Genomic DNA, 45,243 nt, shown 5'->3' on the forward strand with positions numbered 1-45,243 from the left:
TCAACAACGTATTGGGCACAACCCAGGCACAGCCAATCGGAAACCTCTATAATTTCGGCGGATTCACCGATGGAGACAGGGCAATATTTCTCTCAGTAGCTTTGGGAGCAACACAGATAATCCTTGCCGGAATGGACTTTGGAGATATTGTAACCAAATATTCAAGGCCTAATCTGGAAAGCAATTTGGCCAATGCCGATGAATTCAAAAAGAAAAAATTGGTTTATGCTGAAATGTTCACAAACTGGATAGTGGAAAACGAAAATGTGGACATCGTCAACCTTATGGAATAATTTTTATATTAATATGAATAAAAGTGGATAACATGGGAATTGAAGATATTTTAATGTATGATGAGAGTCTTTTTCAAAATATAAATGCTTTTGACCCAGATTACATGCCTCCAAATTACAATTTCAGAGATACTCAAATGGAGGCAATGGCGATGGCAATAAGACCAGCAATGAGAGGGGGTCAGCCATCAAATGCTGTTATTTTAGGCTCACCTGCAACAGGTAAGACAACGGCTATCAGAAAAGTATTTGAGATGGTTGAAAAGAATACTGAAAAAATCGTATGCGTTTATATTAACTGCCAAATCCATACAACCCGTTTTGGAATATTTTCTCAAATCTACAAAAAGATGTTCGGACATGTTCCTCCCGAAACAGGAGTTCCGTTCTCAAGAATCTATACTCAAATCATGCAGGATCTTCAAAAAAACGGCAAATCACTTATTATAGCTTTTGATGATATAAACTATCTTTTCCAAACAAACCACGCAAATAAGGTAGTCTACGATATACTTAGGGCTTATGAGGAATATCCCGGTGTGAGAACATCCATTTTTGCAATACTGTCCGATTTGGAATTCAAGTATGCATTTGACAAAAATGTAAATACAGTATTCATTCCTCAGGAAATCATGTTCCCGCTTTACACATATCCTGAAATCGAGGATATCCTAAAAGACCGTGTGAATGCAGGGTTTTTCCCAGGCGTTTTGGCCGATGACATCCTGGAGCAGATTGCAATGTACACTTTGGAAAATGGAGATTTGAGGGTTGGAATTAACCTTCTGAAATCCTGCGGCAACATTGCGGAAGCATCAGCAAGTCGTGAAATCACACAGGAACACTTCGATAAGGCTATTGAGTCCTTAGTTTCAGTTAATGTTTCCGAAACCCTAAAATCCTTAAATGATGATGAAAGAAATATATTAAAAATGATTGTTGATTATGATGGCATTTACACTGCCCGTGAACTTGGAGACATATATATAGAAAAAACAGGCTCCAGTTACTCATCATTCAATAGAATCCTTGATAAATTGGAATTTGTAAGATTGGTCGATACCAAATTTACAGGAAAAGGTGCAAGGGGCAAATCCCGCCAGATAATATTGCGGTTCGACCCCGAAGATTATGAAATCTAGCTTTTCCTGCTGGAAATTAGTTTTTTCTGTTAACATTAGAGTGTATGCATGGTAAGCCTATAGTCTAATGTGCAACTAAGGGTTTGGTATTGTAAAATCAATTAAATCCTTAGATTATGTACGGATTTTGAGCTGCAACAACAGAAATAACAGATAAAAGTAATGCTGCTATTACTACAAGCATTACCATGCAAGATTGAACATCTATGTTGCTGTATGCAATTTCGTCAACTATTGAATTTCTTTTTCTTAAATCTGCTTGTAATGTGGTGTCATTATTTCTCAACATATAAATCACTATATTAAAATTGTTGAAGGTTCATATATAAACAAAGAGATAGAGAGCATTTGAAGAGTAATATTTTTTGGAGAAAATCATGAAAAGCTATGAATATTTTGATGTAACTGCCGATATAGGATTAAAAGCTTATGGTGAAAGTCTTAATGAAGCGTTTGAAAATGCAGGACTTGCAATGTTTAACATAATCACTGATACATCTGATGTTGAGCCAACAGATGAAATTTCATTTGAAATAACTTCTGAAGACGAAGTATCTCTTCTTTATGATTATCTTGAGGAGCTTCTGTTTTATCATGAAATCGATTTCATGCTTTTCAGCGAATTTCATGTTGAAATCGATGAAGGTCTGCATCTGAAATCAACAATCAAAGGGGAGAAAATAGATTGGGATAAGCATGAGCGAAAAACCGAAATAAAGGCAATAACGTTTCATAAGATGAAAGTTATTAAAAAGGACTTCGTAGAGCTTCATGCTATTGTGGATTTATAAGATTTATATAATAATTAAGACATATTAATTTTCATGAAACGAACTCATACAATAACAAGGACATTTGAAATGGTGATGGGACTGATAGGATCTGTCATCGGAATATTTTCAGGTTCCTTTTTAATATTTCTGGAACATGTTGGTCAGGCACATGCTCCATTTTTGGGCATAATTGCCATTATCGCATCCGTTTTAGGTTTGGCGTCTTCTTTTTATGTTAAAAAGAACGTTGAACTTGCTGGTGTTGGTTTTATAATCGCAACAATGTTTGTCATCATAGGTTCCGACTACATAAATGCTGTAAGCGCAATATTTTTGATGATTGCAGGGGCATCAGCACTCTTTAGAAAATAACTCTTTTTTTACAATATTTATTCTGTAGTGAATTTTTCATATTCGATACCAGTTGCAATGTCGGCGGAAAGAATGCATTGAGTATTAAGGAAGTTTCCAGGCATTATTCCGCTTATTATAATCATTGAGTCAACTCATTTTTTTAATTTTTCCGTGAATCTACCAAAACCTTATTTAATTATCACACATAAATATTAAAACATAATATTTTAGTGATGCTTATGACAATAAAGGATGAAATCAAAAAAGTTAGAGATAATGTTTATGAAATTCCGGGCTCTTTTGATAAAAGAATGAGGGCTTCCGGAAGATTTTACATTGCTGATGAATATTTTGATGAACTGGAGGAGGGTGCAATAGAACAGATTGTCAATATCGCCTGTCTTCCGGGGGTTCAGAGATATTCCATCGGACTTCCAGACATTCACTTCGGATACGGATTTCCAATAGGTGGAGTTGCCGCATTCAGTATGAGAAACGGTATTGTATCACCTGGAGGAGTCGGTTTTGACATAAACTGCGGTGTCAGACTGATTAAATCAAACCTGACTCTTGAAGACATTGAGGACAAACTCGATGAGCTTACAGAAAAGCTGTTTAAAAATATTCCGTCAGGTGTTGGAAGCAAAGGTAAAATAAAGCTCAATGAAGATGAAATTAATGATGTGCTTGACCTTGGTGCCGAATGGGCTGTCAACAATGGATATGGATGGAGCGAAGATTTGGAAGTTTTGGAAGAAAACGGAAAAATGGAAGATGCCGATTCAAGTATCGTATCCGACAAGGCCAAAAAAAGAGGAATTCCTCAATTGGGTTCTTTAGGTTCCGGAAATCACTTTCTGGAAGTTCAAATTGTTGATGAGATTTATGATGATGAAGCGGCCAAGGCATTCGGCCTTGAGAAGGGAATGATTGTAATCATGGTTCATTCAGGTTCAAGGGGCTGCGGACATCAGGTATGTTCAGATTATTTAAGAGTAATGGATAAGGCATATAAGAAGTACAAAATCCAACTTGATGACAGACAATTGGCCTGTGCTCCACTTGACTCAAAAGAAGCTCAGGATTATATTCAGGCAATGGCTGCGGCAGCCAATTATGCATGGGCAAACAGACAATTGATGACTCACTGGATTCGTGAAACATTTGAGGATGTTTTGGGAAAATCCGCAAGGGAAATGGAAATGGACATTGTCTATGATGTGGCCCACAACATCGTCAAGATGGAAAGGCATAAAATTTACAACCGTGAAGAGGATGTGCTTGTTCACAGAAAAGGAGCCACACGTGCATTCGGCCCTGGAAGGGAAGAGGTTCCTGAAAAATACAGGGACATCGGACAGCCTGTGCTGATTCCTGGTACAATGGGTACCGCTTCATACGTACTTCGCGGAACAGACAAGGCAATGGAAGAGACATTCGGTTCCACCGCACACGGTGCCGGAAGGGTACTTTCAAGATCCAAGGCCAAAAAGGATTATGATGCTGATGAAATCACTGCTGATTTGGCAACAAAAGGTATTAAAATCAAGGCTACAAGCAAACATGTCATTGAAGAGGAAGCACCTGGTGCATACAAGGACGTTGACAGTGTAGTAAGGGTTTCAGACAGTACTGGTATTGCAAAACTTGTTGCTAAAGTCAAGCCGTTATCTGTTTGCAAAGGGTAGTTTAAAATGATTGGTATAATTGGTGGCAGTGGTGTATATGAAATTACACAAAAGGCTGACTCCTGTGAAGAGAAATTAGTCAAAACAGACTATGGGGATGTGAAAGTTTCAATCTTGGAGATATTTTCCAAAAAGGTGGCATTTATCCCCCGCCATGCACAGGGTCATTCAATTCCACCTCATAAAATAAACTTCAGGGCAAATATTGATGCTTTAAAAAACGTAGGCGTTACTAAAATAATAGCTACAAACTCCGTTGGGTCCATGAACGAAAACATGCCTCCCGGAGCTTTTGTAATTCCGAATGACTTTTTGGATTTCTCACAAAACAGGGCAAAAACCTACTTTGAAGATAAGGTGGTCCATATTGACGTTACAGAACCGTATTGTCCATATTTAAGGGATGTTTTAGCCCAATCAGGTGATGTTCTCCTTGGAGGCACATATGTATGTACCGAAGGGCCAAGATTTGAAACTCCTGCCGAGATAAAGATGTTTAAAATGCTTGGAGGGGACTTGGTTGGAATGACAGGCCTTCCTGAAGTCACCCTTGCCCGTGAGAGGGAGATGTGCTACAATTCAATATGTATCGTATCCAATTATGCATCAGGAATATCCGACCAGGAGCTTACAATCGATGAAGTGTTTGAGATGGTGGCTCAAAAGGAAACAGAACTGCTAGAATTGATTTATAATTTTATTAAAAACGTTGATGATAAAAAAGATTGCACCTGCAATCATGCTTTGGATGGTGCAGAGGTTTAGGTGATTTAAATGCGTTTGGCTGTTGTGTCTTCCGATGGTGTGAATGTTGATTTGCACCTTGGAAAAGGTAAAAACATTTGTGTTTATGACTATGAGGAGGATTTGACATTTGTCGAGTCCAGATCCGTTGAAATTGCAGAGGATTCAAAACATCAGGGAAGTAAGGTCTTAAAGGCTTGTGAAGACTGTGATGTTTTGATTGCAGTGGAATATGGTTTTAAGTCCAAAATCAAAGCTGAAGATATGGGAATTAAACTCGTAAAGGATGAAGGTCCTGTCGATGAGGTTTTGAAAAGATACATTGATCATTACAATTTTATGAAAAATTAACTTTTTTTCATAATTTTTTTTAAAAACATTTAAATAACAATAGTTATATATGATTAATTAGGGTAATATGAGGGATATTATCTGTTTATTGGATTTGTATTCGCTTAATTTGTCCTGTGCTCTATGTAAAATGAATATCTCCCAATAATCATTTAATTAGGCGAATACTATCTATCTTTAATTATTTTGATTTTAACTGCATTTATCTTGAAGCAAATTAGTGAACCTTATGTATTTTTTAACATTCAATCAATAATATTGAAGTGAAAAAAATATATTGTAAACTTTTTTTCAATCTATTGTAGCAATTTTGAAAATCGGTTTTGGTGGCTTTATTTTCAATTTTGAGGATGATGATTCAATTTTCATTTGTGTCCTGTAAACTTTTTGAAATTTTATTATTTAAAATTTTTTCCAGATTGTGGTCAAATTCCAAAAATTCAATAATCTTTATATATCATGAATAAAATATGTAACTATAACCTTTATGGGCGGGTTTTAAAAAAATAAAACTTAATAACAAATAATTCTTTAAATCAAGTGAGTATAGCTCACAATAGTCGAATAAACGATTATAAATGAATGGTAATTTATAATCCTTTTTAAAGTTTATTTTGAGTAGTAATTAATAAACTACAAAATTTAAGGCTATTTTTAAAATTTTAATGGCGTTACGCTATATTACTAAATATATAATAAATTTTATTAAACGGTAGATATAATGGCAAAAGCAAAATCAAGACGTAGAGTACGTGATACATGGAAAGAAAAGTCCTGGTATACTATCAAAACACCAGTGAACTTTGAAGACAAAGAAATTGGAGAAACTCCAGCAAAAGATCCAGAACTTCTCATTGGTAGAGGCGTAGAAGTTACTATGAGAGAATTAACCGGAGATTTCTCAAAACAATACATCAAACTCAGATTTGAAATTGATAATGTTGCAGGTGATGTTGCAAACACTAAATTCACCGGTCACAAAACCACAACTGATTATGTTAGAAGTATGATTAGAAGAGGAACTTCCAGAATCGATGCTTCCGCAGTTGTTAAAACCAAAGATGACCGCAAATTAAAATTACAAGTTTTAGCTGTAACCATCAGAAGAGCTAAATCTTCCCAACAAAGATTCATGAGAAAAACCATCGAAGATTTACTCGTAGAAGCAGCAGCTGAAAAATCATTTGATGATTTGGTAAAAGTATGTGTTAACGGTAAATTAGCATCTGAAATTTACCACAACGCTAAAAAAATCTACCCTCTCAAAAGGGTTGAAATTATCAAAAGTAAAGTAATCAAATAGGATTACTTTCCCACTTCTTTTTTTTCTATTTCATTTTTTTTGAATTACTGTTTTTAGATGACTGTATTCTGTCACTAATGTGTGGTCAACATGTATGATTCAGCAAAATATCAATACAGTTTGGCACTCACAATCAACCTGCAAAATAATTGATTATACGACACAGGAAATATAAATATATGACAAAAACTATCAAAATCATAGTGTCTTGGTCAAATATAATGCAAGTGTTGGCAATTATTTCACAATCGAAATCAAATGGTATATAGGTAAACCATCTGCCACTTCAATTTCTACATTAACTTGGAATGTTAAAATCACTGAAGCAGTCCTTATCGAAATTGATGTTTTTACTGTGTCCGAATTAAGCTATTTCGCCATGACAAACTGCAATTGGGTATGAGGTAATGTTTCAGCGTCTGAAATCACTGCCTGTGAGATAATGCAAAAATCCGAAAAAATTAATTCAAATTCGCTCATAAAAAATATACAATAGATTCAAAAATGCCTCATATAAAAAACTATATGTTGGCTTTGATTTGTGTTTTAATGCCTTTGGATGAAGTATAAATCCATATATTTAAAAAATAATCTTATTTTCCCATTTTTTTATTTTTCTTATTTTTACTGATGCAATTGTCTCAGATTCTATTTTTTTGAAAAATTATATTATACAAAAAAGAATATATATTTTGCATTCCCATATTAATATATAATAATATATTTTATTATTTCGTCAGTTTGAATTATCGTGAAAGTTGGATAGAAAAATTGAGGTTATAATATATGGATAGAAAACAAATATTTTTCGGTATTTGTTTGTTCATAGTGCTTTTATCCGGACTTTCAGTTGCATCTGCTGCAAATGCGGTGGATAATCATACAATTTCAACTGCAAGCGATGATTTAAACACTATTTCTAGAACAAACAATCAAGAGGATATTTTGGGAGATCCTGCAGGTAATTTTACTGGTCTAGATAGCAGTATCGACAAAACTCCTGATGGTGGCACTCTTTCTTTGGAAATCAATTATACATATTCCAGTGGAGATGTCGCTTTAGTCAACGGAATCGTCATTGACAAAAGCATAACCATAGACGGGAAAGGCCATACCTTAGATGCATCCCACATTGCTTCCATTTTCAATATAGGTGCAAATCACCGTGTTGTTTTGCAAAACATTCATTTCATCAATGCAAACGGAACCAATGGTGGGGCAATCAAACTGGATTCCACATCAACTCTTGAAATCGTTAATTGTTATTTCATTGATAACCATGTATCAAAAAGTGGTGCCGCCATTTACCTATCAGATTCATTTTCTACTTCGTCATACCTCAAAATTACCGGCACAACTTTCATTAACAATACCGCCAGTTATGGTGGAGCAATCTATCTTAATGAAAGTGCATCTCATTCATCTTCAATAGAGGATTCGTCATTCATAAACTGTAGTTCCACAGGTGATGGTGGATCAGCATATATCAGTGCTAGTAATGTTGCCTTCAGGAATGTTATATTTGACAACAACATTGCAGGTGATGACGGTGGTGCACTTTACTGGGAAGGTAGCAATGGAATAATTTACAATATAACATGTACAAATAACAGAGGAATAAGTGTCACTAAAAAGGATGGTAACACTTCAAGCACACGTGGTGGAACAATCATCATTACTGGATCAAATATCACCGTATCAGACTCCAGATTTATAAACGGTTCATCATTTATGGATGAAAGCAAGGATTATTCAAAAGTTGATGGTGGTGCGTTATTCGTTACTGGTAATGATGTTACAATAGACAATGTCGAATTCATTAATTGCAATGCCACTAATAATGGTGGTGCGGTATATGTCATAGGTAATAGGACTCATATCTATAACTGTGATTTTACTGACTGTATTGCAAGAGACGGTGCAGCTTTATATGTTAATGGTACTGGTTGCACTTTGTATAATTCTACTTTTACCAATAATGTTGCTAACGATGATGGTGGTGCAATATATTGGAATGGTGATGAAGGATACATATACAACATAACATGTATAAACAACAAAGGGGTAAGTGGGTATGATCCTCTTGAAGGTAAGTACTCAAGTACCAGAGGTGGAACAATATGTCTTACAGGTTCAAATGTAACACTTACTAAATCCAGCTTTACAATATCTTCCGCTTATATGAATGAGAGTATGAACTACTCAAAAGTTGATGGTGGTGCATTATTCATAACCGGTAATGATGTTATTGTTAATGATACTACATTTAGTTCATGTAGTGCTACCAATAATGGTGGTGCTATATATGTCATAGGTAATAGGACTCATATCTATAATTGTGACTTTAATGACTGTGTTGCAAGAGACGGCGCAGCATTATATGTCAATGGTGTGGACTGTACTTTGTATAATTCCACATTCACAGACAACATAGGTAATGATGACGGTGGTGCAATATATTGGGAAGGTGACAACGGATACATGTACAATATTACATGCATCAACAATAAGGGTGTAAGCGGATGGGACCCTCTTGAAGGTGAATACTCAAATTCCAAAGGGGGAACAATATGTCTTACAGGTTCAAATGTAACAATAGACACATCATCTTTCGCCCAAAGTTCCGCCAAATCCGATGGTGGAGCACTGTTCATAACAGGTAATGACGTAAAAGTTATGCATTCCAATTTCACAAATTGCATTTCAACAGCAAAAAATGGTGGGGCAGTATATATCATCGGTAACGAAACCCACATTTTTGACTGTATTTTTGACGACTGTAAGGTTGATGTGGTCACTGACCACCGTGGTGGTGCAATCTATGTAGCCGGTAATGACGCAAACATCACAAAATCAACTTTCACAAATACCGAGGCTGTTGTCGGTGGTGCAATATTCATTGAAGGTAACGGCACTATAGTTGATGACTCAACATTCAAACACAATGATGCAGTTTCCTCTGTTGGCGGTACCGGTGCTGCAATCAACATCAACGGTGCAAACGCAGTTATTGTCAATTCCAGATTTTCCGACGGCAAAGCCGTAAACTATGGTGGTGCCATAGCTGTATGGGGTTCAAATGCAGTGCTTGAAGGCAACACATTCAACAACTCAATAACCACAAAATTTAATGGTGGTGCTGTATTTGTAGACGGTGCAAATACAACAATTTCACTTTCAAATTTCACACAGTGTAACGCTTTGGGTGATCCATATGCCCGTGGTGGTGCAATCGATGTTCAGGGTGATGATGCAAGGATATTGGATTGTAACTTTGATGAGTGTGACTCACACTATGGTGGGGTAATATATGTAAGCGGTACCAATGCCTACATTAACAGTTCCTCATTCAAGAACAGTGAAGCATATGATGGTGGAGCAATCTATATTGAAGGTATCAACACTACCATATCCTATTCCAACTTTACAGATGTCTCTGCTAGAGATTATGGCGGATCAATATATGTGGCAGGGAATAATGCAGATATTTTAGAAAGTAATTTCATAAGAAGCACAGTTGTAAACAGAAATGGTGGTGCAATATTTGTTGCAGGTTCCAATGCAAACATTGAAAAATCCAACTTCACTTCATCCAAAGCTTTGAACACTAAAAATAAAGCTCTTGGTGGTGCAATTTATATTGAAGGGTCTGATGCAGTTGTCAATCAGTCCAATTTCGATGACTGTCAGGCCAGTGAAGGTGGAGGTGCTATTTACGCATACGGTAATGCTGCAAAAATCGAAGATTCCATATTCACTTCAAACACAGCAAAATACGGTGGTTCAATTTATTTAACATCATGGGGTTCTTCAATAAAAGGATCCAATGTATCAGGAAGCATTGCCAGTGAAAACGGTGGTGGAGTATACGTTGCAGAGGGAAGTATTCAAATATCCGAAAGTAATTTCGATGATTGTATAGCTAAAGGTACTTCATCAACCAATGGTGGAGGGGCTATTTATATTAATGGTCCGGATACTCACATTTCATCATCTAATTTCACAGGCAATAGGGTTCCAGGTAATTTAGCCCGTGGTGGAGCTATTTTCATCAATGGGGAAAGGACAGTAATTGAAGGTTCAGAGTTTGACAACAACACTGCTAATCAGGGTGGTGTGATTTTCATTGAAGGTAAGGATGCAATCATCGACACATCCAAATTCTCCAACAGTTCATCAAGGTCCTCCGGTGGTTCAATTTATGTTAAAGGGGATGAAGCAACAATCAGACTCTCCAGCTTTGACAATATTACCGCAGGAAATGATGGTGGAGCTATTTATGTAGATGGTGCAAGAACTAACATACTAAATTCATCATTTTATAACTGTACTGTTAAAGGCAAGAAAGGTGGAGCAATCTATATTGATGATATAGGAACTACAGTTGCCTATTCAAACTTCACCTTATCAAAGGCCGGTGAAGGGGGAGCAATCTATATCCGTGGTGTAAATACAACCATTTCATACTGTAATCTGGATGAGAATGTTGCTGATTCTGCCGGTGCAATTAAAGTTTACGGTGATGATACAATTATATCAAACTGTAATTTCACTTACAACAATGCAACATCCAAAACTTTAGGTAGTGGAGGTGCATTGGACATAGGTGGTTCAAACGCATCTGTTTACTATTCCTGGTTTGACCATAACGACGCAGTGCTTGATGGTGGTGCAATCAACTGGCTCGGTGGACACGGGGACGATTCCATTATAGGATCCACTTTCACAAATAACGTGGCTCACGATACCAATAAAGGTGGAGGTGCAATCTACTGGACACAGGGAAACGTTATTGCATCAGGGGGTTTAATCAAGGATTCCATATTCATCAACAACACTGCAGCATCAAGACACGGAGGAGCTATTGACTGGTTCCACGCTAAGGACAGTAGAATTGAAAATTGTCTGTTTATCAACAACACAGCTGCACGTGACGGTGGAGCTCTCTATACCGGTGACCAGGGTGGTAAAAGTACAAACTTAACTATTATCTACAGCCAATTCTATAACAACACTGCAGGATTATATGGTGGAGCTATTGCAAATCAGATGGCTGATTCATATCTGTTTAACAACACATTTGACGGAAATAAAGCTAATGCCGGTGGAGGTTCCATATTGATGAAGGAAGGTCCTGCTAAAAACTGTATAATCGACCATTGTTACATCTATAATTCACATGTTGGTAATGTAAGCGGTGGTTACGGTGAAGGTGGTGGAGCAATTCTTTTAGGTGTAAAAGGAGATTCAAATATTACCATTTCAAATTCCGCTATCTTTAATTCTACAATTGAAAGAGGACCTGGTGGTGCAATTGCAATGTTAGGTTCCGACTGTTCATTAATCAACGTTACAATTGAAGTCGCTTCAACACAAAATGATGATGGTGGTGCAATCTATTGGAAAGGTGCCAACGGTATGCTCAATAACGTTACAATATTCAATTCTTCATCAAATTCAGTTGACGGTTCAAAATCATCTGATGGTGGTGCCATTCATGTATCAGGTTGGTATTGTACCTTAAATGATATTAAAATATTCAAATCTTCAGCAAACAATGATGAAAATTGTGCAAAAACCAACAATGGTGGAGCCATTTACATCAGCGGTTCCAGTGATGTATTGACCAATATTATCATTGATAATTCTTCATCCAAAAATGTTAAAATGAATGCTGGTGGAGGAGCAATTTACTATGCCGGATATGGAGGTACATTAGTCAACGCAACAATTTCAAACACATTCGCTTCCGGTAACGGTGGTGCAATCTATTGGAGAGGAAGTACTCCTAAGGAATTTAACAACATTTCAATTACATATTCCCAAACAGAAGTGATTGATTCTGCCAACAGTGCTGACGGTGGTGCAATCTATGCGACTACTCTTACTGAATTAAATAATGTTACTATTGAAGGGGCACGTGCCTATAAGAACACAGGGGATGTTCACGGTGGTGCAATCTATTTGAAAGACGGCAAAACTTTAAACAATGTTACTGTCATCGGTTCACGCGCTTCAACTGACGATGGAATTTCACAGGGTGGAGCTGTTTATTTCACAAGGGAAAGAGGTTCCTCCAATATTTATGTTTACAATTCAACATTCGAAGAAAACAATGCTGATTTGGGTGGTGGATTATACTTTAAAAAGATAACTGCCCGTATATATGGCTCTTCATTTACAGGCAATGTCGCTAATCAAAATGGTGGAGCTTTGTACAGTGAAAATGAAGATGAATTGATATATGATTCCACTATTGACCATAATAGTGCAAAAAAGGGTGGAGGAATATTCTCTCAAGACGGCCATGTTCAGTTAACAGATTCCCTTATGGAATTCAACACTGCTGAAGAGAAAGGTGGTGCAATCTATTATAATTATAATAATAAAGGCGGATCAAGTATAATACTTAGAAGCGATTTGCTCAACAACACTGCATTCCAGGGTTCAGCAATATACGGTACCAAATTCAACAGATTCTCCTTGCAGGATTCTGTTCTTCTGGACAATCAGGCTAATTCAAAAACATTCATAGAAAAACATGTTGGTGTGGATGAGCAAGGAAACAACTACACCAGTGCAATATTTTTAGGATTTGACAATCTCCTTAATGCAATCTGGCAGGAAAGCACCTATGCACTTTCATGCAGTAATGTAACCTACTGGGGAGTTGATAACAGAACAAAAGCTAATTCAGCTCCAAAACAAAGCGACAGGGAAGTAAATATCAATGTTACTGTTGAAGTGTATGATGGAAGAGGAGTGCAATTGACAACCGCCGATGTTGTAACCGATAAGGACGGTAAGGTCACATACAATTTTGACGCTAAAGACGGCGAAACATACTATTTTGCATATGTACATAAAGCTGACAGGTACTACACTTATTTAAGAGATACTCTGTCAAACAGAAGTATCGTTAATATCTACGTTCACAATCCGATTTTCTATTCCCAGAACCAGACAGTACTCATTGAATTGACTGACGGTGCATGGGGTAACCTCAACGGAACAGTAACAGTAACATTCAACGATACAAACCACACAACATTCGAAATTGAAGTGCTCAACGGTACCGGAGCAAGATACAATATTTCAGGCCTGCCTATCGGTCATTACAATGCAACAGCTTCATTTAGTGGTGATTTGGACCACACAGGCGATACTGATTGGGCATTGTTTGAAGTGGTTCCGTACAATGATTTGCACATTACAAAAGAGGTTAATATAACTGCAGATTATGTAAACGTTTCCGATGTTATAAAATACACAATAACAGTAACCAACCACGGTCCAAGTAAGGCTTACGGCGTAAACGTGACAGAAAGATTAAGTCCATATCTCAAATTGGATAGGGCTAAAGCGACAACAGGTAGCTATAATCTTACAGGCGGCTACTGGTATATCGGCGATTTGGAAGTTGGTGATTTTGAAACATTGACAATAACTGCTGAAGTAATTCATATGGGACCTATTACCAACACAGTTTGGGTAACAGGTTTAGGAAACGATACAAATCTCTCCAACAACGTCGCTTCAGCACGCAACTTCACAGCTGTAGACCTCATCGATTTGCGCATCTATAAGACTGTCAATGTCACTGCTGAAGTTGTAAATGTGCTTGACATAATCCAGTTCAACATTACAGTATTCAATGACGGACCTTCCAATGCAACAGGTGTTGTTGTAGAAGAACCTATTGACGGTCATTTGAAAATAATTTCCAACAAGACAAGTACAGGAACATACAGAGGAGATACCTGGAATATCGGATATCTTGCAAAAGGCGCCAATGCAACATTAACAATCGTTGCCCGTATTGCTTATCCTGGAAACATTTCAAATGCAGTTCATGTTTTCGGATTTGAAAACGAATCCAACTATAAAAATAATTATGCAGCTATCAAAAACCTTACAGCAATAGCCAATGTTGACTTGAAAGTTACCAAAGAGGTTAATGTAAGCGGTTCTGTCAACGTAACCGATAAAATCAAATTTACCATTAATGTTACAAACAACGGTCCTTGCAATGCAACTGGTGTATATGTAAGTGAAATTTTAAGCAAGCATCTTAAGATTTTATCCAACACTACAACCAAGGGAGACTATGACGGTGCCACATGGATTGTCGGCGATTTAAATAAAGGGGAAACCCAAAGCCTAACAATCATAGCTGAGGTAATATCAGCGGGCACAATTTCCAATGCAGTTGCAATATTCGGTTCAGACAACGATACAAACAAATCAAATAACAATGACAGCATTGAAAACATAACCTCATTTGACATTGTCGATTTACAAATCAACAAGACTGTTGATATCAAAACAAGCACAGTCAATGTAAGTGACAGAATAGTATTTACAATTACAGTTAAAAACAACGGACCTTGCGATGCCACAAATGTAAATGTCACCGAGAAGTTAAGCCCTCATCTTAAAATGATTGAATATCATACCTGGGCAAGTACTTATGATGTTGGAAAAGGCATTTGGTATATCGGCACCTTGACTAAAGGCGATTGGCGTGAACTGGTCATTACGGCCGAAGTTATTTCTGCAGGAAACATTTCTAACGTGGTTGTCGTAACAAGCAGTGAAAATGATACCAACAAATCCAACAACAAGGATGAGATTCCTAATATCACAGCAATAGACATTGTCGATTTGCAGATTAAAAAAGAGGTAAACGTCTCAGGTGTCATTAATGTGACAGATTACATCAAATATACAATCACTGTGTTCAATGCAGGTCCTTCAAACGCAACAAACGTAAACGTATCAGAGGTTTTAAGTTCCCATCTCAAGCTGATTAAAGCAGAAACAGCTAACGGTTATTATAATGTAACTAAAGGTATGTGGTACATCGGCGAGCTGAAAAATCAGTCAACCGCAGTTTTAACCATTCATGCTCAGGTGATAACCAACGGAACCATTTCAAATGTGGTCGAGGTAAACAGTACAGAAAAAGACACTGACCTGTCAAATAACAAAGATCAAATTGTGGATATTGCTGCAGTAAATATAGTTGATTTGCAGATTAACAAGACAGTTAATGCTTCTTCAACCGATATTGACATAACTGAAGTGATCATGTTTAATATTACTGTCTATAATGCAGGTCCTTGTAATGCTACTGATGTATATGTATGTGAACCTTTAAGCGATATTCTTCAAATAATCAGTAATGTTACCAGTCAGGGCAGCTATGATGGTTATACATGGATTATCGGTAACCTGACCAGCGGATCCACTGCAACCTTAACAATTGTTGCCCAAAGCGCATATTCAGGTACTATTGAAAATGCAGTTAATGTAACATGCCGTGAAATTGATACTAACCTTACCAATAATAAGGATAACATTACTCCAATTAATGTATCAGCACATATGGATTTGGCCATAAATAAAACAGTCAATGTCACAACCGGCGTTGTTAATGTCAGTGACTTGATTGAGTTTACTGTCATCGCATATAACAACGGTCCATGTAACGCAAGTGGTGTATATGTATATGAAGCTTTAGACACTGCCCATCTAACTTTGGTTTCAAGCAGTGCAACTAAAGGGGTTTACGATAATCAGACTACATGGAACATTGGCTTTTTGAATGCCGGCGAAAATGCTACCCTGACAATTGTTGCAGAGGTTACTGCAGTGGGCAATTTCTCAAATTATGTTGCAATATTCGGTTTCGGTAACGATACTAACATGTCAAACAACAATGCAAGCATTCCAAACATTACCGCAAAACCTATAGTTGATTTAAACATTACAAAATCTGTCAACGTTGGAACTGTTGTCGATTTCAACGACACAATAATATTTACAATTACAGTCAGAAATAAAGGTCCTTGCGAAGCAACCAATGTGAACGTGACCGAAGCTTTGGATTCACACCTTAAACTGGTTGTTTATCATACATGGGGCAGTGACTACAATGTTACTGAAGGCATCTGGCATATCGGTACTCTGGCCAAAGGTGACTGGAGACAGCTAATCATTGAAGCCAGAGTAATTGCAGTCGGAAACATTACCAATGTGGTTAGTGTAAACAGCACAGAAGAGGACACCAACAAATCAAATAACAATGCAAGCATTCCTAATATCACAGCAATGCCTATTGTTGATTTACAGATTAAAAAAGAATCCAATGTCACAGGAGATGTCGTTAATGTAACAGACTACATCAAATACACAATAACCGTATTCAATGACGGTCCTTGCAATGCTACAAATGTCAATGTCAGTGAGGTTTTAAGCAGTCATCTCAGATTTGTCAAATCTGACACAGCAAACGGTTATTACAATGTGACTGAGGGTATCTGGCATGTTGGAGATTTGAAAAATCAGTCCACAGCTGTTTTAACCATCGAGGCTCAAGTGGTAAGTGAAGGAATCATTTCCAATGTGGTTGTTGTAAACAGTACTGAAAAGGACACAGATCTTGATAACAACAGGGCAGCAATTGATGATATCACTGCTGTTATTGTCTTCGATTTACAAATCAAAAAAGTGGTTAACGTTTCAAGAGATATTGATGTGACTGAAATAATCATGTTTAACATTACAGTTCACAATGCAGGTCCTTGTAATGCTACTGATGTATATGTGGCCGAACCTTTAAGCTATAATCTCAGAATCATAAGCAATACCACTACTCAGGGAACTTACGACGGTTATACATGGATTATCGGTAACATGACCAGCGGTTCTACCGTCAATTTAACAATCGTTGCAAGCATAGCTTATGGTGGTATAATTGAAAATAAGGTTAATGTGACCGGTAGGGGAATTGATTATAATCTTTCAAACAATAAGGATAACGTTACACTTAACGCAACAGCTCATGTAGATTTGAGTGTTTCAAAAATCGTTGTCGGCAATCCTACTGTTGTAAATGTCTCTGACAAGGTTGAATTCGTTGTTGAGGCATATAATGACGGTCCTTGCAATGCAAGCGGTGTTTATGTGTCTGAAATTTTAGACTTTACTCATCTCGGACGCAATTTCACTTATTATGTATCTGCTCCGGGCACTACATATGATGGAAGAACATGGATTATTGGTAATTTAAACAGTAAGGAACGTATTTCTTTAACAATTGTTGCTTGGGTTATCGCACCGGGCAATTTCACAAACTATGTTGAAATATTCTGTTACGACAATGATACCAACAAATCAAACAACAATGCAAGCATCTCGAACATTACCGCAAAACCTATCGTTGATTTGAATATTACAAAAACTGATAATATTACAAACCGTACTATTCACTACAACGATACAATTCTCTTTACAATAACAGTTAGAAACAACGGTCCGTCCAATGCTACAAACGTGAATGTTACTGAAGTTTTAGATTCTCATCTTAAACTGGTAAGTTATAGTACAGGGGCTAATTATAATGTTACTAGCGGTGTTTGGTATATCGGTGATTTGGCTAAAGACGATTGGAGACAACTGGAGATTGTTGCAAGAGTGACTTCAGTTGGAAACATTACCAATGCTGTTAGTGTAAACAGTACAGAAGAAGATACAAACAAATCCAACAACAATGCAAGCGTTCCTAACATTACCGCAATACCTATTGTTGATTTAAACATTACAAAAGAGGTCAATGTTACCGGAAACATTGTAAATGTAACTGATTACATCAAATACACAATCACTGTATACAATGCTGGTCCGTGCAATGCTACAAATGTCAATGTAAGTGAGGTTTTAAGCGGTCATCTAAGATTTGTTAAATCCGACACAGCAAACGGTTATTACAATGTGACTGAGGGCATCTGGCATGTTGGAGATTTGAAAAACAAATCATCTGCAGTTTTAACCATTGAAGCTCAAGTGATGAGCAATGGAACCATTTCAAATGTGGTTGCTGTAAACAGTACAGAAATGGACACTAACATGTCCAATAACTGGGCTGAAACTAAAAATCTCACATCAGTAATCGTATTTGATTTGCAAATCAAAAAATCAGTAAACGTTTCATCAACAAACGTTGACGTGACAGATAAACTTAAATTTACCATTACAGTTCACAATGCAGGTCCTTGCAATGCCACTGATGTATATGTAATCGAGCCTTTGGCTAAAAATCTTATAATTAGGGGCAACACTACTACCCAAGGCCACTATGATGGATATAAATGGTATATCGGAAACATGACCAACGGATCTACAGTCAATTTAACAATTGATGTGGATATTGATTATGCAGGAATTATTGTAAACAGGGTTAATGTGACCGGTACAGGAATTGATTATAACCTTTCCAACAATAAGGATAGCCTTACACTTAATGCAACCGCTCATGTAGATCTTCAAATATTTAAATTATATACTGGTAATAATGTTGTCAATGTCAGTGATTTAGTTGAATTTACAGTTATTGCTTATAATGGTGGTCCTTGTAATGCAAGCGGTGTCTATGTGCTTGAAGAGTTAGATTTCACTCATCTAGGACGTAATTTCACTTATATTGCACCTAGAGGCACTACATATGATGGCCATATCTGGGATATTGGTCGCTTAAACGTGCATGAGGTTCTTGTATTGAGAATATCTGCTTGGGTTATCGCACCGGGCAATTTCTCAAACTATGTTGAAATACATGGTTATGACAATGATACTGACCCATCAAATAACAATGACACTATCGATAACATTACAGCATTGCCTATAGTTGATTTAAACATTACAAAAGAATCTGATGTTATAAATAATACAGTATATTACAATGATACAATCACATTCACAATAACTGTTAGAAACAACGGTCCGTGCAATGCAACTAATGTAACAGTAAATGAAGTTTTAGATTCCCATCTTAAACTGGAAAGTTATAGTGCGGGGGCTAATTATAATGTTACCAGCGGTGTCTGGTATATCGGTGATTTGGCTAACGGTGACTGGCGTAAGTTAGAGATTATAGCTAGAGTAATCTCTATTGGAAATATTACCAATGTGGTTAATGTAACCAGTACAGAAAATGACACTGATAAATCAAATAACAATGCAAGCATTCCTAATATTACTGCAAAACCTATAGTTGATTTAAGAATCAACAAAACCGTCAATGTTACCGCTACTGAAGTTCCGGTGACCGAAGTAATCAAGTTTACTATTACAGTATCAAATGACGGTCCTTGTGATGCGGTCAATGTATATGTTTATGAACCTTTAAGCGATTGTCTTAGCATTATCAGCAATACCACAGGCAACAATACCAGTACTATCCAATGGTATGACGGATATACATGGTTTATCGGTAATCTGACTAACGGTACCAATACAACTTTAACAATTGAAGCAAGAATTGTATACTCCGGAATTATAAGAAATTATGTTAACGTGACCAGTAATATGACTGACATTGACCCAAGCAATAATGAAGATCAAATCACTCCTATTACTGCAGTTACCAAAGTTGACCTGGCAATTAACAAGACAGTCAATGTCACAACAGGCATTGTCAATGTAGGTGATCTGGTTGAATTCAATATCACTGCTACAAACAACGGTCCTTGTAATGCGAGCGGTGTCTATGTGCTTGAAGCTTTGGATTTCAACTATCTTGTCGAATACAGTCATAATGCAACTCCTGGCACCACATATGACGGTTACACATGGTATATCGGCTACTTGGATGCAGGTGCCACTGCTACTTTGACAATTGTTGCTCGTGTGACAGAACCTGGAAATTTCTCAAATTATGTTGAAATTTTCGGATTTGACGAAGATACCAACATGTCCAACAACAATGACACTATTCCTAACATCACTGCAATACCTGTAGTTGATTTGGACATTACAAAAGAGGTCAATGTCAATGGGGAAGTGTTGGTTGGACAAACTGTCGTATTTACAGTCACTGTTAGAAATAACGGTCCTTGTGATGCTACCAATGTTAATGTGACTGAAGTATTGAGTCCTCATCTTGAAATGGTTGAATACATTACCTGGGACAGCTATTATGATGTCGATGCAGGTATCTGGTATATTGGTGATTTGGCCAAAAATGATTGGAGACAAATTATTATCGTGACCGAAGTCGTTTCAGTCGGAAACATTACCAATGCTGTTAGCGTAAACAGTACAGAAAACGATACAGACAAATCCAACAACAATGATACAATTCCTAACATTACTGCAAAACCTGCTGTTGACCTGCAGATTACTAAAGACGTAAATGTAACATCAAGATTTGTTGAGGTAACTGATTACATAGAATATATTATTGTCGTTTATAATGACGGTCCTTGCAATGCAACCAACGTCAATGTAAGTGAGCCTTTAAACTCTTATCTTAAATTTGTCAATGCTACAACCGAATTCGGTTATTATAATGCTACTGAAGGTATTTGGCATATCGGCAATATGACAAACGGTTCATATGTGAATTTAACTATTGTGGCTCAGGTCATAAGGGATGGAATCGTCATTTCAAATGTGGTTGTTGTCAACAGCACAGAAAACGATACCGATCCATACAATAACAGGGATGAAGTCATCATTGCAGCATTGCCTGTTGTCGATTTAAGAGTCAACAAAACTGTCAATGTCACATCTGATGAAATAGGCGTAACAGATTATATTGAATTTACAATTACAGTGTTCAATGACGGTCCTTGTAACGCTACCGGTGTATATGTAATCGAATCATTAAGCGACAAACTCGCTTTGATTAGCAACGTTACAAGCCAAGGTCATTATGACGGTTACACATGGAACATTGATAACATTACTGTCGGCAATAACGTTACATTAACAATTGTTGCTCAGGTTATTTATGCAGGAAACATCTCAAATGCTGTCGTTGGCTTTGCATATCAAAATGAAACCAACTACACAAACAACAATGCAAGCATCAAAAATATCACTGCAATAACCAATGTTGACCTGCAGATTACCAAAAAGGTCAATGTAAGTGTTGTCAATGTAACCGATAAAATCGAATTCACAATATCCGTTACAAATGTCGGTCCTTGCAATGCTACCGGTGTATATGTAAGTGAAGTTCTAAACTCTCATCTGAAAATCGTATCCAATACTACAACCATGGGGGAATATGACGGCGCTACATGGGTTATAGGTAATCTGGATAAAGGACAAACCCATAATCTGACAATTATTGCTGAAGTCATATCATCAGGAAATATTACCAATTTCGTCAACGTTACAAGCAATGACAACGATACCAACAGATCCAATGATAATGCAAGCATTAAAAACGTTACTGCTTTTGACATTGTTGATTTAAACATTACCAAGACAGTTGACGTTACAGGCGTTGTCGCCCTAGGCGATTCAGTTGTGTTCACCATTACTGTCTGGAACAATGGTCCTTGTGATGCTACCAATGTTAATGTTACTGAGGTTTTAAGTCCTCATCTTAAAATGATTGGATACAGTACCTGGGACAGCTATTATAACGTTACTGAGGGTGTCTGGTATATTGGCAAATTGGCCAAAGACGATTGGAGACAACTCATTATCTCAACTGAAGTGATTTCAGCAGGTAACATTACCAACGTGGTTGTTGTTACAAGTACAGAAAACGATACAAACAAATCAAACAACAACGCAAGTATTCCTAACATTACTGCTGTGGATGTCGTTGATTTGACAATTACAAAAGATGTCAATGTTAAAGATGTCGTATTGGTGGGACAAACTGTCGTATTTACAATAACAGTTAGAAACATTGGTCTTTGTGATGCTACCAATGTTAATGTTACTGAGGTTTTAAGTCCTCATCTTAAAATGATCGGATACAGTACATGGAACAGTGAGTATAATGTCACTGAAGGTGTCTGGTACATTGGCACATTGATTAAGGGAGATTGGAGACAACTGGTCATTGTAGCTGAAGTTGTTTCTCCTGGAAACATTTCCAATGTTGTCGCTGTAACAAGCAGTGAAAATGACACTAACGAATCCAACAATAACGCAAGCATTAAAAACATTACTGCCTTGGATATTGTTGATTTAACTATTAATAAGACTGTTGACGTTACAACAGATACTGTTTGCATCGGCGATTCAATCATATTTACAATTACTGTTAGAAATAATGGTCCTTGTGATGCTACCAATGTTAATGTTACTGAGGTTTTAAGTCCTCATCTTAAAATGGTTGACTATCATACTTGGAACAGTGAGTATAATGTCACTGAGGGTGTCTGGTATATTGGCAAATTGGCTAAAAACGATTGGAGACAGTTGATTATTGAAACTCAGGTAATCTCAGCAGGAAACATTACAAATGTGGTCAGTGTTAACAGTACTCAAAACGATACCAACAAGTCCAACAATAATGCTAGTGTCCCTAACATCACTGCTGTGGACGTTGTTGATTTATCTATTAATAAGACTGTTGACGTTACAACCGGTTCTGTTTGTATCGGTGATTCAATTATATTTACTATTACTGTTAGAAATAATGGTCCTTGTGATGCTACCAATGTTAATGTTACTGAGGTTTTAAGTCCTCATCTTAAAATGGTTGACTATCATACCTGGAACAGTGAGTATAATGTCACTGAAGGTATATGGTATATTGGTGATTTGGCCAAAGACGATTGGAGACAACTGATTATTGAAACTCAGGTAATCTCTGCAGGTAACATTACAAATGTGGTCAGTGTTAACAGTACTCAAAACGATACCAACAAATCAAACAACAACGCAAGTATTCCTAACATTACTGCTTGGGATGTCGTTGATTTGAATATTACCAAAAAGGTCAATGTTGGTGATGTTGTGCTGGTAGGACAAACAGTTATATTTACAATAACTGTTTGGAACAACGGTCCTTGTGATGCCACTAATGTTAATGTTACTGAGGTTTTAAGTCCTCATCTTAAAATGGTTAACTATTACACATGGAACAGCTATTATAACGTTACTGAGGGTATTTGGTATATTGGTAACTTGGCTAAAAACGATTGGAGACAGTTGATTATTGAAACTCAGGTAATCTCAGCAGGTAACATTACCAATGCGGTTGTTATCACAAGCACTGAAAACGATACCAACAAGTCCAACAATAATGCTAGTATTCCTAACATTACTGCAAAACCGGCTGTTGATCTCTACATTACAAAAACAGCCAATGTTTCAGGTGTTGTCAATGTTACTGGCATAATCGAATTTGACATTGTTGTATATAATGCAGGTCCTTGCAATGCAACCAACGTCAATGTGAGTGAGGTTTTAAGTCCTCATCTCAAACTGCTCAACAACATAACCCAAAACGGATATTATGATGTTGGTGAAGGCATCTGGTATATAGGTAACTTAACCAGTCAGAACAGGGCATACCTGTCAATAATTGCTCAGGTAATCAGTAACGGCACAATCTCAAATGTGGTTGTTGTAACTAGCAGTGAAAATGACACCGATCCGTCCACAAACAGGGATGAAATCGACAACATTACTGCAGTAAACATTGTTGATGTAAGTGTCAATAAGACAGTAAGCAAAACAACCGCAAAAGTTGGAGACGAAATTGTCTATGTCATCACAGTCCATAATTATGGCCCATGCGATGCAACAGATGTAAATGTCACTGAAAAACTATCAGATAACGTTGTCTTGATTAAATATAATGCAACCATAGGTGATTATAACGCATCCGAAAACATTTGGTATATAGGAAAACTCACAAATGGTTCAACCCATACATTAACTCTGACTGTTGAAATCATTCGTGAAGGAACAATTGAAAATGCGGTAATCCTCAAGTCAAACGAAACCGATACCAACATGACCAACAACAATTACACAAGTGAAAATGTAACTGCCGAAAAATACTCTACTCCAATTGATCTCAAAACAGAAAACATCACTTACGGTGAGGATGAGATTTTGGTTGTAATTCTGCCTAAAGGTGCAACAGGTGTTGTAAACATCACTGTTGGAGATAGAAACTACACTGATGTTCCAATCAATCAGGGTATTGTGGAACTTCCTGTAGTTGATTTGGGTGCCGGAGATTACAATGTCACAGTTGTATATGGTGGAAATGACAAATACTTACCTAATTCAACATCCGGAATCTTCAATGTCGCTAAACTGATTCCAATAATCACTATTGAAGTTGCAGACATTTGGGTCTGGGAAATTGAAGTATTGAACGTGACTGTCAATGCACCTGGTGTCGTATTCGTAACAGTCAACAACATAACTGTTGAAATTCCGCTTGAAAATGGTGTTGTAACCACTGATGTATTGGCTGCCTTAAACAGCAAGCTTGACTATATGGGAAATGCAACCTGGAATATTATTGGTTTGCCGGTTGGAACATATCCTGCATTTGCACTTTATCCTGGAAATGAAAACTACACAAGCGTAAATACTTCAGACGTATTCCATGTAAGGGATTTGATACCTACAGATGTTGTTGTAACAGCTGATGATATCCATGTCGGTGAAAATGCAACAATCAACATTAAAGTTGGTCCTAAAGGAGTAACCGGAAATGTTACAGTGGTTTTAGAAAATGAAACTTACACTGTCTCATTGGATGAAAACGGAAATGCGCAACTGATTGTACCTGGCCTCAGTGCAGGTGAAAAGGACGTGCATGTCTACTATAACGGAACGGATTTATATCTTCCAAGTGATAATGCAACCACATTCGATGTATTGAAAGTAATGCCTCCGGTCAGTGTTGATGCACCTGAAATAACCGTAGGTGAAGATGGTATAATCACAGTAACCGTTCCACAGGATGCAACCGGTACAATAACAATTGAAATTGAAGGCAAACGCTACACTGCAGATATTGAAAACGGAAAAGCAGTATTCATCATCAGGAATCTGACTGAAGGCATTCATGCAATTAAGGCATACTACTCAGGTGACGACAAGTACCTGCCAGCAAATGCAACAGGTAATATAAAAGTCAATCCTTTAAATGAAACTGAAAACAAAACTTCAATTTATCGCAGTGGAATTAGCTTGGCATCATACCCAACAGGTAATCCGATATTGGTAATATTATTAATATTATTATGTTTAGGATCTTCTCAAATTAGAAGAAGATTCTAAGTATTATTTTTATTGCATATATGTAATATTTTCAATATTGACTGTATTGGGTCGGATTCGCCAATGCTTTCATTATTTTTTATTTTTTTTTACAATATTGTTGTATTTGCCAACAATAATATTTATAAAAAGATATCAATATTGTGAGTATAATACTGATATTAATCAACCTTTTAATCAAAATATTAAACTGTATACTTAATTTATAATTTAAATAAATATTTGATAGGTAATTATATGGAATTTGCATAATTTTATTTAGTATTTAGTAATTTTTTATGTACATTTTACACTAAATTTTTAAAATTTTTTTAAAAACATTTCAACATTTTTTCCATATTTTGAGTGGTGTATATTATATTATTATCAAGGTTTGAAGAGTATTATTTTTTGCCTTTTTTATTTAATTTTTTTCAATCTGAAAATGTGATTTTGGATAACTTTCACATTTCAAAATTGTATTTTCCATATATGTTTTCATATGGGTTATAGAATGTTTTTTTGTTCATAATTGATTTTTATTTCTGAAATTTTTTTAATCTTTTTTGAAATTTACTATTCAAAAAACATATATATTATAAGAATCTAAAATAAATATCACTGTAAACTCTCCATTATTTTCCGATGGAAAATAATTTTTACAAAAAAGATGGAGGGGGTGTATTATGAATAGAAAAGAGATATTGTTAATATGTTTAATATTGTGTTTTATCTGCTCACTTCAGGCAGTAGCTTCTGCTGATGTAAGCGTTGACGACACACATGATGTAAAATTAGTAGCATCATCTAATGCTGTTGACAATGATCTTTCATCATATTCACACTCCGAAAATAATCAGATATTGAGGGGTGAAAATGATGGCGCAGGATCATTTTCAGACCTTCGGGATAAGATAAATAGTGGGTCCGGTACAATAACGCTGGATAGAAATTATACTTTTAATGAGTCACTTACATCTGACATTGCCCTTGCAAGTTCAGGTATAGTGGTACAGAAGGATTCAACTCTCACAATTGTGGGTGAAACCGGTAAGAATATTACTATAAACGGTTTGGGAGATTCCAAGCTGTTCTCATTTAAAAGTCATGTGATTCTACAAAACATTAATTTCATTAATGGTGTAGGACACAAAACTTCATCCATTACGTCCGATGATATACTGGAGATATCTAACTGCAGATTCTTCGACAATACGGGTAAACTGGGTGGAGCTATCCAGGCCAATGACGGGCTGACAATCACAGATTCTATCTTTGAAGGTAATTTAGCACTAGATGGTGGAAGTATTTATATAGGTGATAGTAATTCCGAATCTAGAATCGAAAATTGTAATTTCACTGACTCTAAAGCAACTACTGGTGATGCCGGATGTATTTATTCAAATTCTGCACACTTGACATTACGTAATTTGAATATTACTGATGCAGCTGCAGCTGTAAACGGTGGAGCAATGGTGCTTAACGGTGAAAATACTGTTTTAGATCATCTTTACATTGCAGATTGTAGAGCAACCAACGGTGGAGCGATGTATTATACCAAAGCTCCTAAACAGTCAACTTACTTGACATTCATCCACAACCATGCGTTCAGTGATGGTGGTGCTGTATACCTATTGGCAGACAGTATTGGCAATGGTATGGCATCAGGATTAGTCAACTCTACATTCATAGAGAATATTGCAAATAATGAAGGTGGTGCTTTATACCTCATAGGTAGTAATGGTTATATGTTTAATGTTACATTCAAAAAGAATACTGGTACTACAGATGCCGGTGCTGTCATGGTTAAAGGTTCAAATTGGAGAGTTTATAATTGTACCTTTGATACCAATAAAGTCAATAACAGACATGGTGGTGCTATATATCTAGACAGTAGTGCTGATACTCAAATATGGTATTGTAACTTTACAAGCAATGAGGCATCATATGATGGTGGTGCTGTATACTTATACAATAGTTCAAATACTACTATAGCATACTCTAACTTCACTACTAATAAGGCAGGTCATGGTGGAGGTGCTGTATATTGTAACTTCAATTCAGATAATTCTACATTAACTCAATCTAGATTCATCAGCAATGCTGCGTATGCTGGTGATGGTGGTGGTATATATTGGGAGGGTAATAGAGGTAATATTACCTGGACTACCTTTAGGTATAATTGGGTTGAAGGTTCAGTCGGAGTCAATACTGGTTTCGGTGGAGGACTAGCAATATCCGGTATATATACTAATGCAAGTAATTGTATCTTTGAGTATAATCATGCTAATGTTGGTGGTGGTGGTTGTGCTGTAAAAGATAGTGATGTAAGTAGTAGTTCCAATATTACTGTCAGGGATTCCATATTCGAACATAATGATGCTGATAGGGATGCTGGTGGATTATGTTGGAATGATAACTCTCCATATGGTACTGCCATAAATTGTACATTCAGGTATAATTATGCAAAAGGTTCAGCCGGTGCATTAGGTTGGCATAGTGATTATGGTAAAGTATATAACTCTACTCTTGAACACAATTATGCAACCGGTCAGTTCGGTTCAGAACATCCTGGTCATGGTGGAGCTATGGTATTCAGAGGTGACCATAACTTTGCATACAACTGTACCTTCTACAACAATACTGCTGCTAAAGATGGTGGTGCAGTATATATGAAACTTACACAACTTGGCAGCAATACCAATATTACCTTTGAACTTTGTAGGTTTATCAACAACACTGCTAATGATAATGGTGGTGCACTTGCATGGGAGGCCGGTTCAACTTATGGTAATGTAACTCAATGTAACTTCACCAACAACACTGCTTTGAGATCCGGTGGTGCAATCTTATGGGAAGGTACCTATGGATTTATAGAATATTCCAACTTCACCCACAATAAGGCTACCGGTGATGTTATAGATGCCATCGGTGGTGGAGATGCTGGTGTTATACTCTGGATTGGAAGTCACGGTTATGTAAACCACTGTAACTTCACTGACAACTTTGCAGCATATCGTGGAGGAGCTGTGTTCTTAAAAGGAAGTACAAACACCACATTCAATGATACTCTCTTCAGGTTCAATGTAGCCGGAACCAATGGTGGAGCTATTGACTGGCAGGAAGGTTCTCACGATGGCAGATTGCTCAACTCTGTCTTCATCAACAACACTGCCTGGAGATCTGCAGGTGCTGTATACTGGTTCGGTACCAACGGTACAATCTACAACAGTAACTTCACAAACAACACTGCGGTAGGTAATGTAACAGTCGATGACAGGAAAGCGGCAGCCATTACATACTCCACTGTTGGAGGTAACGGTGGTGCTGTTGTATGGACTGGTTCTATAGGTAATGTAACCAAAGTTAATTTCGAATTCAACTATGCTGAACGCTTAGGTGGAGCAATGTTCCTGGAATTAAATGACAACGTTACCATCAGCTATGCTAACTTTACAAATAACACTGCAGGAATTAACGGTGGTGCTGTTGACTGGTATAAAGGTGCTACAAACGGTACTGTAAAACATTCTAATTTCATCAACAACACAGCTAAAAGATCCGGTGGAGCTATATACTGGTATGGTCATGACGGTACTTTGTACAATATTACCTTCAAATACAATAGGGCTTTAGGTAATGCATCATATATTAATCCGTTTGGTGAAAACACTACTGGCGGTGACGGTGGTGCTGTATTCTGGACCGGTTATAACGGTAATGTAACCTTATCTAAATTTATTAACAACACTGCTGTAAAACGTGGTGGAGCAGTATTCTTGCAGGGTGCAACTGATTATTACTGTAACAATACTCAATTCAAATCAGTATTGTTCGAAAACAACACTGCCGGTACAAATGGTGGTGCTGTTGACTGGTTTAAAGGAGCAACAAATGGTGTAATTGACAATGCAACATTTAGAAACAATGTGGCTAACAGGTCAGGTGGTGCTGTATACTGGAACGGTGACCATGGAGATATCCTAAACTCCAACTTCACCAACAATAGGGCATTAGGTATAACATGGGCCATCAATGCATATGGTGAAAATACCACTGGTGGTTCCGGTGGTGCAATTATATGGTCCGGTTCCAATGGTATTGTAAATAACTCCAGATTTATCAACAACACTGCAGCAAGACATGGTGGTGCAGTGTACATGCAGGGAACATCTCAAGAAAACTGTACCAACACTACATATGATTTATGTTACTTTGAAGGAAACAACGCTACAATCAATGGTGGTGCGCTTGACTGGCACGAAAATGCCCATGATGGTTTGGTAAATAATTCATACTTTATAAACAACCGGGCAGGAGCAAATGGTGGTGCAGTATTCTGGTTAGGTCACGACGGTAATATTGCACACTCCAACTTCACTTCTAACTATGCATTAGGTAATGTGGCTGATGATTATCAAAACCAAGGTGACGGTGGAGCTGTCATCTGGGGTGGACTGAACGGATATGTGGATGACTGCTGGTTTAAATTCAACAATGCCAGTGCACGCGGTGGAGCTGTCTACATACACAGCTGTGAACACGGTAACAATAATACTCACTTTACAAACTCACACTTCATCAACAACACAGCAGGAACCAACGGTGGAGCTATCGACTGGCATGCAGGAGCAGAAAACGGTACTGTAAGTAAAACAGAATTCATCAACAACACTGCTCATGTAAATGGTGGAGCTATTTACTGGAACGGTATCAACGGTTCCATTATTGATTCAAACTTCACAAATAACTCCGCTTACCAAAATGGTGGTGCAGTATACTGGGAAGGAAATCAGGGTTTAATCAACGGTTCAATATTCAAATATAACAATGCAACAGGATACTTAAATTCATCCAGAATAGTTAACTATCACAATGACAACACCGGAATTGATGAGGTCCACTATGACATTTTAGGCGGTGATGGTGGAGCCATTATCTGGAAAGGTTCACAATCCAAAATTGAAAATTCCACTTTCTACAAAAACTACGCGCCTTACCGTGGAGGTGCAATCTTCTTTACAAGTCTTGGAACTGAAAACTGTGAAAACGTAACAATTAAGGATTCCAACTTCACATTAAACGCTGCAGGAATGAACGGTGGTGCTGTCGATTGGGCTAAAGGCGCACACAACGCAACTATCTTAGGTTCATACTTCAACAACAACACTGCAGGCAGGTCTGCAGGTGCAATATATGTAAGCGGTAATGATTTGGACATTGAAGATACAGAATTCAACTACAATAAGGTTACAGGCGAAACAAAATATGACAACCGTACAAACGTATCCAACTACACATCCATCGGCGGTAACGGTGGTGCAATCTGTTGGATGGGTTCATATGGTGATTTGGATAATGTAACATTCCTCAACAACACCGCTACCCAACGTGGTGGAGCTATCCAGTTCGAACAGAATAAAAATACCACAATTGAAAATTCAAGATTCATTAACAACACTGCAGGTACCGAAGGAGGAGCAATCGACTTCTACAAAGGTGCTGTAAACGGTAAAATCATCAACTCAAACTTCACCAACAACACTGCTTATGAAAACGGTGGTGCAATCTATTGGGAAGGACACTACGGTACAATCAACGGCACCAGATTTGAAAACAACAAAGTTTTAGGTTTAGGTGACGGAATTGAATTGGAAGTAAAAACTAATCCAGATACTAATGTACAGGAAAAACGTTATAATATTACTGGCGGTGACGGTGGTGCAATTAAATGGACAGGTTCACACGGTATAATTGAAAACACCACTTTCTACAATAACATTGCTGAATATAATGGTGGTGCGGTCTACTTGATTGGTAACGCAACTGAAAACTGTACCAATATTACATTCATTGACTGTAACTTCACACTGAACCTGGCTAAATTAAATGGTGGAGCTGTTTACTGGGCTAAAGGTTCATCAAACGCTACTGTAAATGGAACATACTTTGACAACAACACTGCTAAGAGATCTGCAGGTGCTATTTACATCAGCGGAGATTACCTAAACATTAAAGACACTCAATTCAGATTCAACAATGCGACTATGGAACAGACCTATGATAACCGTACAGGCGCTGGTTTCTTCTCCTCCGAAGGTGGTAATGCAGGTGCTATCTGTTGGATGGGTTCATACGGTACTGTGGATAACGGTACATTCATTAACAACACTGCTTTCAAACGTGGTGGAGCTATTCAATTTGAGAAAAATCAGGAAGGTACTGTTAAAAACTCCCTCTTTGAAAACAACACTGCAGGAAGCGACGGTGGAGCAATTGACTGGTATCAAGGTGCTGTCAACGGTCAGCTTATAAATTCAACATTCAGAACTAATCATGTCAGCGATAGTAATGCACGTGGTTCTGCTGTTTATATTGAAGGTTATAATGCAACAATTAAGGATTCAAGATTCTATGAGCACAATTCCATAACCGATGGTGGTGCAGTATACATTGAAGGTGATTTGGCAACTGTTGATAACACCACATTCGAAAATATCAATACCACTAAAAAAGGTGGAGCAATATATGTAACCGGTGATAATGCAACAATCACTAACACTAATTTCACTAATCTCCGCGCTAATAATGACGGTGGGGCATTATATGTAAATGGTACTGGGTGTACTTTATATAATTCCACATTTACAGATAATGTGGCTGGTGATGATGGTGGTGCAATCTACTGGCAAGGAAACTTCGGTACTATCTATAACATTACATGTACCAACAACAAGGGTATCAGTTATGGTACAAGCCACTCCAAAGGAGGTACAATCTGTATTACAAGTAATGATACTTCTGTTGATAAATCAACTTTCACAGACAGTTTCACTTCATATAATGGTGGAGCAATGTTCATTACTGGAAACAATGTAAACATCACAGACTCAGACTTTAAGAACTGTAGTGTGGATGTAACTTTATCTCCGGATGGTGATGATTTGCCTTATGGTGGTGCATTATATGTTTTAGGTGAAAATACCACTGTAGCCGACTGTACATTTGATAACTGTACCGCAATTCAGGGTGGAATTATTTATGTGCAAGGAAATAACACTAAAGTTGATAATGCAACCTGCGGTAATTCATCCGCAACAAAATACGGTGGTGCATTTTATATTTATGGTGTAAATGCCACTATTTCCAATTCATCTGTTGAAAATACCAATGCAACATTATCCGGTGGTGCTATTTATATTGACGGAATTAATGCGGATATTGAAGATTCAAGCTTTGAAAAAACAAATGCATTCGGATCTACTACTAATGATGGTGGTGGAGCTATATTTATTAAAGGTGATTTGGCTTCTGTTGACAGATCTAACTTTACAGATAATGGAGCTAATAGTAACAATGCAAAAGGTGGTGCCATTTACATTACCGGTGAAAACGTTAATGTAACCGATTCCAAATTTGAAAACTCCAAATCTAACTTATATGGTGGTGCCATTTACATTCATGGTACTAATACCACTATACGTGATTCCAATTTCACAAAAACCAGTGTGGTTAGTTCAAAATCCCAAGGTGGAGCTATTTATGTGGATGGTATAAATGCTACTATCATTGGTTCCGAGTTTGATGAATGTGGTGCTGTTGAAAATGGAGGAGCTATTTATATTCATGGTGCAAATACTGCTATTCAGGATTCTAGTTTCACAAAAGACAGTGTTAATAGTTCAACTTCCAAAGGTGGAGCTATTTATGTAGATGGTATTAATACTAAGATTATCGGTTCCGAGTTTGAGGAGTGCAGTGCAAAACAACACGGCGGTTCTATCTTTATTAAAGGAGCAAATACTAATATTACAGGTTCAAACTTTACAAAATCTAAAGTCACTTCATCCGGTTCTGATGGTGGTGCTATTTATGTAAATGGTAATACTACTACTATTAATGCTTCTAATTTCGTAGATAGTGAATCTAAAGATTTGGGTGGTGCTATTTATGTTGAGGGCAGTTTTTCAAAAATATTTGATTCAATTTTCAATTCCTCTAAATCAGATAAAGGTGCAGCTATTTACATTTCTGGTAATAATGCTACAGTTAATGGTTCAGCTTTTAATAAAAATATTGCTTCCACAGCCGGAGGTGGTATTTACAGTTATGGTATAGGATCTAAAGTATATAACTCTAATTTCACTGAAAATAAAGGACATGTTGATGAAGGTAATGGTCGTGGTGGTGGAGCCATCTACTGGGTTGGTGGTGCAAAAGATGACACAATAGAAAATTGTATTTTCACTTCGAATAATGCAGGATTTGGTGGAGCAATTCGTTGGGCTGACAATTCTAATGTTAAAGATGCAGGTGGGTTAATTAAAAATTGTAAATTTGATTCTAATGAAGGTTATAAAGGTTCAGCAATAAGTTGGGCTTCCTCTAATTTAGCTCATATAACTCTATGTACATTTGTAAACAATTATGCTAAAAAAAATGGTGGTATTTATGCTGGTACTCAAGATACTTCTGGAAAAAATAACGGATTTAATGTTTCTATGTGTACTTTTGCAAATAACCGAGCTAAGTTTTGTGGTGCTGATATTGCTAACAGTATTTCAAATGCATATATAATTAATTGTAATTTCACTAACTCCACTTCAGGATACGGTGGATCAATGGTTATAAGGGAAAGAGCACCTGTAAACACTCAAGTAATAAATTGTAGATTCGTCAATACTTCTTCCACAGGTTCTAGTGACAATAACCAAAATGGTGGGGGTGCAATTTATGTTGCTAACGAGTTAAGCACAGATAAGTCAAAGAATATTCAAATTATCAATGTAACAATCATAAACACTACTTCAAATACTGATGGTGGTGCAATAAAATGGGGTAGTACCGGAGGAAGTGGATCTTATGGTAAACTGATAAATGTTACCATAATCAATTCAACTGCTACCAGTACATGGAACAAGCAATATAATAACTATGGTAAGGGTGGTGCAATCTATTGGTTAGCACCATATGGTGAATTTATAAATGTCACAGTCATAAACGCCAATTCCAGAAATGACGGTGGTGCAATCTACATTGAAGGTGGAAACTGTAATATTACCAACTCTTCAATCAGCAATTCCGTTGCAAACAAATCCGGAGGCGCAATCTATTGGAATGGTACAAAAGGTATTGTAAACAATACTAATTTCACAAACAACTCTGCTTTAGGCACTGGTGGAGGAGCAATATACTGGGCCGGAACTGATGGACAAGTATTGTCTTCACTTTTCACCGAAAACAGAGCAGTTGATGGTGGTGCTGTTTATTGGACTGGAACCAATGCTAAATTGGACAATTCAACATTTGTTAAAAACCACGCTACCAATGGCGGAGCAGTATACTGGAAATCCACATCATCAACATTTACAAACAACAAATTCTACAACAACACTGCTAAATACGGTGGTGGTATATACTGGAATGCTGCAGGCGAAACAATGACCAATACAATAATGATGTACAACAGAGCGGTCAACGGTTCAGCCATTTACACAGCAGCTATTGCAAACATTGTTGATGCAATCCTTTTAGAAAACCAAGCTAAATCATATGAAATCTACAACAGGGCAACTACAATAATTGAAAGAAATGCTGATGATACTGTTACAATATTTACTTACTTCAGAGGCGGAGACAACGTATTGAATGCTATTTATAACGCAGCATATGTCTCATCTACTCAAACCATTTCATTTAGAAACGTAACCTATCTCGGTGTTGGAGGAAGGAAAAATACTGGCGAGACAGCTACAGTATATCCTGTATTTACCAACAACGACCCAAGTGAAATATTAAACGACGGCAGAATCTATCAAACCAACCTTGAAGTCGAACAGGATATTTACGCATATGCTTATGACGGAGATAATGTTCTTCAGATGAATGCAACCGGTAAAACCAACTATAACGGTTCAGTTTACTACATAACCAGTATTGCAAATGCAGGTGAAGTTAACGTTAAAGTATATCATCCTGCTGATAACTACTACACATACATCGCATTTGCAAACAACACAAAATTGCCTACCGTAATCCTTGAAGTTAAAGACATTTACTTCCAGGAAACTGAATACCTAAACATTACCGTAAGGCCGGAAGAAGCCGGTGAAACAGATAAGTTATGTCTAGGTAATGTGACAGTTTATCTAAACGGTGAGCTGTATGCTGCTAATGTATCATTAATTGAAAATCCGGATGGAGTTACCGGAAGCGTAACCATTCCAATTAAGGATTTACATGTAAACAAATACAATGTCTATGTTGTATATTCAGGCAATAAGAAATATATCCCTGAATACAATTCCACTTCATTTAGAGTATTGAAAATCCCATCATGGATTACTGTAAATGTGGATGACTACTACTACGGCGATATGGGCAAAGCAATCATTGAAACCATCAAAAACACAACTGCAAATGTAACCGCTATCATTAACGGTAAGGAATACAGACTGGAAGTCAATGAAACCGGTCACGCTGAAATACTCATTCCATTGCTTGATGCCGGCAACTACACTGCAGAAGCATACTATCTCGACTCCAATGACTGTTTCGCTTCAAATGCAACCGATGACTTCGAGATATTCAAGGTCAACTCAACAATCAACATTACTGGTGAGTACCTGAATACTCTAAACACTGTCAAAATATACATAGATGTCGGTCCTGCAGACACTGTGGGCAAAGTTTCAGTATGGTTTGAAGATAAGCAATATAATGTAACTTTAACAAATTCAAAAGCTGAATTGACACTGTATGCCATTTCAGCAGGTCCTTATAATGTTACTGCCGAATATTACGGTGACAGAAACCATTTCGAATCTCTTAACAATACCACACTTTATGCAAATAAATTCAAATCTGCTGTAGAAATTGATGTTACAAACATCACCTATGGCGATAACGAGACCATAGTGTTCACCGTAACCAAAGGAGCAACGGGCAATCTTACAATCACATTCAACGGCAAAACATTCAATAAAACAATTGATGCAAACGGTAAGGTAATACTTGAAAACCTTAAACTGGCGGCAGGCAATTACACAGTAAATGCAACTTACGCCGGAGATGATAACTATTACGGTGCCTATGGTGAAAACAACTTCACTGTTGCCAAAGCGATTCCTGTTTTAGAGCCTGTCGTTGAGAACATAACCTATTGTGATGTCGAACATATCATTGCCAAAATCAACCAAACAGGCAATGTTTCAATAATTATCAGAAGCTTAATCGACCCTAATGTTATAATCGTCCAAAACCTCACAATCAACATCACCAATAAGCATAACGTAACCTGGAATGTATCTGGTCTTGCAAGAGGAGATTATATTGCTCAATTCATATTCTCCGGAAACCAAAACTACACCGGATGTGAGGTAAATGCAACATTTACTGTTGGTTGGGCAACTCCAATAATAATCGTTGAGGTAAACGACACAATTACTGGTAATAGGGCTCCTATCAACATCACTGTTTATCCAAGGGAAAACGTAACTGGTAATGTAAGCGTATATCTTGACGGTGTTAAATTAGGCGAATTTGATCTTGATCACGGATTCATCAGATTGCCTGGAGAAATCATGCTTGTAAACGGCACTCACGATGTTGTTGCTGTTTATAATGGTGATAATAACTTCATCCATGCGCACAATTCAACTACATTTAATGTCACTGGTGAGGACTTCAGATATGATCCTAAATTTAATTTAACAGCTACAAATGTTACTGTCTTACAAAATGGAGAAATAAAAATCAATCTCCCTGCTGATGCAACAGGCATGGTATTTATAAAGGTAAATGACACACAGTATTATGTCAATTTATCAGAATCAAGAACTTTAACTCTTCCATTGCTTGGAAATGGAACATATACAGTATGGGCTAATTACGCAGGTGACGCTAAATGGCATTCAGCAGTAAATACAACCAAATTCACAGTATCTAAAGTGAATACAACTGTAGATATTAATGTAGTCCAACCAATAACCTATGACAACTACACAAACATTACAGTAACTGTAGAAAATGGCGTAGACGGATTTATAACTTTAACAATCAATGATGGAACTAAGAATATCACAAATGTCACTTTACCTGTTGTGGATGGTAAAGTAAACTGGATTAAAGAAGGTCTTTCTGCCGGTTCATACACTGTTTATGCTAACTACACCGGCAGCACAAGATATAACATTAACGACACTGAGTCCAAAAACTTTGTAATTAACCAGGCGGCTCCTGTATTCAGCGTTGACGTGGTAACTGTCGATGCAAATACAAATCCAATCGTTAAAGTCAAAGTCAACGACACAATGTCAGGCAAATTGAACATCACAGTCTATAATAAAAACTACACTGCAGATATCATTGACGGTATTGCCACATTCACTGTCGATAAACTGCCTGTGGACCAATATGACGTAAACGTAACCTATAAAGGCGATAATAACTACACCTATAAATCACAAATCTTTGAAAACCGCATAATCGTTACTAAAGTGACATGCTATCCAATCAATGTTACTGCAATTGATGTTTTAGTTGGAGTGAACACTACAATCACTGTCCATGTTCCAAAAGACGCTACAGGAACCATAACTGTTTGGGTAAACGGCACTGGTCCTCTAACCAACTCAACAATACGTGATGGTGTGGCAACATTCACATTAAATAAAACCATTTCCGGAAGATATGAAGTGAATGCTACATTAAGCAATTCAAAATATGCTGATAAGACTGCATACACCAACTTCTGGGTATCTGAACATGAAACTCCGATTTCAATTGATGTAAAACCAATTTATGTTGGAGATAAAGCTATTATTGAAGTAACTGTTCCTAGCGGTGTAATAAACAATGTAACTATTGAACTTGAAGGTAAAGCATACAACAAATCAGTTGATGCAAACGGCAAAGCCAGATTTGAAGTGCAAGTCTGGTCCAACGGCACAAGAACAGTTGTTGCAACATATGGTGGAGACAACAAATATCTATTTAACTCAACAACCGCCAACTTCACTGTAACAAAACGCACACCTGTACTGGATGTAACTGCTACAGGTAATTCAGTTGGCTCTAACGCTACAATAAGTGTTTCACTGCCAACCAATGCTACAGGATATGTGACAGTTAATGTAAACGGTACAAACTACACTATCAAACTCAATGGTGGTTCAGGATTAGTTCAAATTGCTGGTCTTGGAAACGGTACATATTATGTCCATGCGACATATCTTGGTGACAGGCAGTACTTCACCGCAACCAACAACGATAAGACCTTTGAAATGACTAAACTCGACACTACAATGGGCATTTCCGTAACAGATATTGACTACGGTCAAAAAGCAAACATTACTGTAACAATTACCAATGGTGCTACAGGATTTATTACAATCAGAATTAATGAAACCAGAAATATCACCTTGCCTATTGGTAACGGCAAAGTCAATTGGATTGTAGATAATTTGGCTGCTGATAACTACACTGTTTATGCTAATTACTCTGGTGACGGTAAATACAACATTAACAACACCAATAAGGTTAACAAATCATTTGAAGTCAAACGGATTTCACCGGATATTAAGATTGTTTATGTTGATTCCACTGCTGGTGAATCTGCTACTGTTATCGTAAGCATTGACTCAAGAGCAACTCAAACTATTAATGTAAATGTCGATAAGGATTATATCAGACAAATTGGTGATGGTGTAATCACTGTAATTACTGATAGGCTTGCTGATGGAACTTACACTGTTACTGCATCCTATGATGGTGATAAGAACTTCACATCTGACAGTAAAACACGCACATTCACCACAAATAAGACTTCAGACTACAACTTGAATATTACTACTGCTGACATTAAGGTCGGTGATTTAACTAATATTGCTGTGAATGTTCCTGCTGATGCTAGCGGTAAAGTTATTTTGGAAATTGGAGGTCACAACTACACTGCAACAATCAGTCAGGGTAAAGCAGTATTTAATGAACAAACCAATCTTGGTGCAGGTAGATACAATGTTACTGCTTACTTCGGTGATGCTAAATATGTCAATAAGACTGCTACTGGAGTATTTGCAATCAACAAATACGATGTTCCATTGGATATCAGTGTCGGTCCGATTAAAGTCGGTGATAAGGCAATCATTACAGTTACTGCTCCAAGTGAAGTTTTAGATGATATTGTTATTGAAATTGATGGTGTAAAATATGATTCTCCTGTTACAACTTCCGGTAAAGCTGTATTTGAAGTGCAAATCTGGTCCAACGGCACCAGAACAGTTGTTGCAAGTTACGCAGGCAATAATAAATACTTGGCTAATTCAACCACTGGTAAGTTTGATGTGACTAAACGTACAGCTAATTTGGATGTAACTGCTATTGGTAACTCTGTTGGTTCTAATGCTACAATAAGTGTTTCACTGCCTACCAATGCTACTGGATATGTAACTGTAAATGTTAATGGTACAAATTACACTATTAACTTAACTCAAGGTAAAGGATCTTTCAACATCACTGGTCTTGGTAACGGAACATATTATGTCCATGCGACATATCTTGGTGACAGACAGTACTTTGCTGCAACCAACAATGATAAGACCTTTGAAATGACCAAACTCGATACTACAATGGGTATTTCAGTAGAAGATATTAACTACGGTCAAAAAGCAAATATTACTGTAACAATTACTCCTGATGCAACCGGATTTATTACAATTAGAATTAATGAAACCAGAAATATCACCTTGCCTATTGGTAACGGCAAAGTCAATTGGATTGTAGATAATTTGGCTGCTGATAACTACACTGTTTATGCTAATTACTCTGGTGACGGTAAATACAACATTAACAACACCAATAAGGTTAACAAATCATTTGAAGTCAAACGGATTTCACCGGATATTAAGATTGTTTATGTTGATTCCACTGCTGGTGAATCTGCTACTGTTATTGTAAGCATTGATTCAAGAGCAACTCAAACTATTAATGTAAATGTCGATAAGGATTATATTAAACAAATTGGTGATGGTGTAATCACTGTAATTACTGACAGGCTTGCTGATGGAACTTACACTGTTACTGCATCCTATGCTGGTGATAAGAACTTCACATCTGACAGTAAAACACGCACATTCACTACCAACAAAACTTCAGACTATAATATTAATATTACTACTGCTGACATTTGGATTGGTAATTTAACTAACATTACAGTTAATGTTCCTGCTGATGCAGTCGGTAAGGTTATTTTGGAAATTGAAGGTCATAATTACACTGCTGTAATCAGTCAGGGTAAAGCTGTATTTAATAATCAAACCAACCTTGGAGCTGGCAGATACAATGTTACTGTTTACTTCGGTGATGCTAAATATGTCAATAAGACTGCTACTGGAGTATTTACAATCAAAAAACTTGATACTCCTATAAAAATTGATGTTGATCCGATTTATGTTGGTGATAAGGCAATCATTACAGTTACTGCTCCAAGTGAAGTTTTAGATGATATTGTTATTGAAATTGATGGTGTAAAATATGATTCTCCTGTTACAACTTCCGGTAAAGCTGTATTTGAAGTGCAAATCTGGTCCAACGGCACCAGAACAGTTGTTGCAAGTTACGCAGGCAATAATAAATACTTGGCTAATTCAACCACTGGTAAGTTTGATGTGACTAAACGTACAGCTAATTTGGATGTAACTGCTATTGGTAACTCTGTTGGTTCTAATGCTACAATAAGTGTTTCACTGCCTACCAATGCTACTGGATATGTAACTGTAAATGTTAATGGTACAAATTACACTATTAACTTAACTCAAGGTAAAGGATCTTTCAACATCACTGGTCTTGGTAACGGAACATATTATGTCCATGCGACATATCTTGGTGACAGACAGTACTTCACCGCAACCAACAACGATAAGACCTTTGAAATGACCAAACTCGACACTACTATGGTCATTAATGTTGAAAGCATTGACTATACTCAAAATGCAAATATTACAGTCACTGTAAAACCTGATGCAACAGGATTTATCACAATCAGAATCAACAACACCAGAAGCATCACTTTACCTGTTGTAGACGGTAAGGTCAACTGGATTGTAGATAATTTGGCTGCTGATAACTACACGGTATATGCTAACTACTCCGGTGACGGCAAATACAACATCAACAACACCAATAAGGTTAACAGATCATTTGAAGTAAGACAAATCATTCCTGTAATTACAATTGAAACTGTTGAGGTTAACTCAGCCAAAAACGCTACTGTTGTGGTCCACATTACTCCTGGAACTACTGGTAACATTAACATAACCGTAAACGGCCAAAACTACTCCGGTCCGATTGAAAATGGTGTTGCAAGAATTGTAATTGACCAATTTAATGAAGGCAGTTACTCTGTATTTGCAAACTACACTGGTGATAAGAACTTCACAAATGCTTCAACCACTCAAGATAATAAAGTAATCGTTCATAAATTCTCATGCTACAACATGACAGTCACTGCAAATGACACTGAAGTTGGAGCAAACACAACAATCGTTGTAAATGTTCCAATTGATGCAGTTGGTAATGTATCAATCTACATAAATGGAGTATTTGTTGACAATGCCACTATCTCACAGGGCGTTGCAAAATTAAATGTAACAAAAGACATTGCAGGAAAATACGTAGTCAACGCAACATTCACTGACGGCAAATATGCAAATAAAACTGTAACAACCAATTATCATGTCCTTAAAGTTGATACTCCAATTGATATTAGCGTAAACCCAATATATGTTGGAGATAAGGCAATTGTTGAAGTGACCGTTCCTAGCGGTATCACAAATAATGTAACAATCGAAATTAATGGAATTAAATATAACAAATCAGTAAATGATCAAGGAAAAGCAATATTTGAAATAACTGACCTGACTTATGGCAATAAGACTGTTGTAGCAACATACGATGGCGATAACAAATATGTATTCAACTCAACAACCGCAAACTTCACAGTTAACAAACGCACATCCCAAGTAAACGTAACCTACAGTGCTTCCGTTGTTGGAATGGATACAATAATCAATGTAACAATTCCGGCCAACGCTACAGGATATGTAATTATAAACATTAACGGAACTGAATACACTGTTAACACTACAAACGGTAACGGTTCTATTGTAATTAAAAACTTGGCTAACGGCGATTACTGGGTAAATGTAACATATCTCGGTGATAATCAGTACTTCGAAAGCACTAACCACACTGATTTCACAATATCCAGATTGCCTACACAATTTACAGTAAACGGCACCAACATTACTTACGGCGCTAAAGAACTGATTACCATTGAAACTGCAGATAACATTACTGCTAAAGTAATCGTTGAAATTAACAAGAAAAACTACACTGCTGTAATCTATGAAGGTAAAGGTAACCTGACTGTTGAAAACCTTGCTGCAGGCAACTATAACGTAACCGTTTACTTCGAAGGCAATTACAAATACATGAATACAACAGCCAACAACACATTCAAAGTGGATAAGGCAACTATTCCTGTAACTGTAATTCCTCAAAACATTACCTATGGTGAAGTTGAAATCTTTACTATCCTTGTCAACGGTACAGGCAAAGTCAACATAACTGTTGATGAAGTAATCTACCGAAATAAACAAATCAATAATGGCAGATTAGAATTCGAATTGCCGGGTTATCTGACTGCAGGCAATTACACAGTCATTGTGGATTATGGTGGAAATGAAAATTACACCAAAAACAGCGCAGAAGCCAACTTCACTGTGGCTAAAAAAGATCCTGTCATTACTGTTGAGGTTCAAAACATTACCTATGGTGGCATTGAACATATTATTGTCCATGTAAACGCTCCTGGAAATGTAACAATCAGAGTCAACAACACCGAAAGAACTATTGTCCTTAAAGAGGGTGAAGGTGGAAAAGACATTTTAAGAGCAATCGTTCCTAGAATTTCAACTTACGATGTTAAAGCTACATTGGACGTATATAACCTAGCTGCAGGAACATATCCTGTTGAAGTGACTTATAATGGAGCTGAAAACTATAATAAGGCAAGTGCAACTACATTCTTCGTTGTAGGTAAACAGAATACCACTGTTGATGTTGCTGTAGACAATATTACTGTTGCAGATAAACAAATAATCAATGTAACAATCAGCGACGTAAATGCAACAGGCAATGTGACAATCAATGTCGATGGCGTAAACTACACAAGACCAATTGTAAATGGAACTGCAAATCTCACATTGGACAAAGTATCTGCCGGAAACCATAGTGTTGTCGTAATATATGATGGAAACAACAACTTCATTGGTAACTGGACTTCTGCAACATTCAATGTGGATAAAATCAAACCTGACCTTACAGTTGAAGTAACCAACACTACTGTCGGCAAAACCGAAAAGGTCATCATACATCTTCCAGACAATGCAACAGGATTTGTCGTAGTTGACGTTGACGGTACAAAATATCATATAGATATTGAAAAAGGCAAAGAAATAGCTCTTGAAATTGATGATTTAAGAAATAAAACTTATAATGTGGCTGTTGAATACTATGGCGATGACTTCTGGGATTCAGCTAACAATTCAACAAGCTTTAATGTAAACGGTACTAAAGCAGACATTTCTGTTAAAGTAGAAAACATTACAATTGGAGAAAAAGCTATAATCAACATAACAACTCCTAAAGATTTATACGGAAATGTAACTGTAACTGTTGATGATAAGAATTACACTGTATATGTTGCTGGTGGAAACGGAATACTTATTGTTCCTGATTTAGGCATCGGAAATCACACAGTTGATGTAATATTTGATGGAAATGATAAGTATGGAGCAAGCAAAAACACAACTGAATTCGAAATATCAAAAGTTAATATAACTTCAGATGATATTAAAGTCATTGATCAAGGCAATGGCACTGTTGTGGTTGTTGTTCCTGGAAATGCTACCGGTAATGTAACTATTTATGTAGATGGTCAAAACTTCACGGGAGAAGTGATAAACGGAACCGCCAGAATCACTCTGGAAAATGTAACTCCGGGAGTTCAAAACATTACTGTTGTCTATGAAGGTGACGATACACACACCAATGCAACTGTAAACTCAACTGTGGTTGTTCCAAAACTCGAATCTCCAATCACTGTAAATATAACCGAAGCTAAAGAAGGCGGAAAGGCTACTGTGACTGTTTCTGTTCCGGGTAATGCTACAGGTAATGTTACTGTTACTGTTGACGGTCAGAAATACACTGCTGAGGTTATTAATGGTACTGCTGTTGTAACTGTTGAGAATTTAACTGCAGGCAATAAGACGCTTGTTGTTGAATATTCCGGTGATGCTAATCGTACAGCTAATTACACTGTTTCAAACTTCACTGTAGAGCAGGTTAAAGTTGTTCCGGATATTGTCGTAGTTGATCAGGGTAATGGTACTGTTGTTGTGGTTGTTGGTGGTAATGCTACCGGTAATGTGACAATTACAGTTGGTGATAAGAACTTTACTGGTGAGGTTATTAATGGTACTGCTGTTGTTAATG

Annotated in this window: 12 protein-coding genes (1 of these 12 cut by a window edge); 11 read left to right on the forward strand and 1 reads right to left on the reverse strand. The window is 37.0% G+C overall.

The genetic code is table 11. The features are described from left to right. Together Q0W04_RS01980 and Q0W04_RS01985 are read left to right on the forward strand one after the other, a co-directional pair. On the forward strand, positions 1-293 hold the 3' portion of the coding sequence (locus Q0W04_RS01980; protein ID WP_298499662.1) for a 6-hydroxymethylpterin diphosphokinase MptE-like protein. It extends 427 nt beyond the left edge of the window; the window shows 293 of its 720 coding nt (coding positions 428-720); its start codon lies beyond the left edge, outside the window; the stop codon is at positions 291-293. A gap of 23 nt (positions 294-316) precedes the next feature. Continuing rightward, a complete protein-coding gene (locus tag Q0W04_RS01985; RefSeq protein ID WP_298499666.1) occupies positions 317-1,435 on the forward strand; it encodes an ORC1-type DNA replication protein in 1,119 nt (372 codons plus the stop codon). Positions 1,436-1,544: 109 nt separating this feature from the next. Here Q0W04_RS01985 and Q0W04_RS01990 read toward each other — a convergent pair whose 3' ends face one another. Further along, complete coding sequence (locus tag Q0W04_RS01990; protein ID WP_298499669.1) at positions 1,545-1,724, reverse strand: hypothetical protein; 180 nt, start codon at positions 1,722-1,724, stop codon at positions 1,545-1,547. Between the two features lie 88 nt (positions 1,725-1,812). Here Q0W04_RS01990 and Q0W04_RS01995 point away from each other — a divergent pair, with 88 nt between their 5' ends. From Q0W04_RS01995 to Q0W04_RS02035, 9 genes are all read left to right on the forward strand, one after another. Next, positions 1,813-2,226: an archease gene (locus Q0W04_RS01995; protein WP_298499672.1), complete on the forward strand. Its 414-nt coding sequence runs from the start codon at positions 1,813-1,815 to the stop codon at positions 2,224-2,226. A gap of 33 nt (positions 2,227-2,259) precedes the next feature. Further along, on the forward strand, positions 2,260-2,580 hold the full coding sequence (locus tag Q0W04_RS02000; RefSeq protein WP_298499675.1) for a hypothetical protein: 321 nt from the start codon (positions 2,260-2,262) through the stop codon (positions 2,578-2,580). A 221-nt stretch (positions 2,581-2,801) separates the two neighbouring features. Beyond that, positions 2,802-4,250 (forward strand): RtcB family protein, encoded by a 1,449-nt coding sequence (locus Q0W04_RS02005; RefSeq protein WP_298499677.1) that lies wholly within the window; start codon positions 2,802-2,804, stop codon positions 4,248-4,250. 6 nt (positions 4,251-4,256) lie between these two features. Beyond that, complete coding sequence (mtnP, locus tag Q0W04_RS02010; protein WP_298499680.1) at positions 4,257-5,015, forward strand: S-methyl-5'-thioadenosine phosphorylase; 759 nt, start codon at positions 4,257-4,259, stop codon at positions 5,013-5,015. 9 nt (positions 5,016-5,024) lie between these two features. Further along, positions 5,025-5,345 (forward strand): NifB/NifX family molybdenum-iron cluster-binding protein, encoded by a 321-nt coding sequence (locus Q0W04_RS02015; protein WP_298499685.1) that lies wholly within the window; start codon positions 5,025-5,027, stop codon positions 5,343-5,345. Positions 5,346-6,066: 721 nt separating this feature from the next. After that, positions 6,067-6,648 (forward strand): 30S ribosomal protein S3ae, encoded by a 582-nt coding sequence (locus tag Q0W04_RS02020; protein WP_298499688.1) that lies wholly within the window; start codon positions 6,067-6,069, stop codon positions 6,646-6,648. Positions 6,649-6,856: 208 nt separating this feature from the next. Continuing rightward, positions 6,857-7,051, forward strand: coding sequence for a hypothetical protein (locus tag Q0W04_RS02025; RefSeq protein WP_298499691.1), 195 nt, complete (start codon positions 6,857-6,859; stop codon positions 7,049-7,051). 383 nt (positions 7,052-7,434) lie between these two features. Next, on the forward strand, positions 7,435-25,707 hold the full coding sequence (locus Q0W04_RS02030) for an Ig-like domain repeat protein (protein WP_298499694.1): 18,273 nt from the start codon (positions 7,435-7,437) through the stop codon (positions 25,705-25,707). A 665-nt stretch (positions 25,708-26,372) separates the two neighbouring features. Further along, positions 26,373-45,243, forward strand: an 18,871-nt coding sequence (locus Q0W04_RS02035) for an Ig-like domain repeat protein (protein ID WP_298499697.1), incomplete at its 3' end; no start/stop codon positions are given.

Source organism: uncultured Methanobrevibacter sp. (assembly GCF_947170395.1).
Classification (GTDB): Archaea; Methanobacteriota; Methanobacteria; order Methanobacteriales; family Methanobacteriaceae; genus Methanocatella.

Coding starts and splice junctions, on each gene's coding strand:
- Q0W04_RS02020 (WP_298499688.1), top strand. CDS start 6,067: ATGGCAAAAGCAAAATCAAGACGTAGAGTACGTGATACATGGAAAGAA.
- mtnP (WP_298499680.1), top strand. CDS start 4,257: ATGATTGGTATAATTGGTGGCAGTGGTGTATATGAAATTACACAAAAG.
- Q0W04_RS01990 (WP_298499669.1), bottom strand. CDS start 1,724: ATGTTGAGAAATAATGACACCACATTACAAGCAGATTTAAGAAAAAGA.
- Q0W04_RS02030 (WP_298499694.1), top strand. CDS start 7,435: ATGGATAGAAAACAAATATTTTTCGGTATTTGTTTGTTCATAGTGCTT.
- Q0W04_RS02015 (WP_298499685.1), top strand. CDS start 5,025: ATGCGTTTGGCTGTTGTGTCTTCCGATGGTGTGAATGTTGATTTGCAC.
- Q0W04_RS02005 (WP_298499677.1), top strand. CDS start 2,802: ATGACAATAAAGGATGAAATCAAAAAAGTTAGAGATAATGTTTATGAA.
- Q0W04_RS01995 (WP_298499672.1), top strand. CDS start 1,813: ATGAAAAGCTATGAATATTTTGATGTAACTGCCGATATAGGATTAAAA.
- Q0W04_RS02000 (WP_298499675.1), top strand. CDS start 2,260: ATGAAACGAACTCATACAATAACAAGGACATTTGAAATGGTGATGGGA.